Below are 54,002 nucleotides of genomic sequence, written 5' to 3' on the forward strand. Positions count from 1 at the left end.
CACCAGAGCAACATCCAGCGTATCCGCCCGCGCTGCTGCGGTTGATCCTCGCACAACAAGTTCACAGTCGATTTCGCGCGACCACTCACGGGTGCCAGCGCCAAGACGCACACCGTCTTCTTGCGGATCGCCGGGCACCAGATTGATCAATCCCTGATCGGGGCAGGAGACGGGCAAATCCTGCTCGCGCATCACGCTGGCGACATGGCCGTCGATCGCTACCAGCAGCGCCAAAACGGGGGATTCATGCGGACTGGGCATCAACGCAGCCTCCGCCGTGAAAGGGCGTTAAAGGCCGCGTCGATTTCAGAGGCAAGCCCGGACAATGCTGCTGCTTCGATTTTGGCGCTGTTCAATCGGCGGCGCAGACGAACCTGTGGCACCAGCCAGAACATCGGCACCGTATGTAAGCCATTACCGGTCCGGAGGGACTTCTTGTTCCGCGACAACGCGTAGCCACCCTTTTTCGCCGCACGCTGGTTATCGACCACCAGCAACGAGGTGCCGCCGCGCACATAGACAAAGCGCAACGGCCCATAGCGATGTTCAGGAAAATTCGCAGGACTGAGGCGATCTCCCTTAAGCCCCTTCTTCGGCGCGGAAGGCGTCGGGATTGCGAGATATTTGCTGTTTCCTGATCGGATCGTGACACCTTCATCGAACGCCGCCACCAGCTTCTCAGCCTTCGTGAACACATATGACGCGGCGTTCAGACTCGTATCACCCTTCGGATAGTTCTCCTGCTGCCAACTTTTTGACAGTCTCCGCCCAAGGCCACCTGCAATGACGTCTGCCCGCAGCGCATACTTGATGGCGGTCGCTTGGCTGTGGACCCCGCGCGTTACAGCAATCTTTGCGAGGGTCAGCTCATCGGCCATGAAATGCCGAAGATCGCCCACGAGCGCGGCGTCGATCCGGGCGCGGCTCATTCTTCTACCGGAGCCTCCGGTTCGGATCCAAGATCCGTATCGACCAGCGCGCCCTGTCCTCGCAGTTGGTCAGCGACCGAATCCGACACCTTTCCGGCCCATCCAGCAGGGAACACGCGCTTGCGGCCCGGCGCGGCGATGACCTCGGCAGTCATGCAGGTTTCGATCTCGACCGCGGTCGAGGCAGGGATCTTGCGGGGCATGGAAATCTCCTTCGAGGTCAGGCGGGGCGAACGTCGAGCGTCCAGATCAGGCGCTCGGCATCGGCCTCTGGCTCGCTTTGAATGACAAAGCTGTCGCCGCCACAGGCGAAGGCATCGCCTGGACGCGGGTTCGGCACCTGTGATTGGCGAACATCGAACAGGTCTGTCGAGACGTGCATCCGGACGCCCTGGAACTCGGCCACCTGATCCGGTGATCGTCGCACGGCGCGGCAATCGACCGGAACGCCGGTCGCCACCGGCGTCCAGATCGCATCCACCGCCAGGTCGCCATTCGCGAACAGGGTCAGCATGGCGGCGGAAAAGGCGGTCACGTTTAAAACGACCCGTTCAGGCGGACGCGCCCGGTGGTTTCGGTCGCGCCACCACCAACGGTCGCAAGCGCAACACCAACCAGAGTGTTGCCCGAGGCGGCGGTGGTCATGCGGTAATTGGTGTCATCCCAATACACCTTGGCGCCGACCGTCCACGCCTGCGACGGTGCCTTGGCAATGTCGATCACGCCGGTGGTCTTGAGCACCACATCAGCGCCGGACTCTGCGGCTGCCACGGCAACGCCGAACAGCGAACCGACAAGGGCACCGACACCGGACGTCAGGGCGCGGGGGGCGGGAACGGTGACGCTGTCGCCGTCCTGAACATAGTTTTTCATATCTCAGCTCTCCGAAAATGGGGGAAGATAGGGGCGCACCCGGCCAAAGCCGGGCCCGCGGGCCGGCACCGGATCAGGAACCGGCGTTCTTGTAGAGCGTGCGGAAGTCGAGCGGTGCCACACCCGCGTCGATGCGGACCTTCAGCTCGACACCATCCGTCGACCATGCGGTCTTTTCTTCCAGGTAGGGCTCCTGAACGCCATCGAGATAGGCCACCTCGATCGTGTCGTAGGCGTTCGGATCTGCGGCCAGGTACCAGCCCGTCGCCGAGGCGGCATCGAGGCGACCATCGACGATCAGCTGCGCCATCCCTGCCACCGGGTTCGATGCGTGGCCCTTGTTCGCGGTCGGGTCGACGGCGGACTGCAGCAGCTGGGCCGCGGCAACTTCCAGCGCAGCGGGCACGATCATGTATTTCGGCGTGATGTTCAGCGCCGGGCCGGTCGCGCTTTCTTTCTGGGTCCGCATCGCGGTCTTGCCTGCCGCCATTGTGGTGATCGACGGCACGGCGCCAGAGGCCGCAAGGTTGCCGTGATCGGCATGGAACAGCGCGGTACCGTCCGACATGGTCGGGTTCCCGGTCAGGATCGCGTAAGCGAGGTTTCCGATCGTGCGCTTGGCGGCGCGCCCCATCTTGCCCGGCAGGGTCGAGAACAGCGCCAGATCGTCGTTGATGATCGCCTGACGGGTGATCTTCAGCATCTTGCCGTAGGTCGCCAGCGTGATCATCTCGCCACGGTCGCCGATGGTGCCATAGGTGTATTCGCCGCCTTCGGCCACTTCAGGGAGGCTTTCAGCCAGACCCAGACCGACGCGCTTCGTTGCCTTGAAGTCGGTCAAGGTGCCGGTGCGTGTCCACATCTGGAACGTCTCCTCGGCTTCGTTCCAGCCCCGCAGCGCCGCTTTATGCGCCACGTTCGCCAGCACGTTCGCAAAGTCGCTGGTCGAATGCGCGCCCGACTGCACGAAGGCCAGGCCGACCATGTCACGACGATCGGACGGGGCGCGAACGCCCGCAACGGTCAGCGATTGACGCGCAAGCTCGGCCAGCGTCATGCCGGTGAACTCGTTGCGCTGGCCACCTTCCATGCCAGCACGGGCCATCAGGCCTTCGGCGGCACCCTGACGGAAGCGCTCCGTCGCGTCCTGCGTGACGCTGGCGCGCGGCCCGCCCACGCCTGCGGTGGCGGACTGCCCCGCCTGGGCGAAGGCTTCGATGGCCTGAGCACGGAATGCGTCGATGGTGGTGCCGTCATCGATGGCGCTCTGCACCAGCGTGTCGGTGGTGCCAAGCTGGGTTGCGGCCTGACGGATCTCGGCGATGCGTGCGCGTTCGTCCTGGGCAGCCTGCTGACGGATGGCGGCCTGATCGACCGGGGGCTGCGCCTGCGTGACGGCGCCAGTGATGGGTTCGGGCATGTTTGCCTCCTGCTTATGGTTTGCGGCTGGCGCCGCCTCGGTGGTTGCTGCAACCGGGGCCACTGCGGCTCCGGTCGGGGGGTGTTCATGGGGTTGAGCGGATTGCATCCGGGCGCCACGATCCGCGCCGCGCGGCACGGTCGAAATCTCAAACGGGCGCCACTGGGTGAAATACATCACCTCGGTGCGCTCCCCGTCTGCGCCCTGTTCGATCCGGAGTTCCTGCTCGACGGGTTCGAACCCCACGCTGACATTGCGTAGCGTACCTTCGACCACGCGCTGCCAGATCGGCTCGACCTCTTCGACCGACGAGAACCTAAGGCGGGCCTTGGCCGCGCCCTGTTCGATCCATGCATCTTCGATCGAACCGATAACCGACCGCGATCCCCACTCCATGTGGGAATCCAGCACCGACCCCTGCTCGATAAGGTACGCCAGATCGGCAGCCCCCTGTTCAAGCACGATTCGGGTCGGCATCCGCTGCACGACACCGTTGTGCTTGACCCAGTGGTGAACCAAGTCGCCGGTCGAGAACACCACCTCGACCGTGCGCGCAGCTTCATCGAGCGTCTGCAATCGCGCGCCCTGCGCCAGCTGACGCGGAGCCTCACGGGGGGGCGGCGCGGCGGGTGCTTGGGTGGTGGTCTGGTCAGTCTGCGGCATCGTCTGTTCCTTTCGATTGCGGCGCGCGTGACGCCTCCGGATCGGTGCCGGGCGAGATCCCGGCGTCCGCCAGCATTTCCTGCCAAGCACGCAACTCCTCGATCAGCTCTTCGGGGGTCTGGCCGGTGCGCTCGATGACCTCCTGCGGAGAGATCAGGTTGGCGTTGATCTGCATGATCGCGGCCGCCGCATCTTTCTGCGGATCGACCCACGGGCGCTTGGGCGGGGTCCATTGCGCGACGGGCGAGAATGGCAGGCGCAGATCACCGTTCACGCGGGCCGCTTCCATCACCCGTCGCCACGCCGGGCGTCCGCTTTGGGTGATCATCAGGTCCGCCTGCCAGATCTCGACCAGCCGCCCGAACTCAAGTTCACCGCCCCGCATCGAGGAATAGTTCGCCTGGCTCAAATCACCGGTCATCTGGAAATAGGTCGTGCCGATACCAGCCGCGATCGCATGCAGGCGCTCACGCATGTGCTCGGCCAACCCTTCGCTCGCGGGCGGGGCGTTGAAATCCACCCCCCAACCAGGACGCGCCTGCAGAACCATGCCCGGCTGCATTCGCTCAATCGGCGCGCCCGAGGCAGACCGCAGGGGTGCGCCGCTATCATCTTCGGCACCGGCCAGCGCCGGAACGCCACTGGGGTCGCCATCATCGTTGGCATTCGTGACCACCATCGAAATACAGGCTTCCAGTTTCTTGCGCACGATCTCGGCCTCGGCCAAATCCTCGGTGTCCCGCAGCGTGGTGGCTGACGGTGCCATCCAGGACACGCCGCGCACCTGCCCAGGGCGCAGCACCTCAAAGACATGATCGACAAAGGCAGCGGGCACGCGTTGCAGGTCGAAGGTAAACCCGCCTGGCAGATACCGCTCGCCCGGATGCCAGCGGTGCATGTGGTACGCCACGCGATGCCCCGCAGCGTCGAACTCGACGCCCTGCACGATCCGCCCGCCATTCGACAGCATTTCGGTTTTCTGGTGATCCAGCAGATCGCCTTCGACAATCGTTGCGCGCCAGAACAGCCTCCCATCTTGGGCGACAGGCGTCCAGATCCGCAACGCCTCGCCACCCTCGACCACAGCGCGCATCAGCAACCGCTGCTGGCCAAAGAAATCGATCTGCCCCTCAGGGTCGACGTTCTCGACAAAGCGTTCCCACTGGTCGCGGGTGATACGCGACACAGCCTCGCGCGCATCCTTGTCTTGGCTGACCGGCTTGGCACGAGGGCGGACCCCGGTTCCGGCGATATGCGTCGACAGCACCCGCACCGCGCGGCTCGCGTGGGGCGAGTTGCGCACAAGATCACGGGCCGAGGCGCGCAGGAACGGCAGCGCGCCTTGCAGCTCTGTCGTGGCCGATGTGTGCGGACGGGCCCATCCTGACATACGGCCACCGACGCGCGCGGCATCATAGGACTGTACCAGCTCGGCCTGCTTCGCGACCGCAGCCATGTTCAGTTCCGCTTGGGCGACACGCAGGCGCGCCTCTGCCCTCCGGGCCGTGAAGGCCGGGGCGATATGCGTCAGAATGTTTGCCATGATTAGGGCCTTTGCGCCTCAACGCGCTGGCCAGGCTTGCCAATGATGTGAGGGATCACAAAGCCCCGCCGCGTTTCAAACGACTCTGGCGCGATGCTGATGTGCCGCTCATGTGCGATAAAACCCTGCGCATCATCTCCGCGCTTATGCGAGGCCACCCAAGTCCAGTACGGCTCCATGTTTTTGTCAACGAGCCGCCAGTGGCCCACAACCCAATGGCCGCGTTTGCTCGTCTGTTCGCCGCAAAGAACGGTGCTGGACTGTCGGCTGGTGCCGGGACGGATCATCCGCACCCGATTGAAACTGTAGACGGGGCATCCGCGCTGCGCCTTCCGGCGGTTCAGAATTCTCTGATCCTGAGTGTCGGCGCGGGGGATGATCCGCTCGCAAGTGGCGCTTCTTGGCGAATTAATCAGTGCGCAAAAAATGGCGAAGCTAGAAATGCCCACTTCCATTGCAGCAAGGCGCTCGGGGTCTTCTAAAGAAGCTTCAAGGTTAGGCGGATTATAGAAACTCATGCCTACACCCCCCCGTTTGCGGACGTCTGAAATCTTAAAGCCACCCACAGAAAGCACTAACCCGCGATCACGCACATATATCGTCACATCATCGCCAGCACAGTGATAACCAGACTGGGGCGTCTCTAGCCAAAACTCATTCATCGGCACCCGGAGATTATCCATCGCTGCTTGGTGTTCGTCCGACGAAAGCGTCAGTACGAATGGCAGGGCACCATCATCATCGAAAACGAACCGCTCCACCATCGGATGCCACTGTGGCGAATGATTTTCCGCAGGCATTGAAAGCCTTGCGGCCAAATCACCCGCCCATTCATCACTGGGATGCCGATTCTTTATCAAGCGATCCGCGAGGCTCATTCCCATCCGTTTAACTCCTATACACCGCGCCGATCGACACGCCCACGGCAGGCACACCCGCCTGCGCGCGCTTCTGCGATCGGAAATAGGACAGCGCAGACAGCAGCTCTGTCTGGCCGCGATACTTCACCCGCTTCCCGTCATACTCGACTTCGAGCGTGCCCGAGGCCATGGCGGTCTCAAGCGCCTCGATTGCGCTGTCGTAATTCACTGCCATCCGCTTCCTCGGCCTCCCAGCCAATCGTCGCCCGGTGCCGCCGCACGGGGTTTAGGTTCAGGTTTCTTCGCCGTCTCAGCCGCGGGACCGGGCGTCACCGGCACTGCGGCCTCCGCATCGAACAAATCGGGCTGGGCGTCAGCCGGCGCGGCAGATCGCTCCGCATCCAGCAGTGCCCACTGCTCTGCCGTCATCGAGGTCCACCCCTTTCGGCGGGCTGCTGCCTCTGCGTAGATCATCGTATCGAGGCCTTCGTTCCGGCGCGTTGTCTCGGCCAGCTCCCACGAACTGGTGACCACACCGGTGCGGCCACGCTTCAGCACCCGGACTTCCGAGGTGATTTGCCGGAAATACTCGTCGCCCATCCCCACCGGGAAATGGACAAAGCCGCGCTCGACCGGATCATCCTTGCCAAGCCAGCCGTAGAAATCGGCCTTCATCTGGCTGACGTTCAGCATGAACGCGCGCTTTTGACGCCGCTTCGCCTTCCCGTCGGAGCGCCGCTCGAACTTCATGGGCAGCAGCACCGGGCCAGTCTGGCTGGTAGCCCCCTTGACCAGGATCACGCGGCTCCACGGATGCCGCTTGCCGAAGGCCCAGACATCGTCCGTGTAGGTGCCGACATCGATGGCCATCATGTCGAGCTGCAGGCGCAGGCCCCGCTCGGTACGCCAGGTCGTTTTGAGGACCGCATCCAGCGCCTCGCGCCCCTCTTGATCCCCGATGTGATGCGGGATCACCATGTAATCGACTGACCAGCGCCGATTGTCCGGGCCAAACGCAACGACATGCACCTCGGTGCGATCCAGCTGGCAATCGACGCCCGCCGTCAGGATCACGCCCCGCGCCGGCACGATGCCCCGCGGGCGCTGATCATCTTCGGCCGCATGTTCGACCCGATCGCGCAGCTTTTCCCAATCGGGGCCTTTGCTGGCTTGCTGGAACGGCAGTCCCAAAACATCGTTCCAGAACGTTTGCTCTGTTCCGGCCTCGACCTGTTCGCGGATCGCTTCCTCGGTTTCGCCCGAGACCGAGACACTGGCCCAGCCCATCACGCGCGCGTATTCGACACCGATCGATGCCCAGTCGCGCTGCGGCGCGTAGGCCCGCCATAGGTGAAAGCTGGGGTGGTCCCCGGCCTTGTTCTGCGGCACCCATTGCCCCGCGCCGACGATTCGCTCTTTGTCCGCGTGACCTATGACCCCGCCGCAGTCATCGCAGCTGAAGCAAGCGGCATGCAGGCGCTCGGGGTCGAGGTTGCGCAGAAAGTTCTCCCAGGTCAGCGGCGCCCGATGCCCACAGTGAGGGCACGGGACAAAATACAACCGCCGGTCGCCTCGGTCATATGCCTTGCTGATCCGGCATGTTCCCGCAATCTGCGGTGTGCTGACCCGCAAGATCTTGGCGTCTTCGAACCCCGACGCCCGGCTTCCTGCCAGCGCTTCGGGGTCGCCCTTCGGCGTCATCTCGAACTTGGCGAGGTCATCCAGGACCACAAGACGGCGCGAGGTGCCAGCAAGGTCATCCGGAGACCCCGCCGAGGTGATTTTCAATGAGCCGTTGCGGTTCAACGTCTCCTGATTGAACTTGGCGTCCTTGTTGTCACCTCCACGCCCATCGCCAAAAATCTTTCGCAGGCTCGGGGCCTGCCGCCGCATCGGCAACCATTTGTTGTCGACCCATTCTGTCGCGGCGCTGGTCGTGGGGTGCACGACAAGGCTATCGAGCGGTCCATACTCATGCCAGGCACCAACCACCGGATTGACGATCGAAACTGTCTTTCCCCACTGGGCGCTGCCCCGGATCGTTACATCCCGCGCCGGGTGCTCGGGGCTGAGCACTTCGTGGATCTCGCGCAGGAATGGAAACCGCTCAATCCGGAATGGTCCGGGCATCGGCGAGCGTTCGTCGAACTCGATATTCTCTTCACACCAGCGCGTGATGTCGGGCGGCGGCGGCGGGGCCATGGCCCCCGACATCGCGGCGAGCACGACCCGCTCCGCTGCCGCCAGATAACCCTCAGAAGTCCGCATCGCGCTCATCGTCCGACATTTCGGCAGCAGCGGCCTCTTCGGCGAGGCCATCAGAACGTTGCCCGCGATGAGCGCGCCATACATCCAGCAGGCAGCGCCGCACCTGAAGGTAATCGACACCTATCTCGTCCGCGACCCGCCGCGCGCCATCCCTCAGCATCGTCTCGACTTGAGCGATCTCTTTCGAGATCTGCCTGCGCACTTGCGCTTCGACGCTCGACGCAAGAACGAACCGCCCCGCATCCTCCGCATTCTGTCGCCTCAGCCGGCGGGCTTCTTCCTCGACCTTCTGCGTCCGCGCCAGTTCGTAGCGGTCAGGATCCCGCTGGGTGAGTGGGCTGGACTCGGCCGGGCGGGGCGCCTCGAGCGCGGTGGAGCCAGACGCGATGTCGCGCAGCGCCCGCTTCGTGTCAGCCCCGTTGCCCATCAGCTGGCCCGGATCGAGTCGGCCCGACAGTTTCTCGGCCACCTTGGACAGGTCGAAGCGACGGGCGCGACCGTCGCCGTCATAGCATCCCGCGAGCTGACCCTTCGAAACCATCTGGCTGATCCGGCCCTTGGAAAGGTTCAGCTTTCCCGCCAGCTCTGTCGTGGTCACCCGATCGCCCATGCCGCCTGTTCCATCGCCTCTCTAAACCGTCTCCGGTCCGCTAAACCTTTGTTTCGTTTAGGCTTTGTGGAACGTTTATCGCCGCAAAACCTCTGCGCTCTGCGCCCCCGTATACGTTCTCCCCCAGGAGGGACCCGCCGAGGATTTTTCAATGGGCGAGTTCGCCCTGAATTTCAGAGTGTAAATCTCTTGCCTTGCACGAATAGCGGCAGGGCGTGGCCAAGGGGCCAGAAACGCGCAACGCCCGGAGCATCTCTGCTCCGGGCGCGGCTCGGTTCGGTGGTAAGATGTCAACAGAGTGACATTTGGTCAAGAGACTTTCTTCCATGGACTGCGCGGCGGCATCTCATCGACCACCTCGAAGCCCGTCAGATCGCAGCGCATCTGGAACGTGCAGCGAAGCTCGAGAAGCGCGCCCCACCACCCGAGCCATGCCCGCCGCGCCCTCGCGATGTCAGCGGGCGTGGCCGTGAAGACGACGCGGCAAGCATATCCGTCCGACTGCCCGAGCAGATGCGCCGGCCAGCGGTCCAACCCATCCCAAAGCGACCGAGCCGCATACATGCCGTGCTTGCATCGCCGCCATTCGACCGGCTCGCAGCCCGGCACCATGTTGCGCCCCCAGTCCGGCCAGCATCCCGAACGCGCCATCTCCGCAATTGCCACGGCCATACCGCGCCCACCGCAACCCTCTGGCAGGCAAGACACAGCCGACGCCACCAGGTCTGCGTCTGGGTGCGGGTCGGATTGGCCCCCACCATCGATGCTGCAGCCAAGATCGCCACGTTTCATCAGGATGTATTCCATCCCCACACCCGGACGCACACCGGAGGTACTTCCCACCTCGTCAAAGTCCAACCCCACGCGCTCGACCTGAAAGGCCCACACCAGCAGATCCCATATCGAAACCGGCACCTTGCCTGCACGACCGGGCCGAACCTTGGCCACCGCAAACTGCTCATGGTTCATGTTCATTCCTGACTTCCTCAATATTTTGTTGATTTTCTATCTTCAATGACAAGATGTTGATCTGGGCGGAGGTAAGAGCGGCCCGAGCGGCTGGAAACCAGAGGGCAACGGCCCGACATGGTTTGAACACTACGAACCACAAACCCCTGAAAACTAAGTGTAATAGTGGCGGGTCACGGCCTGAACGGCCTGAACGGCCCGAGGGGCAGGGTAATACATGAGAGAGTAATCCCCCCCGACCCCCAATGCCTCGCGCGCATGCGTTACCTTGCATCTCGGGCCGTTCAGGCCGTTCAAGCCGATAGTGCAGGATAAGACATTGAAAACATGCAATCCCCCCGACCCCAACTCCAATTGCGTCGAGCCGTGAAGCATAGCGTTCGGGCCGGTCCGGCCGGTCAGATTTCCGAAGGAAGGTAAAGGGGTGCGGGGTGCTGAGGGCCATCTTGGGCTGGATTGCACCCCGCCGGGTCATGGATCGAGCCCTTCAGGCGGCAATGACCGCAACCAAGCATTGACCTCTGCAGCTGGGATCTCGCACAGCGATGCCGCTGCCTTTGGCGTGGCGCTCACGGCGACATGAACCGCATTCGCAGCGAGCTGGCGCGCACGGTGCAGCGCGGCGACGCAATCAGACTTTCGACCAAATATGGCCTTGCCGTCGATATAGCCCTGATCTTTCGCCTGGGCGACAAAGGCATCCAGCTCCGCCCGCGTCATGCCCGAATGGACATTGGCCATCCGCCAGGCATTTGGCTTCCAAACCGTCATCGCCAGCCACCGTCATCGTGGCTGCCAGACCCTGCCGCCGATGCAACAGGCCGTCCCTTGGCGTCTTTCGGGGCGTTGTCGAACGTACGCTTGAACGTGTCGACAAATCGAACGCCGCGATATCCGGTCGCGTCACGTTTCCCCGGACTATAGCTCTTGCCAGACCTCGGATCGCGGTAACGGCCCGCCAGTCCCTTGAACTTGAGCGACACGGTCCTGTCGCCCCACATGCCCTCGCCGCGCATGTCCAGCCAAAGATTGAACCCCTGGATGATCTCGCGGGCGTAAAGAAAGTCATCGGGGTCACCGGACACAAGACAGGCATCGCCGAGGAACGTCCCGATCGGGTCGCTGTCAGCGCGATATTCCTGCGTTGCGTCCAAAACCTGCTGGGGTTCTTGCAGGCCGCTTTCCAGATAGGACACCAGTCCTTCGGCCAGCCAGTTCAGAATGCCTGCCCGCTCTGACCACAGCTTTTCGCCAAGCTTCTCATCACGCTCTGCCGCTGGTATCTGCACATCGAATGGCACCAGCAGCACCCGGCGCCAAATCCCATCATCGGTGCCGCGGATATCGGGCTTGTGGTTACCGCTCATGGTCAGCTTGAAGAACGGGTGGGCCTCAATGAAATCCGAGTTCAACTGGCGCACCATGATCGGTTCGCCGCCGGTAACTTCCTTGATCATGCCCTCTTGCAGGCGCTCACCCTCATCTGGTTCGGACGTTCGCACCATTCGGGCGCTTATCAGCGGAAAGATGTCTGGTGTTGCATCGCCGCCCCCGCGCCTATTGCGGCCGGTGAAGGATTCAATCTTGGCCGTGTGCGAGTAATCGCCAAGCATCCGACCGATCAAATCCACCAGAACCGACTTGCCGTTGGCGCCCGCGCCATAGAAGAAAGCGAACTTCTGAATCTTCAGGCCGGTCATCGACAGCCCGAACCATCTCTGAAGAAACCCGCGCATCTCCACATTCGGCTGCACACGCTCAAGAAAGGTGTGAAAAGTCGGGCATTCAGCGTTCGGATCAAACGCCACCGGCATCATCTTCGTTACCAACTGTGGCGCATCGCGACCTTCGACCGGCACTTCACGCGCGTGAGGATCGAGACGAATGCCGGCTGTTCTCGAGAACCCGGAATCGCCGCCGCCGTCGACAGAAAAGCGCAGCAATCCGGATTCGGTATTTACCGTCAAAGGGTCGGCATTCAGATCTTCGACTTCCCGCGCCACCTCGACCGTCGCCTCGGTCAGCATCGCGTCGATCTTGGCCTTGTTCCCTGTAGATTTGGCAAAGGTGCGATGATCGCCCTTCATCTTTGCCCGCTGATCCTTGATCTTGCGGATCCAACCCAGTCGTTGCGTCAGATCTTCAATCTCGATTTCCTGATCTGTCGACAATGGGCCAGCTTCTTGCTGGGCGCGCAGCGCGGCCTCACGGGCGCGGAACCCGGCCTCCTTCGCCAGCTCCTGCTGCTGCCAGTCCTCAAGCACAAGGTGTGGTATTTCCTTGATGATGTGGTCCTGGACGGTTTGCGCATGGCGCCGGACGGAAATGTCATCAGCGTCCAGCCTCCACCGGCGGCCATCCCAGACATGCCAGCCGATCCGAGGAACGACCATCGCGGAATCTCCACAATAAAGCGCAAACCTCTTTCCGTTGCCGGTATCGTTAAGGGCGAAACGCGCGCCCTCACTGTGAAGGCCGCTATCGTCATCCACGGCAGGCGGCGGGGGCGCGTCATCATCGCTCGACCCATGGGTCGGCTCTGCCGAAGGCAAACCAGCGAACTCGTCATAGTCCGCACCGAGATCTTCCGGCTCGTTCGTCATACCTCACCACCCCCGGTCAGCTCGGGATTCCGGCGATGGTGCGAATAGGTCAGGAAATCCGGGCGCGTCTTGGGGTCGAGGTCACGCCATTCGATAAATAGCCGTTCGACACGGCTCTGGCGGGATTCTTCAATCTCGCGCAGACGGCGACCAAGGACCGCATGGGCCTCGCTGAATGCGTAGACCGATACCAGCTCCGATACGACATGCTGAACCTCTCGGTCCCGCGGAAGCGCATCCCGAATTGCAATCGTCCGATCTTCACCCATCGATGACACCCCCGTTCGCATCCTTGGATCGGAACGCGTCGACAATTCGTCGCATGGTTGCGATCTGCTTATGTGACGGCTTGAAGGCACCCGCCTTGCTCCGCTTCACCATCGAGGCGCAGAATGACCGCTCCCAATCAGTCAGATCGTGAGACCGAACGACAATCGGCATGTAATGCAGCAGCATATCTACTTCGCCAGAACCCGCTGATGTCATGCAGCCCTCTTCATGACCCGAGACAGGAAGGCTTCGCGCTCTTCCACAGTCATGCTCTGCCAAAGCATCGCAAAGATGCGCCGCTTGGCTTTGGGCGCGAATGGGCGCCTTTCGATCGCGGCCAACGCCGCCCCCCCATAAAGCTCAACCTCTACAGGCGTGGCGCATTCCACCCACAGCGCCGCATCGGCGCGCATGTCGCCGAAAATCTCGTACCGCGGCGCGCCACCTGCAACCGTATCAAGCGCCACACAAAGCGCGGCTCCCAGAAGGCTCTGGCCATTCGGAACCTTCTGGGCTTCCGCAATGGCCAGACGCAAATGCGCGAAAATCCGGTCTTCCGGTGTGAATTCCTGAGCGGTCATCGGCGCGCCCCCGCTGGCCGTAGGACGCGGTCGGCATAATACCGCGACATCACGCTCCACAGCGCCTCGCGTGCATCTCCAAAGGCAACCTCATCCGTCGCCGACAGAACCCGGAAAGCGACCTTGCGCAATTCGCCAAGACCCGAGTCCTCAGAGCAGGCCGCATAGGCGTCAGCCAGCGCCGTAATCCTGTCGACGCAAATCCGCATGCCTCCCCGGTGCAGGGCAAGGCAGGTCGCAGCATCAAGAAAATCTTCTCTGGTATTCTTCATCGCCAATCCTCCACCGCATCCGCCAGCGCGCGCAGCTGCCCCGCCAGTTCGTCTCGTTCAGCGGCGCTGTCACAAAATCCGTTCGTCAGAACCCGGCAGCCCGCGCCCATCTCAGGGGCAGGCGCGGTCCGAAGCGCCCACATCCGCGCGCCGCAGGCGCTCAGCATCAGCTCAAGATCGAGTTGCCCAAGAGGCAAACACCGACGGCGTGTAATCGCCAGGGGAGTTGCGCCGCCGGTGCTTGCCATCAGACGCCGTCCTCTGCTTCACAACGCGCATCGGTCACGATCGCATCCAGCAGCGCCGGAACCGACAGGTTGAGCCGCGCCGCTTCGTCCTTCAGCCACGCAATGTTGCGGGTCGATTTGGCGGGCACCTTCAGCGCGCGACCGCAGACGATGCCCTCACGCCGGGCGATCGCCCGCGCGTAATTCGCGGTACATCCGGCTGCCTCCGCCACGGCGAAGCTGCTCCGATTTGGATCCCTTTCGAACTCGGCGATGATCGCCAATCTCAGTGCGCCATGTGCCATGTCACAACCCCGAAAAAGCCCCCGGCGCGCAAGACACCGGGGGAAGGTCCAACAGGGATGCGCGGGTTGCCCGCCGCGCCGGGATCAAAAAGGGCGCGCAGGGCTGGCCAGCCTCTGGGGAGGAGATCGGCTGACCAGGGGACAACACCCCGCGCGCCAGGTGGCGGGGGGCCTTGACCCCCGCCGAACAAGCCCGGACAGGCCGGGCATTCGTGGATTCCAACGCGGCGACCTTCATGCAGCCCTCCGCTGATCTGCCGCCACGCGGGCGGCGAGGTGTTCCATGAAACCGGGCCGTTCAAGCACCGCGATCATTACCTTGTCGGCGGTCGGGCGCGTGCTCGCGTTCCACCAGTTCCAAGCGCTGCTATTACGCACGCCAAAGAACACGGCGACAGCCTCGGGGTTGCGGAACTCCGCCCGCAACCAGTCCGACCAGATCTCGGCCGCGATGACTTGCATCCGGTAGCGGTCCAGACTCTTGGACCGGGACGCGAGTCCAGCGGACGATTCAGGCTCGGAGCATGGATTCGACACCACCAGTTTCAGATGATTGTTCATGCGGCGTCCTCCGCCGGAGGGTTGGCCTCGATGTACGCCTTCAGGCGGTCAACGCGAACCACGGTCGGGCTGGATTTGCCCGCCTGCCACGATTCCCATTCCCGCCAGCCCGCGCCGATGGCCTCTCGCAAAACCCACTGCGGCTTGCGGTTCACAGAGGCCGCGTAGGCCTCGACATATGCGATCAACTCTTCCATGCGGCCAGTTATGGGAAAAGATTACCACATCCACAAGGGAATTTATTCCCGTCGCGCAAACTCACTCAAAGTGGGAATGTATACCCATGAGTAGCGACCCCTTCATCAATGGCTTGAAAGCAATCTTTGCCGCCAACCCTTCCCTCAAACCCGCTAGGGTTTCAAAAGAGGCTGGCCTAAGCCAGTCAGCTATTCGGAAGCTGTTTGAGAACGACGGATCGTCCCCGACCCTGCGCAGCGCTCGGTTGATAGCCGCCGTTTTGGGCATGACTTTTGAAGAGGTCGTTGCGCAAAGCGGTGATGCACCTCTCAACATTCGCCCCACCATCGCAATCGCGGGCAAGGTCGGCGCCGGGGCGCAGGTGCCGGTCTTCGACGCCTATGCCAAGGGCGACGGCCCCCAGGTCGAATGCCCGCCCGGCCTGTCACCGCACGGCGTGGTCGCGGTCGAAGTCGAAGGTGACAGCATGGAACCGATGTTCAGCGCGGGCGATCTGCTGTTCTACACCCGCGACAGCCACGACGGCGTTCCCGCCGACGTCATCGGACACCGCTGCGTGGTCGAGGATGAAGACGGCATGGGCTGGGTCAAACAGGTCAAGGCAGGCGACGAACCCGGCCTGTTCCACCTGATTTCCCTGAACCCCGGCGCCAACACCATGTGGAACAAAAAGCTGAAATGGGCCGCGCGCGTGCGGCTGGCATGGCCTGCCGAACTGGCGAGGAAGGCTTGACCCCGCAAAAGGAGAGAGAAATGCCTGAGAAGACTGGCAAGCCGACATCGCTCAAAGATGGCGCATCGCCGAAGCCGATCACGCACAGCGCAAGCCCAAGAGGCACCACCCCTCCTGGGGCAAGCGCTTCGCCGAGCAAAATGTCTGGCACCTCGAACCCTCCGCCGAAGAAGTAACTTACTTCATTCGGATATTGACCCGAGCGACCTGGCTTGCTGGGACGTAGGTCATTCTAGTGCCCATGTGTTCGTCTTTGATGCCGGTACGCTGCTCTTCAGTGCCGTCGCTCAGCTCCTCCTCTTCCACGACCAGCACGACCGAGCCATCTCCACCCAGGTACAGCCCGCCCCAAGGCGCATCATGATATCTTGATCGGTCGTTCATGTATAGAATCCTGCCGCCGACAGTGTGAACCGATATCTGGCCAACGCAATGATCGGTTTGGACAATGCCGGACCATGCGCCATGGACACCGTCATCGCGATGCACTCTGGCGCTCCCTACACACCAAAGCCACCCTTTCCGCCCCCACTTCCGCCATAGTCCGGCACTTAGCAGGCTGATCACGAATGCAGCGATGAAGCTGACGACCGGACCGAACCGCTCAAGAAGAACGAACGCCAGCATGGCGAGGGATGCGAACGCGAGAGAGATGAACACCGCATCCGTTGTCGCGTGATCACGCCGGAGCCCGGCATAAGCCGTGACATACCCCAAATATCCAGCGCCGAGAGCTGTCTGCAAAGACAGTGAAAGATCAAAGAATTCCGTGGTCAGCATCTGACACCTCCTCAAATGGACCTAGCACGGATTTCGGGGGGTTGCGCGATCACCGTTTGACCGCTTACCCCACGCCCGCGGCCACCCACAGCCCGGCCCCGCGCCGGGCTTTTTGCTGTGCGCCGAACCCTCCGGCGCACCCACCCCTAACCGCGCCCCAGGCGCCGGTCAATCTTTGTAGAGGAATCTTTTCCCATTTTGTATTGACGAGGGAATTTATTCCCCTCATGCTGCATGTCATCATCCCCGATGGAGGCAGCGATGCTCATTCCCACGAAATTCGCAGGGCTTGCCCAAACGCTCTGCACCCCCGACCTCACCACCGCCGCCCCGGCGGCCGTCCAATCGGCTTGGCTTGATGCCAAGGCCGCACGCGGCCAACCGCTCAGCGCCCGGCAGGTCGCGCGGCTTGACGCGATGCCCAGCACCTATCCGGGGCGCACCGTCATCCCCGAGGCACCGTTCGTCCACGTCATCACCGAAGGCGATCCTGATCCGCTGCCGCCCGCCCCCGCCTTGAATGCGATAGACGCCGCGCGCATCGGGGCACTGCCCCGCACGCGCGCCGCCATCGCCCGCATGTTCGGTGGGGATGCGGCCTGATGCCATGCCACGAAACATGGCCTGCCTGCAGCACTCACGGACCCGCGTCCGAGCACGAAGACCTCGCGCTCTGGTACGCCTGCGAGGTCATGGAAGACGCGGACCTCTACGATTCAGAGGTGATCGCGTCCGCCTGCGAGTTGGTTCTGGACCACGCGCAGGCCACCTATGCCGACCGCCAGCTGGCAACGCACCTGCTGGCCAACACCAACCGGAACGCCGCCTGACCCATTGGTGACCGCCCCGCACGCGGGGTGGCATCCCATGTGTAAAAAGGAGCACAAGATGACCCCCGAAAAAGACAATACGCTCAACGGCGCGCGCACCGCCGAAGCGCTGACCTCTTTCCAGAGCGGAGACAGGCTCGCCGACTGGAGCGCAAACATCGTGCGCGCCCGCCGCCGCCATCCCTCGCCGGAAGCCAAGCCAACCGCCTGCCACTCATGGAGCTGGGCAGGACTCGCCATCGCGATTGTGCTGGGTTGGGCATCGTCGGCCCTGCTGCTGTGGACTGGTCACGCCGCGCTTTCGGCGCTGCTGGAGGTGTTCCGGTGACCACCCCAACCCAGATCCTCCGCGCCCGCCTGTCGCGGGCGCATGAGCAGTTCGAGGCGTTGCAGCGGGCAACGGCTGGCCGTTGGCTGCCTGCATCTCTCGCCCGCCAGATCGCAACGGCGGGCATCGAGGCAACCACTATCCGCTGCGACGAGTGCCGCCAGCCCGAGGGAGCGGCGCATCTGCCGTGGTGCCCGGATAAGGAGTGACCACATGAAGAACAAACTCAGCGACCTGAACGACCATCTTTTCGCCCAGCTGGAGCGCCTGTCCGACGAGACGCTGTCCGCTGAGACGATCGAACAAGAGGTGAAGCGGACCGAGGCGATTGTCTCGGTCTCAGATCAGATCACGGGAAACGCCGATCTGCAGCTCAAGGCCGCCAAGCTGTTCGCCGAACACGGGCAAGCCATCCTCCCGATGCTGCCGCAGATCCGCGGCAAGACGGAGGAATGAGCAATGAAGGGTCGACCGATCGAATACAGCGATGCTCAGATGTTATGGATTCACGACAACCACAAGCGGCCGCGCCGCGAGGCCCACGCCGAGTTTGCCTATCTCTGGGACCGGCCTGACGTCTCACTGGCCAACTTCAATAGCCTTTGCAAGCGCAAGGGCTGGATGACCGGCAGGACCGGTCGCATCGAGAAGGGCGCCGAAAGCTGGAACAAGGGCAAGAAAATGCCCTTCAACGAGAACAGTGTGCGCACCCAATTCAAGAAGGGCAAAGTCCCACACACGCACCGCGGCGCGGGCCACGAGCGCATCTGCTCGAAAGACGGCTACGTCATCATGATCGTGGACGAGGTGAACCCGTACACAGGTGCCCCCACACGCCCGATCCACAAGCACCGCTACCTTTGGCAAAAGGCCAACGGCCCCGTGCCCGCTGGCCACCGCCTCAAGTGCCTGGACGGCGACAAGACAAATTGCGCGCCCTCGAACTGGGAAGCCGTGCCGTATGCCCTTGCACCCCGCCTGAACGGTCGCTTTGGGCGAGGCTATGATGACGCCCCGGCCGAATTGAAACCCACGATCATGCTCACAGCGAAACTGGAACACGCAGCGCGCGAGGCGAAGAAGAGATGATCACGAAAGCGCAACGCCTCAGCCACGCTCAATAGGGGACAGCAGCATGAAATACATCCTTATCCAGAACCCAGACGGCATCAAAACCGCGATCACGTTTCCCGAACACATCGTGCATTCAAACATGGCCCGCTACGTCAAGGGCGTGGGGCGCGCGGTATCCGCAGGCAGCTTTGACCCCATCAAGCACGAAACGTCAGGCCGCAGCGACAGCCTTCGCTTGCACAGCCGTGCCGTAGATGCCGGGTACATCCTGTTTGGAGCAGCCGTGCGGACGGCGCCAGAACGGGCGGTCGAACACATGTTGGCGCAATGGCGCAGCAGATTCTCAGCACCCGACCTCGCCGCCCAGATCGCGGACAGCCATGCAGCCGAGGCCCGCATGAACGGCGATCTGACCGGCGCGACCATTGCCCGGCAGATCGCGTGGGATATTCGCGCAGCAGGAAAGGATTGAATGGCATGCAGATCGGACAAAAATACCTGATCACCCCTGACAACTGGTTCTTTGCGCCAGACCGGGAAAACTATCATGCCGCGTTCGGCACAGTACACGCAGTAGTGGATAGCGAGATGGCCTTGGGCCTGAAGACCAACCGCAATTCGACAAACTGGTACGTGGTGATTGGCGACATGATCATCGCGGGGTGCCAAATCCACTACGCGATGCGGGCAGATCGGTTCAATCCGAAGCCGAGCCAAGCCGTCGAAATAGACCATGACGGAAAACGGCTGGTCACCGAAAACGCGATCACTCGAATCTACAACGCCGACGCATCTGGCCTGACCGCGTATGTCGGCATTGACCAGCGCTCAGACAAGAGGGAATGACATGGCCAAGACCGCCGCACCATCCATGCCCACCCCACGCCAGATCGAGGACGCGTGGAAAGCAGTCAAATCCCTGGACCCCTCTGCGCGCATCGTGTCGGTCGGACCTGATGGGGTGAAATTCGACTACCGCACCGAAACGATTGCGCCAAGTTCAGAATCGCCCAAGGATAAGCGGGCGCCCCGACCTTGGACCTGACAGCCATGAAGATCCGATACCCCGGCCTTCTGGCCGAAAAGCTACCGTCCGGGGCAATTCGCTACCGCGTGCGCGTTGAAGGTGACAAGGCCCGCCGTATCCCCCTGTCGGTCACGCCGGACCATCCACAGTTTGTCGAAATATACCGTGCGGCGCGGGGGGGCGTGACCCTCGCGCCCGAGGCCACACCCGAAGAGCGCGCAATCCGGTATTCTATCGGATGGATCGCCGCGAAACACCTTGCCGCCATGGAACGCGATGTCGAGGCGGGCGCGACATCACCTCTCACGCTCAAGAAGCGCGCTGGCGTCATGAAGGTGCTGACCGATCGGTACTCTGATTACGCGATGAAAATGCCGCAAGCGAAGCTGATAGCGCTACGCGACGAGTTCAACGCGACCCCTGCGCGCGCAGACAGCATCATCGAAGGCGTCCGGTCCATGTATCGCTGGGCATGCGAGCGCGGCCTGTGCGAGGTAAATCCGGCTGTCGGCATTGGGCGGATCGACCCCGGCAAGGGCGGCGCGGTGCCGTGGTCTTCGGACGATCTTCGGAAGTTCCGCATCAGACATCCGGCGGGAACCACGCCCCACCTCTGCCTCACGCTGCTCATGTTCACAGCATGCCGTATCGGAGATGCGATCTGGCTGGGTCGCGGCAATGAGACCACTGTGCAAGGCGTGCAGGCGCTCAAATGGCAGCCGGCCAAGCGCGGGTCGGCGGAGGTCACAATCCCCATGCTGCCGCCCCTGCACCGCGCCACCCGCGCTGCGGCAGTTCAGGGCAAAACCTACCTGCTCAACTCGAAGGGCGCAGCGTTCTCTACCCCGGACTCGCTGGGCAATATGTTTCGGCGCTGGTGCGGCTCGGCGGGCCTCCAAGGCCGATCAGCTCACGGCGTGCGTAAAGCCGCCGGCCATCTCCTCGCACAAGAGGGCTGCTCGCAATACCAGATCATGACGATCCACGGGCACACCCAAGCTCAGACCTCCGAAATCTACACCAAAGGCGTCGAGCGATGGAAGATGGCTAGGGCCGCCATGGCGGCCTTAGAGGAGATGGACTGGTGAGATTATCGTGGGACACCCGGAAGGTAACTCATTGGTTTTGTTTGTGCGTCATTTCCCATGCCGTGGGACACTTGTGCGTTAAATTCATTGCGGAAAAGACGGCTTTCCGTATCCCTTCACCCGCTCCAATCTCCGCTCATTGCTGTGCCTTGGCCTGATACGGGCCCGCAGGCTGTTCGGCGAAAAATTGTTTCACCAGACGCCATCAGAGACCCTGCCCCGGGCCGCCACAACCGCGCCGGGGCGAAAGATTTTCACAGAACGTTTTTTAGCGGGCTGCGGGGTGCCTTAGTACAGGCGCTTGCCACGCCGGACCACGGCCAGCATCCCGTTCGGGGCTGGCAGAAAACAGCAGGCAAGCACGAAGCGCAGCGGGTTGATCATCATCATGCTGAAATCCCTCCGGGTGAAGCGTCCCGAAGCCGCTCTGCTTCGGTTCGCCTGACCCTTAGGAGATCAACGACTCGGTTCCGTGACAGCCATGAAACGATCCTGCGACAATCGCCACCTAGCGGCCGCGCAGCCCGTCCTCGAGCACGGCAAGGACCGTCTCGCGCGGCACATCCGCCGTGACAAAGGCCTGCCCGATCCCGCGCGCAAGGATGAACCGGATCGCCCCGTCGAGCACCTTCTTGTCCTGTCCCATCAGCGCATAAAGCGCTTCGGCCGAGGGAAGATCGCCGGGAACATCGGCCAGATCGACCTTCATGCCCATTTGCTTGAGGTGGGCGCGCAGCCGCGACGGGTCTTCCTGCGCGCACAGGCCCAGCCGCGAGGACAGCTCGAAGGCAAGCCCGCAGCCGATGGCAACGCCCTCGCCGTGCAGCAGCCGGTCCGAATAGCCGGTCGCCGATTCCAGCGCATGGCAGAAGGTGTGCCCGAGGTTGAGCAGCGCCCGATCGCCCTGTTCGGTTTCGTCCCGCGCCACGATCTCGGCCTTCATTTCAACCGAGCGCCCCACGGCATGGGTCAGCGCCGCCCGGTCGCGGCGCCGGATGGCATCGGCATTGCTTTCCAGCCAGTCAAAGAATGTCGCATCCCCGAGCAGGCCATATTTCACCACCTCGCCGTAGCCAGCGAGGAAATCGCGATCGCTTAGCGTATCGAGCACCGTGATATCCGCCAGCACCAGGCTGGGCTGGTGAAACGCCCCCACCAGATTCTTGCCAGACGGCGAGTTGATGCCGGTCTTGCCGCCAACCGAACTGTCGACCTGCGCCAGCAGCGATGTCGGAATCTGCACAAAGCGCACGCCCCGGCGCAGGATCGCCGCAGCGAATCCCACCAGATCGCCGATCACCCCGCCGCCAAGCGCCACCACCACGTCGCGCCGCTCGACCTTTCTGGCGAGCAGCCATTCCACCACATGTTCCAGCTCACGCCAGCATTTCGTCGCCTCGCCCGGCGGCAGGGTCAGCGACTCGCAGGCGATCCCCGACGTTTCAAGCGCGGCCTGAAATGCCCCGAGATGCGCCTTGGCGACGGTATCGTCGCTAACGATGACCACCCGCTTGCGGGGCAGCAGGGGCAGCAGCATCTCTCCGGCATTCTCCAGACCCCCGGCACCGATTTGCACGTCGTAAGCACGCGCGCCAAGCGCGACATGAACCGTCTTCACCCTCAGACCTCCTCGGCGGCCAGCACATCCGGCCGCGTTATCAGCAATTCGATCACCCGTTCGGCCATCTCGTCGACGCTGCGTCCCTGCTCGGACGTCACCGCCAGATCGGCCAGCCGGTAAATCGGAACGCGCGCCTCGTAAATGTCGCGCAATGTCGCGTGTGGATCGGCGGTGCGCAGCAGCGGGCGGGTGCTTTTGTGGCGCACCCGGCTCCACAGCACCGGAAGCGCCGCGTCGAGCCAGACGGCAACGCCGCGCTCGGTGATCATCGCACGGTTTTCGGCCCGCATATAGGCACCGCCGCCGGTCGACAGCACGGCGGGCCGCCCATCCAGCAGCCGGGAAATCACCTGCGTCTCGCGGTCACGGAAGAAGGACTCGCCGTCGCGCTCGAAGATTTCTGCTATGCTCATGTTCGCGGCGGATTCGATTTCGGCATCCGAATCGCGGAACGGCACGTCCAATGCCAGCGCCAGCGCCTTGCCGACGGCGGTCTTGCCCGCGCCCATCATTCCCACCAGCACCACTGTCTTTTTCAACGTAAGCGCCTGCACCCTTGTATCTCGGCCATCCATCGCCAATTGTTCCTCCCGAACGGTGAATGACGTGAGTTTGGCCAAAAGGCCAGTTATAAGTTCCCGAAAACGACACGAGGCAGGACACCTGAGCATATGGGACGCATCATCAAATGGCTTTTTATCCTGCTGGTCCTTGGCGGGATCGCGCTGGTGGCTTACGCCTATGTCGGCCCGTTCTTCGGCGCCGATTTTTCACCGCCCCAGACCGAGATCCGCCAGCCTGTGGAGCTCAATGCGAACTAGCGCCGCGCTCGCCGTCCTGCTGAGCCTTGCGGGCAGCCTGTGCGCCGCGCAGGGCCGCCCCGGTGCGCCGATGTCGGCCATCGGCTGGCTGGGCAGTGACAACGTGCCGACCGTGATGCCCGCGCCGGCCCCGATTACCCCGCTCAGAGAGCCGCCGACCGCCTCCAGCGGCGCCAGCCCCGAGGTCGAGACCCTGCCGCTGGGCGCGCCGTCGCCCGGCGCTGCCGGGCTGTTGCCGATGTCGGTGACCGGCCTGCCACGCTCGTTGTGGGGCAGCAGCGAGACCGGCACGCTGTCCTCGCTTCTGGCCGCGGTCGATCCGTCAGAACCGGCGCTGTCGGCGCTGCTGTTCACGCTGCTGCTGGCCGAGGCGGATGCGCCTGTGGCGGCCGATGGCGGCGCGCGCTTTCTGGCCTCGCGGCTTGATCGGCTGCTGGCAGAAGGCGCCATCGACCCGGCGCTGGCGCTGATCGAACAGGCCGGGCAGATCGAAACCCCGATCCTGTTCGAGCGCTGGTTCGATCTTGCGCTTCTGGCCGGGCGGGACGATGCTCCCTGCGCCGCGCTTCAGGACCGGCCCGAGCTGTCGGACGATCTGCCGACCCGCATCTACTGCGCCGCGCGTCGCGGCGACTGGGATCATGCCGCCACGGTGCTGGGCACGGCGCAGGCCCTTGGCCAGCTGTCCGAACGGGACGGCGAATTGCTGCTGCGCTTTCTCGAACCTGAACTGGCCGAGGGCAGCCCCCCCGTGCCGGTGCCGCCGCGCCCGAGCCCGCTGCAATTCCGCCTGTTCGAAGCGATTGGCGAGGCGCTGCCGACCCAGCCCTTGCCCCGCGCCTTTGCGGCCACCGAATTATCCGGCACCAGCGGATGGCGCGCGCAACTGCTGGCGGCAGAGCGACTGGCGCGGCGCGGTGCCCTGTCCGAGAATCGCCTTCTGGGGATTTATTCCGACCGTAAGCCCGCCGCGTCGGGTGGCGTCTGGGACCGGGTTTCGGCGGTGCAGAAACTCGATGCGGCGCTGGCCACCGGGCGCAGTGACCTCGTTGGTCCGGCGCTGGTGAAGGCATGGCCGCAGATGCGCAGCGCCGGGCTGCTGGTGCCCTTCGCAAAGCTTTTCGGGCCGCGGCTTGCCGAGCTGACCCTGAGCGGGCGCGCCGCAACGCTGGCCACCCGCGCCGAACTGCTCTCGGATGCCTACGAGCCCGCCGCCCAGAAGCTGGTCGCGCCCAAGGGGCTGATGGCGACGGTTGCGGCCGTGGCGCAGGGCGAGCCCCCGGCATTTGTGCCCGATGGCGGCACCCAAGGCGCCGTTGCGCGCGCGTGGTCAGGGGCAAGGCCGCCCGAGGCGCTGCGCAGCATGCTCGCCGAAGGCCGCCTTGGCGAAGTCATCCTGCGCGCCATGGCGCTGTTTGCCTCGGGCGCCGAAGGCAACCACGAAGACCTGACCGAAGCGCTTGCGACCCTGCGCACAGTCGGGCTTGAAGACACAGCGCGGCGCGCCGCCATTCAACTGCTGATCCTGTCCGACGAAGGCGCCCCGCGATGAGCGCCGCCAACTGGATCGGCGCGTTTCTCGAAGCGCAGGTGGCCGAACGCGGCGCCGCAGACAACACCACGCTGGCCTATGGCCGGGATCTTGCGGATTTCACCCGCTGGCTGGCCGGGCGCGACCTTGCGCTGGACACCGCACAGCGCCGCGACGTCGAGGATTACCTCGTGCATTGCGAAGCCCAAGGGCTGGCGCTGGCCACCCGCGCCCGCCGGTTGTCGTCGATCAAGCAGATCTACCGCTTCACCTTCGAAGAAGGGCTTCGGGCCGACAACCCGGCGATCCAGATCACCGGCCCCGGCAAAAGCAAACGCCTGCCCAAGACGCTGAGCCTCGAGGAAGTCGACCGACTTCTGGCCGCAGGCGCGGCGCATGGCCGGACCGAGGATGACCGCGCCCGCAACGCCTGCCTGATGCAGCTGCTCTATGCCACCGGGATGCGGGTGACCGAGCTGGTGACGCTGCCGATGTCCTCGGCCCGCGGCGATCCGCGGATGCTGCTGATCCGCGGCAAGGGCGGCAAGGAACGCATGGTGCCACTGTCGGCGCCCGCGCGCGATGCGCTGGCCGACTGGCTGTCGCGCCGCGATGCGATCGACGCCGCGCGCCGGGCAGAGGGCAAGCCCGTTCAGTCGCACCTCTTCCCCTCGCGCGGCAAGGCCGGGCATCTGACCCGCTACCATTTCTACGTGCTGATCAAGGTGTTCGCGGTCGAGGCCGGGGTGTCGCCCGCAAAGGTCACCCCGCACACCCTGCGCCACGCCTTTGCCACGCATCTGCTGCAGAACGGCGCAGATCTGCGGGCGATCCAGACTTTCCTGGGCCATGCCGATGTCGCCACGACCGAGATCTACACCCATGTGCTTGAAGAACGCCTGAAGGAGCTCGTGCTCGAGCATCATCCGCTGGCCAAGGACTGACCGCACCGCCCAGAGATTGCGCGCCGCAAGCCCCTGCCCGATCTTCGAAACGCAAGGGCCTCGATAAAAAATTTGCCACCCCGCTTTGCGCCCGTGGCCCTTGATCGATCCCCGCTGCGCCCCCATAACCAGAGCTGACCCCGAAGACCGAAAAGAACATCATGGACGCCACAACCACCGACGCCGCCCTCTGGATCACCGCAGGCGCAATCTTGCTGCTGATCCTGATGTCTGCCTTCTTCTCTGGCTCGGAAACCGCGCTGACCGCAGCCTCGCGCGGCAAACTGCGCGCCGCGCAGGATCGCGGCTCGAAGGGCGCCGAAACCGCGCTCAAGCTGACCGAGGACAGCGAGCGGCTGATCGGCTCGGTGCTGCTGGGCAACAACCTCGTCAACATCCTTGCGACCTCGCTCGCCACGACCATGTTCACCGCCATATTCGGTGACAGCGGCGTTGCGATGGCGACGCTGATCATGACCTTTCTGGTGCTGATCTTTGCCGAGGTACTGCCCAAGACCTATGCCATCACCAACCCTGAAACCGCCGCAGCGGGCGTTGCGCGGCCGATCAGAATAATCGTCCTTGTCTTCTCGCCCGTGGTGAACGCCATTCGCGCCATCGTGCGGCTGATCCTGCGCGTCTTCGGTGTGCAGACCGACCCGGACAGTCAGGTGCTCGCCGTGCGCGAGGAAATCGCCGGAGCGCTGCAACTGGGCCATTCCGAAGGCGTCGTCGAAAAGGAAGATCGCGACCGTATTCTTGGCGCACTCGACCTTGCCGAGCGCACCGTCGAAGAGATCATGCTGCACCGCTCGAACATCGAGATGGTCGATGCCGATCAGGAGCCGCGCGTCATTCTTCAGAAATGTCTCGAAAGCGCGTATACCCGCCTGCCGGTCTACCGCGGCGATCAGGAGAACATCATCGGCGTCGCCCACGCCAAGGACCTGATGCGCGCCATGTACGACACCATGGAAAAGGCCGGCGACAACGCCGCCGAAGCGCTGAGCGAATTCCGCATCACCGACGTGATGATGAAGCCCTATTTCGTGCCCGACACCACCACCCTTGCCGACCAGATGCGCAACTTCCTAAAGAAGCACACGCATTTCGCGCTGGTGGTCGATGAATACGGCTCGCTCGAAGGGCTGATCACCCTCGAGGATATCCTCGAAGAGATCGTCGGCGAGATCACCGACGAGCACGACCCTGACGCCGAGCATCAGGTCAATGCGGGGGCCGATGGCTGGTACTGGCTGGACGGCGCGATGACCATTCGCGACCTGAACCGCGCCACCGACTGGGCGCTGCCGGACGACGAGGCGAACACGCTTGCCGGGCTGGTCATTCACGAGGCGCAGATGATCCCGACCCCCGGCCAGCGCTTCAGCTTCCATGGCTTCCGGTTCGAGGTGATGGAGCGCGATCACAACCGCATCACTCGGCTGCGGGTGCGCCCCCTCGTGCAGCAACAGCCCGCGGGCTGATCTGGCCGGAATCGGCCTCGGCCCCGGCGTCGAGGTCGATCGGCAGTTCCGAGCGCAGCTCGAAGCCTTGCGGCGTCCGGCATTCGGTCAGCGTGCCACCAACCTGCGCCGCGGCAGCCTGCATCAGCCGCGCTCCGAGCGAGGCCGAGTTCAGCTCGTCCACCTGCGTTGTATCCCCGCACTCGGCGCCGTTGTCCCGGCACACGAGCGTCATCCGGTTGGGGCCGACGCGGCGCAGCTCGAAGCACACGCGCAGGCCCTCGCCATTGGCAGGCCGCGCGTATTTTCCGCTATTCGCGGCGAATTCATTGACGATCACGCCAAGCGCCGCCGCCACCCGGCTGTCGACCTGAATCGGCGCGGCGTCGATGTCGAATTGCGCCGCATCGGGGGCGTTGCGCTGAAGCAGCAGGGCAACCCGTTCAAGATAGCTGTCGAGCCGCAGATGGTGCATCTTTGACGTCAGGTTCAGCTCGGCATGCAACTGCGCGATGGCATCGACCCGGCGCCCCACCGCATCCAGCGCCTCGCGCGCCTCGTCCGAGCGCATCCGCGCCCGGTACAGCCGAATGGTCGAAGCGACGGTCTGCAGGGAATTCTTCACCCGATGATCGATCTCTTCGCGCAGGATCTCCTTGTTGCGCAGCGCGCGCTCGAGGTCGAGCTGGCGCATCACCTGACGCGCCATCACCTCGAGCAGCTTGCGCTCCGCAGCGCTCAGGCGGCGCGGTTTGTTGTCCAGAACGCACAGGGTGCCGATGCGATGCCCGGAGCGGGTGATCAACGGTGCGCCCGCATAAAAGCGCAAGTCTGAAACCAGCCCGCAGCACAGCGGGTTGTCCGCACTGCGCACGTCGTTCAGCGTGTCTTCGATCTCGAGCAGGCCATCCTCGAGAATGGCATGGGAACAGATGGACTGGTTCAACGGGGTCTCGGACGGCGCAAAGCCATGGCGGGCGCGAAACCACTGCCGATTTTCGTCCACAAGACTGATAAGAACGACCGACACCTTGAGCGTGGTGGCCAGCAGATCCACAACCTCGTCGAATGCCGGATCGGCTGCCGCATCGAGCACGCCAAAACTGCGCAGCTCGGCGAGCCGCTCGTCCTCGATCGAGGGTTTCCGCGCGAGTACCATTCTGAGCCCCGCCCACATCTTTGTTCACCTGTGTTCCAATTTTATGGATTCACGAAGTCTAGTCAACTCCTCACGCTCCGTCAGCGGACGCGATTCGCCCGTCTCCCCGCAGCGAAGGACTCGCCCTGTTCGGGCAAACTTGTCTGAAGTTTGCCCTGCCAAAAAATCCCCCCTCACCTCGCAACCTGCGGTATAAGGCTCGCATGGGAGGAATCGCTGTACTTATACCCGCCGCCGGCTCCAGCAGCCGGATGCGCGGAACCGACAAGCTGCTGATGGACGTGGGCGGCCAACCGCTGCTGCGCCGGTTGGCAGAGGCGGCTCTGGCCGCCGCAAACCATGTCTGCGTGGCCCTGCCGGGCCACCAGCATCCCCGCGCACAGGCGCTCGCCGGCCTGCCGGTTCAGATTGTCGAGGTGCCAGATGCGGATCTTGGCATGTCCTCGTCGTTCCGGCGGGGTGTGGGGCTGATGCCCCATGGTTTCGAGGCAGTCATCGTCCTGCCGGCGGATATGCCCGAGCTTTGCGCCGATGATCTGCGCGCCGTGATCGACACCTATCGTCGCTCGCCGCGCCCGGTGCTGGTGCGGGCCACCGCCGAAGACGGCACGCCGGGTCACCCGGTGCTGTTCCCGTCCGACTGCTTTCCGGCGCTGACCGCTCTGACTGGCGATATGGGGGCGCGCACCGTGCTCAGCGCCAACATGCACCGACTGCGGCAGGTCGCCCTGCCCGGCCAGCGCGCGCTGGTCGATCTCGACACGCCGGAAGCCTGGGCGGAATGGGAATCCGCACAGCAGGCGGCGGAGTAAACGCCAAGACGCAACAGATTGGCCCGGTGCAAAGCACCGGGCCTTTTTCATGCAGCGCGGGATCAGGCAGTGATCAGCACCGCCCGAAAATCATTGACGTTTGTGCCTGTCGGTCCCGGCGCAAAGATCGCGCCCACCGCATCGAACGCACCCCATGCATCGTTGCGGCCAAGCCGGGTCATCGCGTCTTCGCCCGTGGCGCGCAGCGCAGCGGCGGTGCCGCCATCGGCAAAGGCGCCAGCGTTGTCCTCGCTGCCGTCGATGCCGTCGGTATCAGCGGCCAGCGCCTGAACCGTGGCCACCCCGTCGATGCCATGGGCAAAGGCCAGCAGGAATTCGGTGTTGCGCCCGCCGCGCCCGCCTTTGCCGCGCAGAGTCACCGTGGTCTCGCCCCCCGATAGCAGCACCACCGGCGCGGCAAAGGGCCGCCCGCGCGCCGCGATCTCACGGGCCACCGCAGCGTGGACAAAGCCGACATCGCGCGCCTCGCCCTCGATGCTGTCGGACAGGATCGCGGCCGGAATGCCCTCGGCCTCGGCCTTGCGCGCGGCGGCCTCCAGCGACAGGCGCGCCGATGCGACCACCCGCACCTCGTTGCGGGCAAAGCAGGCATCCGACGGGTGCGGCGCGCGCGAAGCCTCGGAGCGGATATGTGCCAGAATATTGGCGGGGAGTGAGATATTCCACGCCGCGATCATCCGCAGCGCCGCGTCGGCATCCACCGCATCGGGCACCGTTGGCCCTGACGCCACCTGCGCCGGATCGTCGCCCGGCACGTCCGACACCACAAGGCTGACCACCCGCGCCGGTGCGCAAGCTGCCGCCAGCCGCCCGCCCTTGATGTCACTGGCATGTTTGCGGATGGCATTCATCACCCCGATCGGCGCGCCCGAGGCCAGCAGCGCGCGGTTCAGCGCCTGCTCATCCTCAAGCGTCAGCCCGGCGGGAGGCGCGGGCAACAGCGCCGAGCCGCCACCGCAGACCAGCGCCACCACAAGATCGTCTTCGGTCAGCCCCTCGACAGCGGCGAACAGCGCCTGCGTCGCCTCCAGCCCTGCGGCGTCAGGCACCGGGTGGGCGGCTTCCAGCACTGAAACGCTGCGGCAAGGCGTGGCATAGCCGTAGCGCGTGACCACGACACCGGTCAGCGGGCCATCCCACAGATCCTCGAAAGCGGCGGCAAGCTGCGCCGCTCCCTTGCCAAGGCCGACAACGACCGTGCGCCCCTTTGGCTTTTCAGGCAGTGCCCCGGCCAGCGCGACGCGCGGGTCTGCGGCGGCGACGGCGGCCTCGAACAGGCCAGTCAGAAAATTTCGATGGTCCACGCTGCGGCCCTCCTTGTGTTTCGTTCAGCCACCGGCGGCACGGATCTGCAAACCTGAGGCACGTGGGCGACCGGTTTCTTGCAGGCGCAGCATCAGATGCAGCTCGTCCAGCGCGCCGTCCTGGGCGATAACGTAGTCCTGCACCGTCATCAGCGCGGGAACAAGCGTAGCGATCGCCTGCGATTCCACGCCAAGCCCCGCAAGCAGCGCCATTGCCTCGCCCGCGCGCAGCGGCAGCAGGGCCGAAACCGATTGCGCGCGGCGGCGCAGGGTCATCACATAGCCAAAGTCACCAGCAGCAACCACGCCAAGCCGAACGCCGGGCGCCGCGGTGCCTGTCCCGGCGGGGAGGAATTCCAGCCCCTGCTCTGACAGCGCTGCATGGGCATCCTCGGGCACGCGCGGCGTGCTTCGATCCGGCACGAAGATATCTTCGGGAATGCGCCGAGGCCCACCCAGTTCGACGCAAGCGCGCAGCCCTTCAAGCGCCGCAGACAGCCCCGACAGCGGGATCAGCTTTTGCGCCATCAGCGCCTCGGCCAGCTCTTCGGGCATGCCCTCGGGCAAGGTCGAGACCAACGCCAGCGGCATTCCGACATTGCGCCGCGCCGCCGCCGCCGCATCGACCAGCTGTTTCCAGCTGTCATCGCAACTTCGATCAGCGCGCGGGTGATCCATGGACAACAGCGTCAGCACGGCCTTTCCCGACATCACCTCGGCGATGATCCGCGACACGCGCGCCGCCGATGTGCCCGCCGCCGAGCGCGCATCCAGCGGATTCGAAAGCGCCACACCCGGAGCAAGATCCGCGCCAAGCGCAATGCGCTGCGGCTCGGTCAGGGGCGGGAAATGCAGCCCCGCCGCGACGCCCAGATCGCGCAGCACCGCGCCCGATGTGCCGCTGAAGGACAGCGATGCAAAGGCATTGGCCGGAAGCACGCCCAGAACATGCAGGATCTTGAGGGCCTCGAGAAAGCCTTCGGGGCTGCGCACCCGCGCCATGCCGGCGCGCGCGATCAGGGCGGTGGCGGCGCGCTCGTCGCCCGCGCGCAGCACGACGACCGACTTTCCAAGCCGCTCGGCCTCGCGTCCTAGCGCGATGAACGCCTGCGGGCTGCCAAGATCCTCGGCCTGCACGCCCAGCGCGCTGATGCGCTCGTCCGCCAGCAGCGCGCGCGCAAGCGCCGAGATGCCGGTCTGTGCGCCACCCTGTGGTTGCACCGTGATGCAGGCAATGGGCAGCCCGCGGCGTTGCATCGACAGCGCTTCGGCAAAGGCGGCGCTGCGGGTCACGATGGCAACCCCGCGCTTGAGCGGGCGCAGCCCATGGCTGCGCGCCCAGATCGGCGCATGTTCCAGCGCGTTGAGCAGGCCGGGGCATTCCGGCCCCAGCAGCGCCATCTGCCCTGCCGCCTCGGCAAGCGCCCCGGCATCGGCTCGCCCTTCGCAGATCGCGCCGCCCGCGCCGCGCGCCGACAGCTGCGACACCGCCGTGACAGCCGCCGCGCCATGCGCTTCGATCAGGGCCAGATCCGGCGGCGCTGGCAGCCGGTCGATACCGACAAAGCACCGCACCCCGTCAATGGCCCCGTCCTTGCCCGGAACGGGCCAGATGTCCCAGACATATCCCATGCCACGCAGGTTTCGGATGACGGAACGGCACCAGTCTTCGCCGCCCACAAGGGCAACGGAGCGCGGGCTCAACAGGCGGGAAAAGTCTCGGTTCATTGCTCTTCTTGTCTTGCCCCATGCGGTGCAGGTTGCACCCAAGGATTAAGTTTTGAGTGAATTCGCAAGAAGTTGCGAGCGCTTTCGACCAACTGGACTGGGTATTAACCTATGTTAATGCCAATCGGCGCGGATGTCAGCGCAACATTCTGTCAAGCGCATAGCCATACCACGTCAGGATCTCGTGCGCGGCGCTCAGCCGCTCGCCCGGGGCTCCGCCGCGATCCATGATCCACACCCGCGTGCCTCCGGGCTCCCCCAGTGCCGCCGTGCGGTTGTCTGCGTCGATCCAGTGCACCCATATCGGCTGCCCGGCCAACCGAAAGCGCCCCATACCCTCGTCGGCAATTGGCATCGGCGCACCGTCGATGCGCATCAGGCCATCGTGCACGGCGATGCGCGCGCCCGGCCGCACCCCGGCGCCTTCGATGACGACCCAGTCTCCGGAAAGCCGCGCCAGACCGGCATCGACCTGACTGGCGATGGGCGCAGACTCATCGCGCAGCGACAGCGGCGCCGGAGGAAGCTTTGGGGCCGCGCAGGCGCAGAGCAGCAGCAAAAGCCCAAGCGCCCTCATGCCAGTACTTCCAGAGCCGAAGCGGGCACGCCCGCCATCGCCGCGCCAGACCGCGCGTGCTCCCCGCCCTGCGGCGAGACCCCCACTTGATCCCCCGTCGCGACAAAACCGCAGCCAAGCGGCATCGGCCGCGCGCCACGGGTGTTGCTGTCGCCGTAACACAGGATGGTGGTCATTGTTTTGCTCGCTCTCGCCTCTGTGCGCAGCCTGCGGCAGACCGCCCCCGGTTTCGAAGCGGTCGGCCTGCTCGCCCCGCAAATCGCCAACGCCCTGCGCGATCACGCCGCGGCGTCCTTTGACGCGCCGCCGCCAATCTAGGCGCGGTCAGGCCTGCGGGCCGCGAAAGCCCATGGCAACGACGAATTTCTCGGAGGAATCCGAACGGCTCGCCGCCGGTTTCACGTTCGCCACCTTGTCGAACCTCTTCTTCAGCAGCGCCTGCAAGCCTTGCTCGGCCCCGCCCGCAAGCACCTTGGCGACAAAGGTGCCGCCCGGTTCCAGCACGTCAAAGGCCAGCGCCGCCGCCGCCTCGCACAGCGCGATGATGCGCAAATGGTCGGTCTGCTTGTGGCCCGAAGACGAGGCCGCCATATCCGACATCACCACATCGGCATTGCCGCCAAGCCACGCCTTGACCTGAGCGTCGGCCTCATCAGCCATGAAATCCAGTTGGTGGATTTCCGCCCCGGCGATCGGTACGACCTCTTGCAGATCGACGCCGAGCACAAAGCCCTGCGCCTTGCCCGCCCGCTCGCCCAGCGCGTTGACGCGGGGAACGGCCACTTGGCACCAGCCGCCCGGCGCGCAGCCCAGATCGACCACCCGCGCCCCCGGCACGAGAAAATTGTACCGCTCGTTCAGTTCAAGGATCTTGTACGCCGCCCGACCGCGATAGCCGTCGATCTGGGCGCGTTTGACGTAGGGGTCGTTGAGCTGGCGCTGCAACCACATGGTCGAGCTGAGCTTGCGCCCGCGCGCGGTCTTGACCTTGACCTTCAGGTCGCGCTGGCCGCGCCCCGATGTGTTCTTGCCGGTCGGTGTGTTGCCGCCCGCGCCGCTGCCGGGTTTCTTCGCCATGTCTTGCGCCTCGCATAGGATCCGAGCGTCATGCCCCGCCCAGCGCCATTGTGCAACCGGATCAGCCGCGATCCAACCCGCTGCGCGCCTCGTTCAGCAGCCGCGCCGCCTCGGAGCCCTGAATTTTCGCGATGTCGTCCTGATATTTCAGGATCGCCCCCAGCGTGTCCGAGATCACCTCGGGCGACAGATCCACCACATCCAGCGCCAGCAGGCATTTCGCCCAGTCGATGGTTTCCGCCACGCCCGGCTTCTTGAAGATGTCCTCGGTGCGCAGCCCCTGCACAAAGGCGACGATCTCGTGGCTGAGCCGTTCGGCAAGCCCCGGCTCGCGGGCGTGCAGGATCTCTACCTCTCGCTCGAAATCGGGGTAGTCGACCCAATGATACAGGCAGCGGCGCTTGAGCGCGTCATGCACCTCGCGGGTGCGGTTCGATGTCAGGATGACGATGGGCGGCTCGGGGGCCGTGATGGTGCCCAGCTCTGGAATGGTGACCTGAAAATCGCTCAGCGCTTCCAGAAGGAAGGCTTCGAACGGCTCGTCGGTGCGGTCGAGCTCGTCGATCAGCAGCACCGGGGCGCCGTTGGCATCGGGGCGCATCGCCTGCAGCAACGGGCGCTCGACCAGAAAATCCGGCCCGAACAATTCCTGCTGCAACAGCTCGCGGTCGGCCCCGCCCTGCGCCTCGGCAGTGCGGATGGCGATCATCTGCGCCGGAAAGTTCCATTCATACACCGCCGAAGATGCGTCCAGCCCTTCGTAGCATTGCAGGCGGATCAGGCGGCGGCCCAGCATCAGCGCCAGCGCCTTGGCGATCTCGGTCTTGCCGACGCCCGCCTCACCTTCAAGGAACAGCGGCCGGCCAAGGCGCAGCGACAGGAACACCACCGTGGCCAGCGCCCGGCCACAGACATAGCCCGCGCCTGCGAGTTTTTCCTGCACCTCGTCGATGCTTGCGGGGATCTGCATGGGGGTCTCCTCTCTCCTCGGCTACCGGAGTGCCGTTCCTTCGCGCCCCGGTCAATCCCCCGAAAGTCGCGGCTCGATTGACGGGCGTTAAGCAAGCTGCGATGATTCGGCATTAGAACAGCTCACGAAGGATCAACTTTCGGGCGTTCAGGCAGACCGGGCAGGACCATGGCAGCATTCAGGGCAGACGACCTGCGCGTCACCGCGATAGCATGCGTCAAGAACGAGGGGCCATTCGTGCTGGAATGGATCGCCTTCAACCGGCTGATCGGAGTGACCGATTTCCTGATCTATTCCAACGATTGCAGCGATGGCACTGATGCCTTGCTCGATGCGCTGGGGGCGTATGGCGTGGTGCATCTGCCCAACCCGGCGCAGGGGCGCAATTACCAGATGGAGGCGCTGAAGGCCGCCGCCAGACACCCCCTTGTCGCCGGGGCGGACTGGGTCTGGGTGGCGGATGTGGATGAATTCCTCAACATCCATGTGCCCGGCCATGACATTGCAGCGCTGATCGCGGCCTGCGGCGATCCACAGGCAATTTCGGTGCCCTTCCAGTTCTTTGCCAATTTCGGCGTTATGCGGTTCGAAGACGCCCCGGTGATTGCCCAGTTCCCCCGCTCGCACAATCCCGACCTGTGGTGCGCCGACACGGCGATCGAGGTCAAGACACTGGTGCGCAAGGACTTCCCGCTGCACTATTACGGCGCGCACCGGCCCTTTGCCCGCAAGAGAGCACCCGCGCCGACCTGGACGGATGGCTCGGGCCGCGCGGTGCCGGGCAAATTCCTGACTGCCGCCAACCCGCGCCGCCTGCGCCGGTTCCCCGCCGCCGGGGCGCGGCGCTTCGCGACGTTGAACCATTACGCGCTGCGCTCGCTCGACAGTTATCTCGTCAAGAACGACCGGGGCGATGTGAACCGCGACGGGCGCGCTTTTGACGACAGTTACTGGCGCGAACGCAACGATCCCGCATGGGAGGATCTGTCGATCCGCCGCTATCTTCCCGCGCTGACTGAAGCGCTGGACGAGATGAAAACCCATGTTGGCGCACTGCACGATGCCTGCGTCGCCGCCCACCGGGCCCGCGCGGCCGAACTGGCGCAAGACCCGCACTACGCTGCACTGCGCAAACACCTACAGGGGCTGCCCACCTTCCCCCCCGGAGAGCTGGAGCTCGCGCGCGAACTGGGGCTGGCCCCATGAGCGTGCGGGTTATCAACCTTGGCCTGCCCAAGACCGGCACCACGACGCTGGCCGTGGCGCTGGAAAAGGCCGGGCTGGTGGTGGCGGATTTTCGACTGCGCCGGGGCTCCTGCCCCGACAAGGCCATCGCTGGCAGCTTTGTCGCGCGGCAACTTTACGATGGCTATTACGGCTCTGGTGATCCGCTGCAACGGCTTGGCAGCATCGACGCGCTGACCGAGATTTCGGTGCTGAACCAGACCTACTGCCTGTGGCCGCAGACCGATTTCGGCCTGATCGAAGCGCTGCGCAACCATCATCCCGATCTGCGCTTTGTTGCCTCATGGCGCGCGCCGCAGGATGTGGCGCAGTCGATGCTGCGCTGGTCCGATCTGGGCACCGACCGGCTGCCGCGCGGCAATGTTCCCGGCTTGCCACGCGGTTACGGCGAAACGCGGCTGCAACGGGTGCAATGGGTGACGCAGCATTACGCCTTTCTTGATCGCCTCTTCGCGGGCGATCCGCGCTACCTGTGCTATGACACCGCCGCGCCCGATGCCCCCCGCCGGATCGAGGCGCATCTTGGGCTGAGCCTGCCGTGGTGGGGCCGCGCCAATGAGAACCGCTCGGCATGAAGATCTTTGTCCATATCGGGCCAGACGCGCAGGCCGCCGACCGCCTGCAACGGGTGCTCGATGCCAAGCGCGCGCAGCTGCGCGGCAAGGGCGTGCTCTATGCCCGATCGCCGGGCGCGCGCAATCATTCGAGGCTGTTCATGGCGATCAGCGGCCCCGTCGATGCGTTGCGCTTCAATCGCGGCTACGCCGGGCCCGACCAGCAGGCCGCCCTGCGCGCCGAGGTTGCCGCCCAGCTTGCGCAAGAGGTCGCGGCGGCGCAGCCAGACACGTTGATCCTGTCAGCGCACCAGCTTGGCACCTCGCTGCCCAGCCACGCCGAACGGGTCCGGTTGCGCGAATTGCTTGCCCAGCTGTCCGACGACATTCGCATCATCGCCCAGATCGACGATCCGGCGCGGATGCTCGCCCGCCGCTATGCCGCGCAGCTGCTGGAGGGGCGGACATCTTCGCTCGACCTCGAACTCGGGCTGCTGAGCGCTTCGAACTGGTGGCAGGCGGCGTTGGCCAGCCATGGCGCGCCCGACCCGGCGCGAGGCCAGTTTCCCGATGTGCAGGGCGCGGTGTACTGGCTTGATAGCGCGCAGCTGTGCGCGCAATGGGATGCGGTTTTTGGCGATGGCGCGACGCAGCTGCACAGCCTCGATCTGCCCGGCCTCTATGGCGAAAGCGCGACAGAGCATCTGCGCATTCTGTTCGACATTGCGCCGAGCATTGGCAAGGCCGAACCGGCCCGCCTGCCAGATCCGCCCTCTGCCGCGTGGCTGACCCGCTGCCGCCTGTTCAACGACGCGCTCATGCGGCTGCTGGCGCAGCGCGGCGAGAGTTTGCCGCGCCGAACCTGGCGCCGCCTGCTGACAGAAATCAAGATCTCCGGCGCGCCGCTGGATCCGGGCAGCCTGAGCGCGATTTCAGCGCGGTTTGCCAAGGATCTGCACCAGCTTGCGCAGGCCCATCCGGGACTGCGCCTGCCAGCGGCACCAGAGCCGAAGGCGCCGTGGGTCGAGGCAGAGCCAGACAAGGGCTTTCGCGCCACGCAATATCTCATGGCGATGGGATGGCGCATATCGCAGGCGACCGCACCTCCCAAGCCCCCCGCCCCGCCCGCCGAAACCCGGCACCTGCCATCAGAGGCGCTGGCGCAGGTGATCCGGCTTGGCCGCTCCGGGCTTGCGCCGCACAACCGGCTTGGCGACATCGACGAGCAGACAGCGCAGCCCGCCTTTACCCCCGCCACGCGGCAAGGCGCTTACCGCCGTGTCATCGTGGGATGCATGAAAAACGAAGCGCCCTATATTCTGGAATGGCTCGCCTATCATCGCAGCATCGGCTTTGATGATTTCCTCATTTATACCAACGGATGCGAGGACGGCACCACCGAGCTTCTGCACCGGCTGGATCAGCTTGGCCTTGCGCAGCACCGTGACAACAATGGCTGGCAGGGCAAGTCTCCGCAGCAGCACGCGCTGGATGCAGCGCTGCGCGAGCCGGTGATGATCGGAGCGGACTGGATCGCCCATATCGACGTCGACGAATTCATCAACATCCGCTGCGGCAATGGCACGCTGGACGATCTCTTCGCCGCCGCCCCCGATGCGACCAACATCGCCATGACCTGGCGGCTGTTCGGTCATGGCGGCGTGACGCAACTGCACGACCGCCCCGTCATCGAACAGTTCGAGACCTGCGCGCCCAGCTACTGCCCCAAGCCGCACACCGCCTGGGGTTTCAAAAGCCTGTTCCGCAACATCGGTGCCTACGGCAAGATCTCGTGCCACCGCCCGAACAAGCTGATGCAAGGATTTGAAGACAAGGTGAAATGGGTCAACGGCTCGGGCCGCGACATGACCGCCGAGGCCAGCCGCAACGGCTGGCGCAATTCACGCAAGACCATCGGCTATGATCTGGTGCAGCTCAACCATTACGCCCTGCGCAGTGCCGAAAGCTTTCTGGTCAAACGCCAGCGCGGGCGGGCGCTGCATGTGGATCGCACGATCGGACTGAACTACTGGATCCGCATGGATTGGTCCGGCGCCCGCGACATCAGCATCCAACGCAACCTGCCACGCCTGCGCGCCGAGATGAGCCGCCTGATGCAAGACCCCGCGCTTCGGCGCTGGCATGACCACGGGCTGGCATGGCACCGCGCCAAGGCCGCCGAACTGCGCGCAACCCCCGAATTCGCCGAGCTGTACGATCAGGCCCTCCGCCTGAAGCTGACAGACACCGAGCGGGTCGCGCAATCCCTAGCGCATGACATGGAAAGCTGAGCGATGGACGCGCCAAACCCTTTCATCCGCTCGCGCGGCCTGAAAATCCCCAAGCACCCCGAAATCACCACCGGCCGCATTCGCGGCGCGCTGCGCGACGGGCTCTACGAGCGCAAGGAATGCGATGCGGTGATGCGCGTGGTGCGCCAAGGCGACCGGGTGCTCGAACTCGGGGGCGGCATCGGCTATATGTCGACCCTGCTCTCGGTGAAGAAAAAGGTCGCCTCGGTCGTAAGTTACGAGGCAAATCCGCAGCTGATCCCCTATATCCGCAGCGTGCACGACGCCAATGGCGTGGGCAATGTCGATCTGCGCAATGCCCTGCTGTCGCCCGAAGACGGCGCGCCGGTCGATTTCCATCTGCGGCGCAATTTCCTTGGCTCGTCGCTGGACCGTGAAAGCGACCCGGACACCATCGTAAAGACCGTGCAGGTGCCCCGCCACGGGCTGCGCCGCGTGCTAAAGGAAACCGCGCCCGACGTGCTGGTCTGCGACATCGAAGGGGCAGAGGCCGAGCTGCTTGCGGCCGCCGACTGGAGCGGGCTGCGTGTCGCGGTGATCGAACTTCACCCCCAGTGGATCGGCCAGAGCGGCGTTCAGGCGGTGTTCGATGCCATGCACCGGGCGGGGCTGAGCTATTTCCCCAAAGCCTCGGAGGCAAAGGTCGTGACGTTCAGGAAGGGCTGGTAGGTGGCCGGGATCGTCGCGGTGCTTTGCGTGCGGAACGAGGCGGCCTTTCTGCTCGACTGGCTGGCCCATCACCTTGTGGCGGGGGTCAGCCACGTTGTCGCGCTGTCGAACGATTGCGAAGATGGCACCGATCTGATGCTGCAACGGCTTCAAGAGCTCGGGCATGTCACCCATATCCGCAACGACGGCCCACATGAGGGCGGCGTGCAATTCGCCGCGTTGCGCCTTGCCGATGATTGCCCGGCGGTGCGCGAGGCCGATTGGCTGCTGCCGCTTGACGTCGACGAATTCGTCAACGTGCACGTGGGCAATCGTACTCTGCCCGCATTGATCAAAGCCCTGCCTCGCGCCGACGCCATCACCCTGACATGGCGGCTGTTCGGCAATGCCGGGGTGCTGCGCTATCGCGACACGCCAGTGACGCAGCAGTTCACCCGCGCCGCCCCGGCGGACATGGTCTGGCCTTGGCGCGCGGCGATGTTCAAGACGCTTTACCGCAACGATGGCACCTACCGGAAGCTGGGCGTGCACCGCCCGCGCGATCCCGATCCGGCCCGGATCGAGACCTCTGTCTGGTACGATGGCGAAGGCCGCACGCTGGAGCCGCATTTCCGCACCAAGCGGATCTTTTCCACCTACGGGCGCTCGAACTTCAAGCTGGCGCAGCTCAATCACTACCCGCTGGGCGCGATGGAAAGCTTCATCCTCAAGGCCGACCGGGGCCGTGCCGTGCATTCCGATCAGACACTCGGCATGGATTACTGGACCGAGCGCAACTTTGCCGCCGTCGAGGACAAGACCGTGCTCGCGCTTGCGGATCGGGTGGCCGAGCAGCGCAGGGCGCTTGCGCAGGACGCCGCTCTTGCCAGCCTGCACCGCGCGGCGGTGGCCTGGCGGCACGAGCGATTCGAGCGGTTGATGCTTGAAGAATCCTGCCGCGCCCTGATGGGGCGTCTGATGATGACCCCAGCCAGCCAGCCGCTGTCACCCGGGCTCGCGCGTATCTTGCACAGCCATGCCAACCGGGCGCAGGGTCACCATCACGACCCCTAGAATTTTCCCTTATTCGAGCACAATTTCGCCCAATACCGGGGGCATTGTTTCCAAGACCAACGAAAGATGTGGCCAATTCGGGCGCACATTGTGACAAGTGGCAGGCGGAAAACAGCGCCGGATCGGCAGGCAATCATGCAGGACCAGACAGATCTTTCAACGATCGACCTGAGCGGACTTCGCCGGGGGCAGTGGATTTCTCAGATCGCGAGCATTGGCGACGCCGAAGGCTTCTCCGAACCTTTGGGGCGGCGGCATCACGGCATCTTTGTCGAACGTGGGCATACGCTTCTGGTCAGTTTCGAATCGCTTCCCGGCATCGAGGCCCTGTCCGACAACGCCACCCCCCTTGGCTGGGAGCTGGCGCAGACCGAGGGTTGGTCCTCGCTGGCGCTGATCTCGGCGCGCGACACGTGGTTTCGCGATCAGCGGGTGTTCGAGTTCTTCGACCAGCTGCTCGACGACGGGTTTTTCGACGAATTCGAGCAGGTGATCTTTTACGGTGCTGGCCCCTGCGGCTATGCGGCGGCGGCCTATTCGGTGACCTCGCCCGGCGCGCGGGTGTTGATGCTGCAACCTCAGGCCACGCTTGACCCCCGCGTCACCGAATGGGACGAGCGGTTCGCCGAATCGCGCCGGGTCGATTTCACCTCGCGCTTTGGCTATGCGCCCGACATGCTGGACGCCTGCGAAAAGGCCTTTGTGCTGTACGACCCGCGCGAACGGCTCGATGCGATGCATTCGGCGCTGTTCGAACGCAAGGGCGTGACGCGCTACCGGCTGCCGTTCATGGGCGGCGCGTTGCAGGCCGATCTGATCGAACTGGGGCTGCTGGTGCCGCTGCTCAAGGCGGTGGCCGATGACAGCCTCACCACCCTTAGCTTTGCCCGGATGATGCGGGCGCGGCGCGATCATTTACCATACCTTCGCAAGCTTCTGGCAAAGGTTGAGAAATCCGGGCGCACCGCGATGGCTGAGAGGCTGTGCGAGAATGTCTTGAACCGGCTCGAAGCCCCACGCTTTCGCCGACGGCTGGAAGCGATAAGGGCGGTTGGCTAACCGGCGAGCGCCCTCAGCGCGCGGGCACGGGCAGGCGGAATCGCTGCCACCTCGACCCCGGTGAACACGTGCAGCGTGCCCATGGCACGATCGACGACCGCGTGATCGCTGACCCAGCCCCCCATCGACAGGTAAGTGCGCAGCAGGGGCGGCACCAACTTCAGCCCGTCGCGCGGCGCGGCGCAGGATTCGAACGCCACGGTTTCGGGTGCCTTGCGCCCGACCTGCCAGCGCTCTGGCGCGACATGCCCGGCAAGGTAGGACAAGGCCGGTGCAAGCGGCGTGGGGTCGGTGCCGTGAAAGCTTGCGCAGCCAAACAGCATCCCTGCCCCGCCCCGATCCACCAGCGCGGTGATCGCCGCCCATGACAGGCGCAGGATATCCGGATCGCTCGCGCCGGGCCGGATGCAGAATCGCCCAAGTTCAAGCAGCGGCGCGTCGAACGCCGCCAGCCGCCCAAGGTCGTAATATTGCGCCGAATAGCTGCGCCCGATCTCGGCGCCGCGCGTCAGCCACAGATAGCGGAAACAGGCCAGCGGTGCGCCGCCAGTGCTGGCCTCGACCAGCACATGCCGGCAGACCGGGTCCATCGGGTCGATATCGGCGCCGCCGCCATGAAAGGCGATCCCCCGCAGCGCCTGCGCCGCGGCCAGATCCGCCGCGCCCTGCGCGTGGCGCACCCGCAACCGCCCCCGTTGCAACAGCGTCGCGCCCTCGGCGGTATCGCCATGCAGGGGGGGCGACATGCCGGGCCGCCCTAGAGCCCGTCGCTCGTCAGCCCGCCAAGATTCAGCCCGCCGATGTTGCCAAAGAGCTTGCGGATAAAGCTGACCTCGCCGTCCGACGTGCGGGTGATGCGCCGTGACAGCGGCACCACATTGCCATCTTCCAGCCCGTAGCGGGTGATGTTTTCGACCACGCCCGCGCTATCGAAGGTCACCGCGACGACCTCGCGGTTGACCTCTTCGGGGGCCTTCCAGCCAAAGGTGCGGATCTCGGACGAGATGTAGTAAAAGCCACCCTCGTTCAGCACGCCCGACGTGGTGGGCACGCCGATGACCTCTTCGACCGTGGCGCGGGTGTCCACGCCGGGCACGATCTGTTGCAGATCCGCCTCCGCCGGAGCATAGCCATGACTGCTGTACTGCGCGGTGCAGGCTGCAAGGCTGAACGCGGCGGCGATGATCACCGTCGCCAATCTTCTGGTATTCGCCATGGACTGCGTCCTGCCCTCTGTCTATCTACTTGCCCCTTGCGGGGGTTCTATCCCCGATTACATAACCGAGCCAAGCCGTTCAAGCAAAGGAAAGGCCGCCGATGACCAGCACGACCCCCACGCCGATGCGGTTGCGCGTCGCAAGCCTGCGGACAGGCAGCCCGACCACCTTCGATCTGCGCCCTGACGAAACCGTGCGCAGCGCCGTTGCAGCCGAACTTGACCTGCTGTCGTTGCGCAAACTGCGCCTGTCTGGCGCGCTGATTCCCGAAGGCCGCGATGCCTGGCGGCTCGACGCGGTGCTGGGCGCCACGGTGACGCAGCCCTGTGTCGTGACGCTTGCCCCGGTGACCACCCGCATCGATGAGCCGGTGACGCGGATCTGGCGGCCCGAATCCGCGCTGTCCCATCCCGGCGAAGGTTCGGAGATCGAGATTTCGGACGAGGACATCGACCCGCTGCCCGACGTGATCGACCTGCGCGCCGTGCTGAGCGAGGCCCTGGCGCTGGCCTTGCCGCAATACCCCCATGCCGAGGGCGCAAGCCAAGTGGCCGAGGCGCTCGACGACGCCGCCGCCCCCGAGCCGGACGAGAAAAGACCGAATCCCTTTGCCGCCCTCGAAGGGCTGAAATCGAAGCTTGACCAAGACCCAGAGGGCGGCGAAAGCGGCTCGGGCCCGGTCTGAGCCGCAATTCAGTCTTGCGTTTCGATGCGAAATCCCTATTTTCGCGCCTTCATCGGAATTCCGGGTTGCCACGGCCCCTGCCTTGAGATTATGAGGCCGGGCACGCCCGAACGGAACCGGGCAAATCCTTTGCCCCCTAGAACGCGAAAAGGTTGAGACATGGCCGTCCAACAGAACAAAGTATCCAAATCGCGCCGCAACAACCGTCGTGCACATGACGCTCTTGTCGCCGGCAACCCGAACGAGTGCACCAACTGCGGTGAGCTGAAGCGCCCGCACCATGTGTGCCCGTCCTGCGGTCACTATGCCGACCGTGAAGTCATCGCGTCCGCCGATGACATCGAGCTGGACGAAGACGCAGCCTGATAAAGATCCAGGGCTAGCGCCGCATGACCTCCGTTTCGGACAAAAAGCAGGCTGCCGGGCCCTTGGTCCTCTCCATCGACGCCATGGGCGGCGACCGTGGGCCGGCAACCATCGTTGCCGGTCTCGCCTTGTTTGCAAAGCGCAACAAGCAGGCACGGTTCATCTTGCACGGCCCCGCGAGCGAGCTTGAAGCGCTCGTCGCGAAGCGTGGCCTGACAAAACGTGTCGAAATCCGCGATGCCTCTGGCGTCGTGTCGATGACCGACAAGCCAAGTTCGGTGATGCGCAACGGCCAGAACACGTCGATGTGGTCGACGCTCGAAGCGGTGCGCGACGGCACGGCCGCCGTGGCCGTGTCTTGCGGCAACACCGGCGCGCTGATGCTGCTGTCGATGGTGCGCCTGCGCAAGCTGCCGGGCGTCAACCGCCCTGCCATTGCCGTGCTCTGGCCCTCACGCAATCCGCAGGGGTTCAACGTCATGCTCGACGTTGGCGCCGACATCCGCGCCGATGCGGACGATTTGCTGAAATACGCGCTGATGGGGGTGTCTTACGCCCGCAACGGCCTGTCTCTGGACAAGCCCCGCGTTGGCCTGCTGAATGTCGGCACCGAAGAACACAAGGGCCGCGCCGAGCTCAAGCAGGCGCATGAGATGATCTCGGCGCAGGCCGAGGCCAACGGCTTTGAATTCGTCGGTTTCGCCGAGGGCGGCGACATTTCCGGCAGCCGCTGTGACGTTATCGTGACCGACGGTTTCACCGGCAACATCGCGCTCAAGACCGGCGAGGGCACCGCCTCTCTGATCGGCCAGTTCCTGCGCGAGGCATTTGCCTATTCGCCCCTCTCCCGCGTCGCGGCGCTTCTGGCGCTGACCTCGCTCAAGCGGCTTCAGGTGCGAATCGATCCGCGCCGCAAGAACGGCGGCGTTTTTCTGGGGCTCAACGGCACAGTGGTGAAAAGCCATGGCGCTGCCGATGCGACAGGTGTGGCGGCGGCAGTAGAACTGGCGTACGATCTGGCGCAATCGGGCTTTGGCGACAGGCTGGCAGCCCGCATCGCCTCTGCCGCGAGCACTGCCGAAACGGCCGCAGCAGCAGATTCTGCCGCGCAGCTGACTGACAAGAAAGACGGTACGAATTCATGACGATACGTGCGCAGGTGGCGGGGATCGGGCACTATCTGCCGAAACGTGTTGTTCCCAATTCGGAACTGGAACAATCGCTCGATACCTCGGATGAGTGGATTCGCACCCGGTCCGGGATCGAACGCCGCCACATTGTCGCCGAAGGCGAGACGACCTCGGAAATCGCCGCCCATGCCGCGCGCAATGCGCTGGCCGATGCCGGGCTGACGGCAGGCGATCTGGACGCGCTCATCGTCGCAACATCGACCCCCGATCTGACCTTCCCCTCCGCCGCGACCATGGTTCAGGCGCGCATCGGCATGGAAACCGGCTTTGCCTTCGACGTGCAGGCGGTCTGCGCCGGGTTTGTCTATGCGCTGGCCAATGCCAATGCGCTGATCGCGTCGGGCACCGCGCGCCGGGTGATGATCATCGGGGCCGAGACCTTTTCGCGCATCATCGACTGGAGCGATCGCAGCACCGCGGTGCTGTTCGGCGACGGCGCCGGCGCGCTGATCCTCGAGGCGAGCGATGGCGAGGGCACCCCGCAGGACCGGGGCGTGCTGTCGGTCGATCTCAATTCGGATGGCCGGTTCCGCGATCTTCTTTACGTCGATGGCGGCGTGTCGACCAATTCCATCGGATACCTGCGGATGGAGGGCAAGGAAGTCTTCCGCCACGCGGTCGCCAAACTGGCGGCCTCGGCAGAATCCGCGATGGAAAAGGCGGGCGTCACCGCCGCCGAAGTCGACTGGGTCGTGCCGCATCAGGCCAACATCCGCATCATTCAGGGCACCGCCAAGAAACTTGGCCTGCCGATGGAAAAAGTGGTGGTCACCGTGCAGGATCACGGCAACACCTCGGCGGCCTCCATCCCGCTTGCCCTGTCGGTCGGCGTGCAGAACGGCCAGATCAAGAAGGGCGACCTTCTCGTCACCGAAGCCATTGGCGGCGGGCTTGCATGGGGCGCAGTGGTCATCCGCTGGTAGAACACTTCGGTTTTTCCGGGTGCCGCAGGCCTTAAGTAAGCCACTGTCATTGACTTGGAAATTTTCCCACGCCTATGCTGCGTGTAACTCCGGGAGGATTTTTTATGAGTGAAAAGACCCTGACACGTATGGATCTGAGTGAAGCGGTGTTCCGTGAGGTTGGATTGTCGCGCAATGAAAGCGCTGAATTGGTCGAAGCTGTGCTTCAACAAATGTCCGACGCTCTGGTGAGCGGCGAGCAGGTCAAGATTTCGTCCTTTGGCACTTTTTCGGTGCGCGAAAAGGCGGCGCGAGTCGGGCGCAACCCGAAAACCGGCGAAGAAGTGCCGATCCAGCCGCGCCGGGTGCTGACCTTCCGCCCTTCGCATCTGATGAAGGACCGCGTGGCCTCGGGCAACAAGGGCTGATCCGCCCGCCCCGTGCGCAGCATTAAGGACCAGAAGACATGAACAAGTCCCGCGACGCTTTCCGCACCATCTCCGAGGTTGCGGAGTTGCTGGACACTCCTGCGCATGTGCTGCGCTTCTGGGAAAGCAAGTTCACCCAGGTGAAGCCGGTCAAGCGGGCCGGCGGGCGGCGCTATTACCGCCCCGGCGACATTGCGCTGATCGGCGGCATCCGCAAGCTGCTGCACGAGGATGGGCTGACCATCAAGGGCGTACAGAAGGTGCTCCGCGAACAGGGCGTCAAGCATGTGTCGACCCTTGTTCCGTTGCCGATCGACGATGCGGATTACGTCGAGGATGCGCCCTATACCGAAGTTCTCGCCGAAACAGCGATGGTTCTGCCCTTCGCTCCTGTCGATGACGAGTCGGCAAAGGCCTCGCACGGCGATGACCAGACCGCGATGCCCTCGCCCGGATCAGCCCCGTCAGATCTGCCCGATTTCGTGACGCAATCGCTTGAGGACCGGGCCAACGACGATACCGTGGTCGAGTCGAAACCGCCCGAGGACAGCGCAGAGCCGCCAGAGATGGTGCGCGGCCAGCCGGACATCGCGCCAGAGCCGCAGGGCAGTGCTGAAATGCCGGGCGAGGCCGAAGCCGCGCTGGCTGACCTTGCCGAAGACGACAGCACCAAAGCCCCCCCTACCTCGCGCCCTCCCGAGCCTGAAGCGCTTGATGAGCAGGACATCGGCCCAGAGGCCGCTTGCGAAGACGACACGCCGCAAGCGCCGGATTCGGACTCGAAGACCATGCCCGAAGCCCCCGGCGACGAGCACGAGGCAGAAACCGCCACGGAAACGTCGGTTGCCGAGCCCGATGCCCTTGAACAGCCGATCAACGATGGCCCGGACCTCTCTGAAGAGGACGATGCGGCCACAGGTGACACCGATGGCATCGAAGATGCGCCAGACACGTTCTGCGATGCGCAGGAGGCACAATCAGAGGCGTCTGATGCAGGCCCCGCGCCCCTCCATGACGCGCCCCTTGATGACGCCCCGCTGACGGCCACCGTTGAGCTTGCCGAGCCCGTCGAAGACAGCCCGGCCGACTCACATACGCCCTCCCCGATCATTCCACCAATCCCAACACTGGAAGACGTCGCGCCTGCTGCGCCCGGCCTGCTGGCGCATCTTGCCGGGATTGACCGGCTGTCGCCCGAACAAAGCGCCCGGATCGCACCGCAGCTTGCAGCGCTGCGCGCCCTGCTGGACGCGCCGGATCAGGGCCCGCGCAAATGATCCGGCTCCACAGCGAAAAACCTTGCGATCGGGGGTTGCCCCCGCTGGGAAAACCAGTATGAAACGGCGCACAAGTCGGGCTATAGCGCAGCCTGGTAGCGCGTCCGTCTGGGGGACGGAAGGTCGCAGGTTCGAGTCCTGCTAGCCCGACCAAATACGTCTAAGCGACTTGTACGAACGCCCGGTGCTTGCACCGGGCGTTGTGCTTTGTTTTCGCCAGTTTTCATTTCAGCCAACCCTTGCTAAGCACGGCCGAACCACAGGAGACGGGCATGACAGGCGTTCTGGCCAGCCAGCAGATCGAAGAGCTTATCGCCGCCGGACAGATCCGGTGCGCTGCCCCCCCTGTTGCCGGGCAGATCCAGCCCGCGAGCCTCGACTTGCGGCTGGGGACCGAGGCAATCCGCGTGCGGGCCTCGTTCCTTGCCGGTGCCGGGCGCCGCGTGGCGGACCGGGTAGAGGAATTCGAAATGCACCGGGTCGACCTCACGCAGGGCGCCGTGCTTGAAAAGGGCTGCGTCTACGTGGTTCCGCTGATGGAATCGCTGGCGCTGCCGCAAGGCATGACCGCCGTCGCCAATGCCAAGAGCTCGACCGGGCGGCTCGATCTGCTGACCCGCACCATCACCGATGGCGGCACCGAATTCGACCGGGTGGCGGTCGGCTACTCCGGCCCGCTCTACGCCGAGATCTGCCCGCGCAGCTTTTCGGTTCTGGCGCGCACCGGGATGCGGCTGAACCAGATCCGCTTTCGCCAAGGCCAGTCGGTGCTGAGCGATCCCGAACTCGTGGCCCTGCACGAGGCCGAAACGCTGGTCACGGGTGGCCCGGCGGTGATCGATCACGGGCTGGGATTTTCGGTCGATCTGCGCCCGAGCGACGGCGGCCTTGTAGGCTGGCGGGCCAAGCCGCACACCGGCGTGATCGACCTTGACCGCATCAACCATTACGACCCCGCCGAGTTCTGGGACCCGCTGCAATCGGCCAAGGGGCAGCTGATCCTTGACCCGGATGCGTTCTACATTCTTGTCAGCCGCGAGGCGGTGCATATTCCCCCGGCCTATGCCGCCGAGATGGCCCCCTACCTTGCGATGGTCGGCGAGTTTCGGGTGCATTACGCTGGCTTTTTCGACCCCGGCTTCGGCCATGCCGGGGCGGGTGGGACCGGCTCGCGCGGGGTGCTCGAGGTGCGCTGCCACGAAGCCCCCTTTGTGCTGGAACATGGGCAGGTCGTCGGGCGGCTGGTCTATGAGCGCATGGATACGCTTCCAACCCAGCTTTATGGCGCCGGGATCGCATCGAACTATCAGGGTCAGGGTCTAAAGCTGTCAAAGCACTTTCGCAGCTGACGACTGCTCTGCCGGGCCGTAGACGGGATGCCGCTACTGACCCGGCCTCGATGCTCAGTCCTCGAACAGCTCGGTCTGCCCCGGAGCCTCGTCTTCCGCTGCATCGTCTTCCGGTGCATCGTCCTTGGCGCTGCTAGCGTCCAGTATCCCCAGCGCCGGGCGACTTTCCAGCAGCCCCGCAGCGCGCAACTCCTGCACGCCCGGCAAGTCTCGCGCGGTTTCAAGGCCGAAGTGATCCAGAAAATCCTGCGTCACCACGAAGGTCACTGGCCGCCCCGGCGTCATCTTGCGACGGCCAAACCGGATCCATTCCATCTCGAGCAACTGGTCCACGGTGCCACGTGACACCGACACGCCGCGGATCTCTTCGATCTCGGCGCGGGTGATGGGCTGATGATAAGCGATGATCGCCAGCGTCTCGATGGCGGCGCGCGACAGCTTGCGGGTCTCGATGGTTTCCTTCTGCATCAGCCAGCCAAGATCGGGCGCGGTGCGCATCGCCCAGGCATCGCCGATGCGCACGATTCGCACGCCGCGCCCCTCATAGCGGGCACGCAGATGCACCAGCGCCTCGGCCGGATCGCAGCCATGCGGCAGGCGCTGCTCCAGCTCGCGCACGGTGATCGGCTCGGCGGTGGCAAACAGCACCGCCTCGACCATGCGTTCCTGATCTTCCATGGGCGGCGCCTCGAAAAGGCTGTCGTTGTCGCTCATTCCCGTCCATCCAGTTTGCGCAGCTGTATCGGCGCGAAGGTTTCCGATTGTCGGATCTCGGCTTGGCCTTCCTTGACCAGTTCAAGCGAGGCCGCAAAGGTCGCCGCCGTGGCCGAGCGCCATTTCACCGGATCGTCGTCCCAGCCATCGGGCAGCCACGAGGCGATGTCTGTCCAGTGACCGGCAAAGCCGAGCAGCCCGCGCATCCGGCCAAGCGCTTCTTCCATGGTGTAGACGCTGTCGCGATCCATCACGAAGGGGCGGAATTCATCCTTGGTGCGCAGCCGCGCGTAGCCCTGCATCAGGTCGAGCAGCGTCGCGCTGTAGCGCACCTTGCGCACCCGCTCGACGGTCTGGATCTCGCCGCGCGCAAAGAAATCGCGGCCCAGCCGGTCGCGCCCCATCAGCCGCGCAGCGACGTCGCGCATCGCTTGCAGGCGTTCGAGCTGAAAGGCCAGATGCGCGGCAAGTTCCTCGCCCGAGGGGCCGTCTTCGGTGGGATCGGGGGGCAGCAGCAGCCGCGATTTCAGATAGGCCAGCCATGCCGCCATCACGAGGTAATCGGCGGCCAGTTCGATGCGCAGCGCCTTGGCTTTCTCGACAAAGCCCAGATACTGGCGCGCCAGATCCAGCACCGAGATCTTGCGCAGATCGACCTTTTGCGAACGCGACAGCGACAGCAGCAGGTCGAGCGGCCCTTCGAAGCCATCGACGTCGACGATCAGCGCCTCGGCGGCAAGCCGGTCAGCGACGCTGAGCGTCTGGTCCAGAGGATCGAGATCATCTTCTTCCATCAGGGGCGCCCGGAGAGCAGGGCCTCACGCTCGGCCAACAGGGCCGCGATGTCAATCTCGGCAGGCACGGTGCGGGCGGCCAGCGCCGCCTCGGCGCGGCTCTGCGCGGCGCCGCTCATCACCCCAGCGCGGTCGGCAAGAGCCACCATTTCGGCGAAATCGCCGTTGCAATGCAGCACGCAATCGCAGCCTGCGGCCAGCGCCGCCTCGCCGCGCGTTGCCACCGTGCCCGAGAGCGCCTGCATCGAGATATCATCCGTCATCAGGAAGCCGGTAAAGCCGATGTCCTGCCGGATCAAGCGGATCATCGAGGGATCAATCGTCGCGGGCTGGGTGTTCAGCCCTTCGAACAGCAGATGCGCCGTCATGCCCAGCGGCATGTGGTGAAACGGGCGGAAGGCTGCGAAATCCACCGCGTCCAGTTCGGCGCGCGGGGCGTCGATGCGCGGCAGATCCTTGTGGCTGTCCAGCTGCGCAAGCCCATGGCCCGGCAGATGCTTGATCACTGGCAGCACGCCGCCCTCAAGCAGGCCCTGCGCCACGGCAAGGCCGATGTCCGACACGGCAGTGGCACTCTCGCCATAGCAGCGGTTGCGCAGAAACGGGTGGGTCTGCGGGCGCGCCACATCCAGCATCGGGGCGCAGTTGCCGTCGATGCCATAGCTCAGCAGCTCGGCGGCGATGATGCGATAGCGCAGCCGCATCGCCTGCGGCGCATGGGCGCCAAAGCGCATCACGTCATCAAGCGGCGGCAGCCATTCGCAAGCCAGCGGCGGGCGCAGGCGCTGCACGCGCCCGCCCTCCTGATCGATGAACACCGGCGCGCGGCGGCCCACGACACTGCGCAGATCAGCCGTAAGCGCGCGAATCTGATCCGGCTCGGCGAGGTTGCGCGCGAACAGGATGAAGCCATAGGGGTTGGCATCGGCAAAGAACCGGCGCTCGCGATCGCTCAGCGTCAGCCCTTCGGGGGCAAGGATGGTGGCTCCAAAACGGGTGGTCACCGCGTGGTCACCGGAATGCAATCGGTGTTCTCGGCCACCAGTGCGGCGCAGAAGCGGCGGGCGTCGGACAGGTCGGCGAAGCCAGCGGCGCGCAGCCGGTAGAACACCCGCCCGCCCGAGGTGGCCCGCTCGATCACCCGGTCCTTGCCCTGCATGAATTCGCCAAAGCGGGTGGAAAAGCGCTCCCATTCCTTGCGGGCGGTTTCGGGGCTGTCATAGGCCCCAAGCTGCGCCAGCCGGGTGCCCGCAGGCAGCGCGGCGGGGTCAAGATCCTTGGGCCCGGCCGAGGCCTGACTGGCGACCAGCGCCGCGACCTGCTCTGCCATCGGGGCCTTGGCCAGCGCGCCGGGGCGGGTCTTTGGGCGCAGCGAGCGTGCCAGCGCGCCCGGTGGCGGGGCCTTGTAGATCGCATCCGAGCTGTCCTCGTTCTCGGGGAACAGATCAGAGCCATCGGTGACGATCACCGGCTCTTCCTTGGGGATGGTCGGCATGTCGGGGTCTTCGGCGCTGTCGGCCATGTCGCCCAACGGCGCGGCCCCGGCGGCGATCTGGTCGGCCAACGCAAGAATGTCGACCTCGCCGTCCTTGGTGCGCGGCACCGGCTGGGCCTCTGGCCCTTGCGCGGCATCAAGCGCGGCCTCTGTCGCAGCTTCGGCCAGCACCGGCGCGCCGAATTCGGTGCGCACCGGGGTTGGCCTTGGCGCAGCTGCGGGCAATTCCGATTGCGGCAGGTCTTCGGCAGACAGTCCGGGCTGCACCGGGGCCAGCATCAGCCGGTCCGGTACTGGCGCGGCAAGGCCGGTGCCCGCGATATCATTGACCGCCAACCCCTGATGTTCGGCCAGCTTGCCGCCCGGATCCTCGGGGGCAATGCGCATCGGGCCTTCCATCGCCATGACGACCGGAACCCCGGTCACGTCGCGCATCAACAGTTTGTAGCCCCAGACAGCGACCCCTGCCACCAACGCAAGCGACACCGCGGCCCCAGCCCAGTTGGCGAGGGTCGCGATCCTGCGTCCTGCGGGGGCCTGCGCCTCATCCGGCGCGGCCTCGTCATAGGTGAAATCCGCCATCTCTGCCTCTTGCCCCGCGGGGCGCGCCCCGCGGCAGTCTGCTCTGCCGTCTGTCCCCGGGGCGGCGCGGCTGCCGTGGCTCAGCGCATTTCTTCCGCCGGGGTCACGCCCAAAATACCAAGGCCCGCCGAAATGACAACCGCAACAGCCCGCGCCAGCGCGATTTTGCTCTGGCTTGTGGCGCCGTCATCCTGAAGAAACCGCAGCGACGGTTCGTCATGGCCGCGATTCCACAGGCCATGCAGGTCGGCGGCCAGTTCGTTGAGCCAGATCGCCACCTTGTGCGGCTCGTGGCCCTTGGCGGCGATTTCCACCAGACGCGGCCATTCAGCCAGCTTCTTCATCAGGCCAAGTTCGGCATCATGGGTCAGGATCGAAAGATCCGCCGCCAGCAGCGCCGCATCCGAAACGTCGATGCCCTGCTCTGCCGCCTTGCGCATCACCGAACACACCCGCGCATGGGCGTATTGCACGTAGAACACCGGGTTCTCGCGGCTTTGCTCGATCGCCTTGTCGAAATCGAAATCCAGCGAGGCATCGTTCTTGCGCGTCAGCATGACAAAGCGCGTGACATCCGCCCCCACCTCTTCGACCACATCGCGCAGGGTGACGAAGGTGCCCGCCCGCTTGGACATCTTGAACGGCTCGCCATTCTTGAACAGCTTCACCAGCTGGATCAGCTTGATATCCAGCGGCGTCTGGCCATCGGACAGCGCCGAGACCGCGGCCTTCATCCGCTTGACATAGCCGCCGTGATCGGCGCCGAACACGTCGATCAGCTGGTCATAGCCGCGCTGAACCTTGTCGTAGTGATAGGCGATGTCGGGAGCGAAATAGGTCCATGCGCCATCGGATTTCATGATCGGGCGGTCGACATCGTCGCCATGTTCGGTCGATTTGAACAGCGTTTGCTCGCGCGGCTCCCAGTCTTCGGGAGTCTTGCCCTTGGGCGGCTCGAGCACGCCGCGATAGATCAGCCCCTTGGCGTCGAGCGAGGCGATGGCCGCCTCGATCTTGCCGGTGCCGTAAAGCGATTTCTCCGAGAAGAAATGATCCATCCGCACGCCA

66 protein-coding genes, 1 tRNA gene and 1 pseudogene (1 of these 68 running past the window's edge) are annotated in these 54,002 nt (G+C 64.7%); 30 read left to right on the top strand and 38 right to left on the bottom strand.

Annotated features, from left to right (window positions below):
* The 21 genes and pseudogenes from KO516_RS21405 to KO516_RS21505 all read right to left on the bottom strand — a co-directional run.
* Positions 1-261 (bottom strand): annotated as a pseudogene (locus KO516_RS21405) (hypothetical protein); the annotation flags it as partial.
* The gene (locus tag KO516_RS21410; protein WP_216005821.1) at positions 261-929 is read right to left on the bottom strand and encodes a DUF6441 family protein; all 669 of its coding nucleotides are present in this window, start codon (positions 927-929) and stop codon (positions 261-263) included. The pseudogene KO516_RS21405 and the gene KO516_RS21410, both read right to left, overlap by 1 nt.
* Positions 926-1,132, bottom strand: a complete 207-nt coding sequence (locus tag KO516_RS21415; protein ID WP_216005822.1) for a hypothetical protein — start codon at positions 1,130-1,132, stop codon at positions 926-928. The genes KO516_RS21410 and KO516_RS21415 overlap by 4 nt, the downstream gene beginning before the upstream one ends.
* Positions 1,133-1,149: 17 nt before the next feature.
* Positions 1,150-1,464, bottom strand: a complete 315-nt coding sequence (locus KO516_RS21420) for a hypothetical protein (protein WP_216005240.1) — start codon at positions 1,462-1,464, stop codon at positions 1,150-1,152.
* A gap of 2 nt (positions 1,465-1,466) precedes the next feature.
* The gene (locus KO516_RS21425; protein WP_216005823.1) at positions 1,467-1,802 is read right to left on the bottom strand and encodes a DUF2190 family protein; all 336 of its coding nucleotides are present in this window, start codon (positions 1,800-1,802) and stop codon (positions 1,467-1,469) included.
* 73 nt (positions 1,803-1,875) lie between these two features.
* A complete protein-coding gene (locus tag KO516_RS21430; protein WP_216005824.1) occupies positions 1,876-3,885 on the bottom strand; it encodes a prohead protease/major capsid protein fusion protein in 2,010 nt (669 codons plus the stop codon).
* A complete protein-coding gene (locus tag KO516_RS21435; RefSeq protein ID WP_216005825.1) occupies positions 3,872-5,428 on the bottom strand; it encodes a phage portal protein in 1,557 nt (518 codons plus the stop codon). Before KO516_RS21435 ends, KO516_RS21430 begins: the two co-directional genes overlap by 14 nt.
* 2 nt (positions 5,429-5,430) lie before the next feature.
* Positions 5,431-6,312 (bottom strand): hypothetical protein, encoded by an 882-nt coding sequence (locus tag KO516_RS21440; RefSeq protein WP_216005826.1) that lies wholly within the window; start codon positions 6,310-6,312, stop codon positions 5,431-5,433.
* Positions 6,313-6,316: 4 nt separating this feature from the next.
* Complete coding sequence (locus KO516_RS21445; protein WP_216005827.1) at positions 6,317-6,523, bottom strand: phage head-tail joining protein; 207 nt, start codon at positions 6,521-6,523, stop codon at positions 6,317-6,319.
* Positions 6,514-8,565 carry a phage terminase large subunit family protein gene (locus KO516_RS21450; protein WP_252737783.1) on the bottom strand — a complete coding sequence of 684 codons (2,052 nt, stop codon included), beginning with the start codon at positions 8,563-8,565 and terminating at the stop codon, positions 6,514-6,516. Before KO516_RS21450 ends, KO516_RS21445 begins: the two co-directional genes overlap by 10 nt.
* A complete protein-coding gene (locus KO516_RS21455; RefSeq protein WP_216005828.1) occupies positions 8,543-9,166 on the bottom strand; it encodes a hypothetical protein in 624 nt (207 codons plus the stop codon). The genes KO516_RS21450 and KO516_RS21455 overlap by 23 nt, the downstream gene beginning before the upstream one ends.
* Positions 9,167-9,475: 309 nt before the next feature.
* Positions 9,476-10,141: a hypothetical protein gene (locus tag KO516_RS21460; protein WP_216005829.1), complete on the bottom strand. Its 666-nt coding sequence runs from the start codon at positions 10,139-10,141 to the stop codon at positions 9,476-9,478.
* 465 nt (positions 10,142-10,606) lie between these two features.
* Positions 10,607-10,906: a hypothetical protein gene (locus KO516_RS21465; protein WP_216005830.1), complete on the bottom strand. Its 300-nt coding sequence runs from the start codon at positions 10,904-10,906 to the stop codon at positions 10,607-10,609.
* Entirely contained in the window at positions 10,903-12,738 is a 1,836-nt protein-coding gene (locus tag KO516_RS21470) for a phage/plasmid primase, P4 family (RefSeq protein WP_216005831.1), read from the bottom strand. Before KO516_RS21470 ends, KO516_RS21465 begins: the two co-directional genes overlap by 4 nt.
* Positions 12,735-13,007 (bottom strand): hypothetical protein, encoded by a 273-nt coding sequence (locus KO516_RS21475; RefSeq protein ID WP_216005832.1) that lies wholly within the window; start codon positions 13,005-13,007, stop codon positions 12,735-12,737. Before KO516_RS21475 ends, KO516_RS21470 begins: the two co-directional genes overlap by 4 nt.
* 213 nt (positions 13,008-13,220) lie before the next feature.
* Positions 13,221-13,589 carry a hypothetical protein gene (locus tag KO516_RS21480; RefSeq protein ID WP_216005833.1) on the bottom strand — a complete coding sequence of 123 codons (369 nt, stop codon included), beginning with the start codon at positions 13,587-13,589 and terminating at the stop codon, positions 13,221-13,223.
* Positions 13,586-13,861, bottom strand: a complete 276-nt coding sequence (locus KO516_RS21485; RefSeq protein WP_216005834.1) for a hypothetical protein — start codon at positions 13,859-13,861, stop codon at positions 13,586-13,588. The genes KO516_RS21480 and KO516_RS21485 overlap by 4 nt, the downstream gene beginning before the upstream one ends.
* Entirely contained in the window at positions 13,858-14,109 is a 252-nt protein-coding gene (locus KO516_RS21490; RefSeq protein ID WP_216005835.1) for a hypothetical protein, read from the bottom strand. The genes KO516_RS21485 and KO516_RS21490 overlap by 4 nt, the downstream gene beginning before the upstream one ends.
* Positions 14,109-14,372 (bottom strand): hypothetical protein, encoded by a 264-nt coding sequence (locus KO516_RS21495; protein WP_216005836.1) that lies wholly within the window; start codon positions 14,370-14,372, stop codon positions 14,109-14,111. Before KO516_RS21495 ends, KO516_RS21490 begins: the two co-directional genes overlap by 1 nt.
* Before the next feature lie 255 nt (positions 14,373-14,627).
* Positions 14,628-14,954 (bottom strand): hypothetical protein, encoded by a 327-nt coding sequence (locus tag KO516_RS21500; protein ID WP_216005837.1) that lies wholly within the window; start codon positions 14,952-14,954, stop codon positions 14,628-14,630.
* Complete coding sequence (locus KO516_RS21505; RefSeq protein ID WP_216005838.1) at positions 14,951-15,151, bottom strand: hypothetical protein; 201 nt, start codon at positions 15,149-15,151, stop codon at positions 14,951-14,953. Before KO516_RS21505 ends, KO516_RS21500 begins: the two co-directional genes overlap by 4 nt.
* Before the next feature lie 86 nt (positions 15,152-15,237).
* Here KO516_RS21505 and KO516_RS21510 point away from each other — a divergent pair, with 86 nt between their 5' ends.
* On the top strand, positions 15,238-15,885 hold the full coding sequence (locus KO516_RS21510) for a S24 family peptidase (RefSeq protein ID WP_216005938.1): 648 nt from the start codon (positions 15,238-15,240) through the stop codon (positions 15,883-15,885).
* A gap of 177 nt (positions 15,886-16,062) precedes the next feature.
* On the opposite strand, the gene KO516_RS21515 is transcribed toward KO516_RS21510, so the two are convergent.
* A complete protein-coding gene (locus KO516_RS21515) occupies positions 16,063-16,665 on the bottom strand; it encodes a hypothetical protein (protein ID WP_216005839.1) in 603 nt (200 codons plus the stop codon).
* Positions 16,666-16,926: 261 nt separating this feature from the next.
* On the opposite strand from KO516_RS21515, the gene KO516_RS21520 reads away from it, so the two are divergent.
* The 10 genes from KO516_RS21520 to KO516_RS21565 are packed head-to-tail and all read left to right on the top strand — an operon-like array spanning position 16,927 to position 21,012.
* Entirely contained in the window at positions 16,927-17,268 is a 342-nt protein-coding gene (locus KO516_RS21520) for a hypothetical protein (protein WP_216005840.1), read from the top strand.
* On the top strand, positions 17,268-17,495 hold the full coding sequence (locus tag KO516_RS21525) for a hypothetical protein (protein ID WP_216005841.1): 228 nt from the start codon (positions 17,268-17,270) through the stop codon (positions 17,493-17,495). Before KO516_RS21520 ends, KO516_RS21525 begins: the two co-directional genes overlap by 1 nt.
* 58 nt (positions 17,496-17,553) lie before the next feature.
* Positions 17,554-17,823: a hypothetical protein gene (locus KO516_RS21530; RefSeq protein WP_216005842.1), complete on the top strand. Its 270-nt coding sequence runs from the start codon at positions 17,554-17,556 to the stop codon at positions 17,821-17,823.
* Positions 17,820-18,032, top strand: a complete 213-nt coding sequence (locus KO516_RS21535) for a hypothetical protein (RefSeq protein WP_216005843.1) — start codon at positions 17,820-17,822, stop codon at positions 18,030-18,032. Before KO516_RS21530 ends, KO516_RS21535 begins: the two co-directional genes overlap by 4 nt.
* 4 nt (positions 18,033-18,036) lie before the next feature.
* Positions 18,037-18,279, top strand: a complete 243-nt coding sequence (locus tag KO516_RS21540) for a hypothetical protein (RefSeq protein WP_216005844.1) — start codon at positions 18,037-18,039, stop codon at positions 18,277-18,279.
* Positions 18,280-18,282: 3 nt separating this feature from the next.
* Entirely contained in the window at positions 18,283-18,912 is a 630-nt protein-coding gene (locus KO516_RS21545) for an HNH endonuclease (protein ID WP_216005845.1), read from the top strand.
* 46 nt (positions 18,913-18,958) lie between these two features.
* Positions 18,959-19,369 carry a hypothetical protein gene (locus KO516_RS21550; protein ID WP_216005846.1) on the top strand — a complete coding sequence of 137 codons (411 nt, stop codon included), beginning with the start codon at positions 18,959-18,961 and terminating at the stop codon, positions 19,367-19,369.
* 5 nt (positions 19,370-19,374) lie between these two features.
* Positions 19,375-19,743 (top strand): hypothetical protein, encoded by a 369-nt coding sequence (locus KO516_RS21555; protein ID WP_216005847.1) that lies wholly within the window; start codon positions 19,375-19,377, stop codon positions 19,741-19,743.
* A gap of 1 nt (position 19,744) precedes the next feature.
* The gene (locus KO516_RS21560) at positions 19,745-19,942 is read left to right on the top strand and encodes a hypothetical protein (protein ID WP_216005848.1); all 198 of its coding nucleotides are present in this window, start codon (positions 19,745-19,747) and stop codon (positions 19,940-19,942) included.
* 5 nt (positions 19,943-19,947) lie between these two features.
* Positions 19,948-21,012 carry a tyrosine-type recombinase/integrase gene (locus tag KO516_RS21565; RefSeq protein ID WP_216005849.1) on the top strand — a complete coding sequence of 355 codons (1,065 nt, stop codon included), beginning with the start codon at positions 19,948-19,950 and terminating at the stop codon, positions 21,010-21,012.
* 508 nt (positions 21,013-21,520) lie between these two features.
* Here the strand turns inward: KO516_RS21565 and aroB are convergent.
* Both aroB and KO516_RS21575 read right to left on the bottom strand, forming a co-directional pair.
* A complete protein-coding gene (aroB, locus tag KO516_RS21570) occupies positions 21,521-22,630 on the bottom strand; it encodes a 3-dehydroquinate synthase (RefSeq protein WP_216005850.1) in 1,110 nt (369 codons plus the stop codon).
* A 2-nt stretch (positions 22,631-22,632) separates the two neighbouring features.
* Positions 22,633-23,208 carry a shikimate kinase gene (locus tag KO516_RS21575; RefSeq protein WP_216005851.1) on the bottom strand — a complete coding sequence of 192 codons (576 nt, stop codon included), beginning with the start codon at positions 23,206-23,208 and terminating at the stop codon, positions 22,633-22,635.
* A 96-nt stretch (positions 23,209-23,304) separates the two neighbouring features.
* Here KO516_RS21575 and KO516_RS21580 point away from each other — a divergent pair, with 96 nt between their 5' ends.
* The 4 genes from KO516_RS21580 to KO516_RS21595 all read left to right on the top strand — a co-directional run bounded on the left by KO516_RS21580 (position 23,305) and on the right by KO516_RS21595 (position 27,416).
* A complete protein-coding gene (locus tag KO516_RS21580; protein WP_216005852.1) occupies positions 23,305-23,454 on the top strand; it encodes a hypothetical protein in 150 nt (49 codons plus the stop codon).
* A complete protein-coding gene (locus KO516_RS21585; RefSeq protein ID WP_252737786.1) occupies positions 23,444-25,006 on the top strand; it encodes a hypothetical protein in 1,563 nt (520 codons plus the stop codon). Before KO516_RS21580 ends, KO516_RS21585 begins: the two co-directional genes overlap by 11 nt.
* Positions 25,003-25,929: a site-specific tyrosine recombinase XerD gene (locus KO516_RS21590; RefSeq protein WP_216005853.1), complete on the top strand. Its 927-nt coding sequence runs from the start codon at positions 25,003-25,005 to the stop codon at positions 25,927-25,929. The genes KO516_RS21585 and KO516_RS21590 overlap by 4 nt, the downstream gene beginning before the upstream one ends.
* A gap of 161 nt (positions 25,930-26,090) precedes the next feature.
* The gene (locus tag KO516_RS21595) at positions 26,091-27,416 is read left to right on the top strand and encodes an HlyC/CorC family transporter (RefSeq protein WP_216005854.1); all 1,326 of its coding nucleotides are present in this window, start codon (positions 26,091-26,093) and stop codon (positions 27,414-27,416) included.
* Here the strand turns inward: KO516_RS21595 and KO516_RS21600 are convergent.
* The gene (locus KO516_RS21600) at positions 27,367-28,554 is read right to left on the bottom strand and encodes a histidine kinase dimerization/phosphoacceptor domain -containing protein (RefSeq protein ID WP_216005855.1); all 1,188 of its coding nucleotides are present in this window, start codon (positions 28,552-28,554) and stop codon (positions 27,367-27,369) included. The genes KO516_RS21595 and KO516_RS21600 overlap by 50 nt on opposite strands.
* Before the next feature lie 203 nt (positions 28,555-28,757).
* Between KO516_RS21600 and KO516_RS21605 the strand changes: the two genes are divergently transcribed.
* The gene (locus KO516_RS21605; RefSeq protein WP_216005856.1) at positions 28,758-29,366 is read left to right on the top strand and encodes an NTP transferase domain-containing protein; all 609 of its coding nucleotides are present in this window, start codon (positions 28,758-28,760) and stop codon (positions 29,364-29,366) included.
* A 62-nt stretch (positions 29,367-29,428) separates the two neighbouring features.
* Here KO516_RS21605 and KO516_RS21610 read toward each other — a convergent pair whose 3' ends face one another.
* From KO516_RS21610 to KO516_RS21635, 6 genes are all read right to left on the bottom strand, one after another.
* Positions 29,429-30,691 carry a glycerate kinase gene (locus tag KO516_RS21610; RefSeq protein ID WP_216005857.1) on the bottom strand — a complete coding sequence of 421 codons (1,263 nt, stop codon included), beginning with the start codon at positions 30,689-30,691 and terminating at the stop codon, positions 29,429-29,431.
* Positions 30,692-30,715: 24 nt separating this feature from the next.
* A complete protein-coding gene (locus tag KO516_RS21615; RefSeq protein ID WP_216005858.1) occupies positions 30,716-32,419 on the bottom strand; it encodes a CoA-binding protein in 1,704 nt (567 codons plus the stop codon).
* 136 nt (positions 32,420-32,555) lie between these two features.
* On the bottom strand, positions 32,556-32,996 hold the full coding sequence (locus tag KO516_RS21620; protein ID WP_216005859.1) for a lipocalin: 441 nt from the start codon (positions 32,994-32,996) through the stop codon (positions 32,556-32,558).
* On the bottom strand, positions 32,993-33,172 hold the full coding sequence (locus KO516_RS21625) for a hypothetical protein (protein WP_216005860.1): 180 nt from the start codon (positions 33,170-33,172) through the stop codon (positions 32,993-32,995). Before KO516_RS21625 ends, KO516_RS21620 begins: the two co-directional genes overlap by 4 nt.
* A 148-nt stretch (positions 33,173-33,320) precedes the next feature.
* Positions 33,321-34,073, bottom strand: coding sequence for an RlmE family RNA methyltransferase (locus KO516_RS21630; RefSeq protein ID WP_216005861.1), 753 nt, complete (start codon positions 34,071-34,073; stop codon positions 33,321-33,323).
* A gap of 61 nt (positions 34,074-34,134) precedes the next feature.
* Positions 34,135-35,043 carry a MoxR family ATPase gene (locus tag KO516_RS21635; RefSeq protein ID WP_216005862.1) on the bottom strand — a complete coding sequence of 303 codons (909 nt, stop codon included), beginning with the start codon at positions 35,041-35,043 and terminating at the stop codon, positions 34,135-34,137.
* A 192-nt stretch (positions 35,044-35,235) separates the two neighbouring features.
* Between KO516_RS21635 and KO516_RS21640 the strand changes: the two genes are divergently transcribed.
* From KO516_RS21640 to KO516_RS21665, 6 genes are all read left to right on the top strand, one after another.
* A complete protein-coding gene (locus KO516_RS21640; RefSeq protein WP_216005940.1) occupies positions 35,236-36,249 on the top strand; it encodes a glycosyltransferase family 2 protein in 1,014 nt (337 codons plus the stop codon).
* Positions 36,246-36,863: a sulfotransferase family protein gene (locus KO516_RS21645; RefSeq protein ID WP_216005863.1), complete on the top strand. Its 618-nt coding sequence runs from the start codon at positions 36,246-36,248 to the stop codon at positions 36,861-36,863. Before KO516_RS21640 ends, KO516_RS21645 begins: the two co-directional genes overlap by 4 nt.
* Entirely contained in the window at positions 36,860-39,133 is a 2,274-nt protein-coding gene (locus KO516_RS21650) for a glycosyltransferase family 2 protein (RefSeq protein WP_216005864.1), read from the top strand. Before KO516_RS21645 ends, KO516_RS21650 begins: the two co-directional genes overlap by 4 nt.
* A 3-nt stretch (positions 39,134-39,136) precedes the next feature.
* On the top strand, positions 39,137-39,823 hold the full coding sequence (locus KO516_RS21655) for an FkbM family methyltransferase (protein WP_216005865.1): 687 nt from the start codon (positions 39,137-39,139) through the stop codon (positions 39,821-39,823).
* Complete coding sequence (locus KO516_RS21660; RefSeq protein ID WP_216005866.1) at positions 39,824-40,876, top strand: glycosyltransferase family 2 protein; 1,053 nt, start codon at positions 39,824-39,826, stop codon at positions 40,874-40,876.
* 135 nt (positions 40,877-41,011) lie between these two features.
* Positions 41,012-41,935, top strand: a complete 924-nt coding sequence (locus KO516_RS21665) for a phosphoadenosine phosphosulfate reductase (protein WP_216005867.1) — start codon at positions 41,012-41,014, stop codon at positions 41,933-41,935.
* On the opposite strand, the gene KO516_RS21670 is transcribed toward KO516_RS21665, so the two are convergent.
* Positions 41,932-42,681 carry a GNAT family N-acetyltransferase gene (locus KO516_RS21670; protein WP_216005868.1) on the bottom strand — a complete coding sequence of 250 codons (750 nt, stop codon included), beginning with the start codon at positions 42,679-42,681 and terminating at the stop codon, positions 41,932-41,934. The two genes, KO516_RS21665 and KO516_RS21670, sit on opposite strands and share 4 nt — an antisense overlap.
* Positions 42,682-42,692: 11 nt before the next feature.
* Entirely contained in the window at positions 42,693-43,151 is a 459-nt protein-coding gene (locus KO516_RS21675) for an outer membrane protein assembly factor BamE (protein ID WP_216005869.1), read from the bottom strand.
* Between the two features lie 101 nt (positions 43,152-43,252).
* Between KO516_RS21675 and KO516_RS21680 the strand changes: the two genes are divergently transcribed.
* The 8 genes from KO516_RS21680 (at position 43,253) to KO516_RS21715 (ending at position 49,349) form a co-directional block, all read left to right on the top strand.
* Entirely contained in the window at positions 43,253-43,837 is a 585-nt protein-coding gene (locus tag KO516_RS21680; protein ID WP_216005870.1) for a DUF177 domain-containing protein, read from the top strand.
* Positions 43,838-43,996: 159 nt separating this feature from the next.
* Positions 43,997-44,203 (top strand): 50S ribosomal protein L32, encoded by a 207-nt coding sequence (gene rpmF, locus KO516_RS21685; protein ID WP_216005871.1) that lies wholly within the window; start codon positions 43,997-43,999, stop codon positions 44,201-44,203.
* Positions 44,204-44,226: 23 nt separating this feature from the next.
* The gene (gene plsX / locus KO516_RS21690; RefSeq protein ID WP_216005872.1) at positions 44,227-45,348 is read left to right on the top strand and encodes a phosphate acyltransferase PlsX; all 1,122 of its coding nucleotides are present in this window, start codon (positions 44,227-44,229) and stop codon (positions 45,346-45,348) included.
* A complete protein-coding gene (locus tag KO516_RS21695) occupies positions 45,345-46,316 on the top strand; it encodes a beta-ketoacyl-ACP synthase III (protein ID WP_216005873.1) in 972 nt (323 codons plus the stop codon). Before plsX ends, KO516_RS21695 begins: the two co-directional genes overlap by 4 nt.
* Before the next feature lie 104 nt (positions 46,317-46,420).
* Positions 46,421-46,723: an integration host factor subunit alpha gene (gene ihfA / locus KO516_RS21700; RefSeq protein ID WP_216005874.1), complete on the top strand. Its 303-nt coding sequence runs from the start codon at positions 46,421-46,423 to the stop codon at positions 46,721-46,723.
* Positions 46,724-46,761: 38 nt separating this feature from the next.
* Positions 46,762-48,000, top strand: a complete 1,239-nt coding sequence (locus tag KO516_RS24465) for a MerR family transcriptional regulator (RefSeq protein WP_252737788.1) — start codon at positions 46,762-46,764, stop codon at positions 47,998-48,000.
* A gap of 76 nt (positions 48,001-48,076) precedes the next feature.
* Positions 48,077-48,153 (top strand) — tRNA-Pro (locus tag KO516_RS21710).
* Positions 48,154-48,272: 119 nt separating this feature from the next.
* Positions 48,273-49,349 carry a 2'-deoxycytidine 5'-triphosphate deaminase gene (locus KO516_RS21715; RefSeq protein ID WP_216005875.1) on the top strand — a complete coding sequence of 359 codons (1,077 nt, stop codon included), beginning with the start codon at positions 48,273-48,275 and terminating at the stop codon, positions 49,347-49,349.
* Positions 49,350-49,403: 54 nt separating this feature from the next.
* Here KO516_RS21715 and scpB read toward each other — a convergent pair whose 3' ends face one another.
* The 5 genes from scpB to argS all read right to left on the bottom strand — a co-directional run.
* Complete coding sequence (gene scpB / locus KO516_RS21720) at positions 49,404-50,063, bottom strand: SMC-Scp complex subunit ScpB (protein WP_216005876.1); 660 nt, start codon at positions 50,061-50,063, stop codon at positions 49,404-49,406.
* Positions 50,060-50,857 (bottom strand): ScpA family protein, encoded by a 798-nt coding sequence (locus KO516_RS21725; protein WP_216005877.1) that lies wholly within the window; start codon positions 50,855-50,857, stop codon positions 50,060-50,062. Before KO516_RS21725 ends, scpB begins: the two co-directional genes overlap by 4 nt.
* Positions 50,857-51,861 (bottom strand): glycoside hydrolase family 3 N-terminal domain-containing protein, encoded by a 1,005-nt coding sequence (locus KO516_RS21730; RefSeq protein ID WP_216005878.1) that lies wholly within the window; start codon positions 51,859-51,861, stop codon positions 50,857-50,859. The genes KO516_RS21725 and KO516_RS21730 overlap by 1 nt, the downstream gene beginning before the upstream one ends.
* Positions 51,858-52,934, bottom strand: a complete 1,077-nt coding sequence (locus KO516_RS21735; protein ID WP_216005879.1) for an SPOR domain-containing protein — start codon at positions 52,932-52,934, stop codon at positions 51,858-51,860. The genes KO516_RS21730 and KO516_RS21735 overlap by 4 nt, the downstream gene beginning before the upstream one ends.
* Positions 52,935-53,014: 80 nt before the next feature.
* Positions 53,015-54,002, bottom strand: the 3' portion of a protein-coding gene (gene argS / locus KO516_RS21740) for an arginine--tRNA ligase (RefSeq protein WP_216005880.1). Its footprint extends 755 nt past the window's final position; the window shows 988 of its 1,743 coding nt (coding positions 756-1,743); its start codon lies beyond the right edge, outside the window — the gene reads right to left on this strand; the stop codon is at positions 53,015-53,017.

It is taken from the genome of Citreicella sp. C3M06 (assembly GCF_018860705.1).
Taxonomy (GTDB): domain Bacteria; phylum Pseudomonadota; class Alphaproteobacteria; order Rhodobacterales; family Rhodobacteraceae; genus Salipiger.

Bases quoted from the DNA above. Each gene is read 5' to 3' on its own strand.
- KO516_RS21505 (WP_216005838.1), bottom strand. From the start codon at position 15,151: ATGGAAGAGTTGATCGCATATGTCGAGGCCTACGCGGCCTCTGTGAAC.
- KO516_RS21465 (WP_216005830.1), bottom strand. From the start codon at position 10,906: ATGACGGTTTGGAAGCCAAATGCCTGGCGGATGGCCAATGTCCATTCG.
- KO516_RS21425 (WP_216005823.1), bottom strand. From the start codon at position 1,802: ATGAAAAACTATGTTCAGGACGGCGACAGCGTCACCGTTCCCGCCCCC.
- KO516_RS21600 (WP_216005855.1), bottom strand. From the start codon at position 28,554: ATGGTACTCGCGCGGAAACCCTCGATCGAGGACGAGCGGCTCGCCGAG.
- KO516_RS21555 (WP_216005847.1), top strand. From the start codon at position 19,375: ATGCAGATCGGACAAAAATACCTGATCACCCCTGACAACTGGTTCTTT.
- KO516_RS21585 (WP_252737786.1), top strand. From the start codon at position 23,444: ATGCGAACTAGCGCCGCGCTCGCCGTCCTGCTGAGCCTTGCGGGCAGC.
- KO516_RS21415 (WP_216005822.1), bottom strand. From the start codon at position 1,132: ATGCCCCGCAAGATCCCTGCCTCGACCGCGGTCGAGATCGAAACCTGC.
- KO516_RS21670 (WP_216005868.1), bottom strand. From the start codon at position 42,681: ATGTCGCCCCCCCTGCATGGCGATACCGCCGAGGGCGCGACGCTGTTG.
- KO516_RS21675 (WP_216005869.1), bottom strand. From the start codon at position 43,151: ATGGCGAATACCAGAAGATTGGCGACGGTGATCATCGCCGCCGCGTTC.
- KO516_RS21500 (WP_216005837.1), bottom strand. From the start codon at position 14,954: ATGAACAATCATCTGAAACTGGTGGTGTCGAATCCATGCTCCGAGCCT.
- KO516_RS21545 (WP_216005845.1), top strand. From the start codon at position 18,283: ATGAAGGGTCGACCGATCGAATACAGCGATGCTCAGATGTTATGGATT.
- KO516_RS21655 (WP_216005865.1), top strand. From the start codon at position 39,137: ATGGACGCGCCAAACCCTTTCATCCGCTCGCGCGGCCTGAAAATCCCC.
- KO516_RS21485 (WP_216005834.1), bottom strand. From the start codon at position 13,861: ATGAAGAATACCAGAGAAGATTTTCTTGATGCTGCGACCTGCCTTGCC.
- KO516_RS21605 (WP_216005856.1), top strand. From the start codon at position 28,758: ATGGGAGGAATCGCTGTACTTATACCCGCCGCCGGCTCCAGCAGCCGG.
- KO516_RS21445 (WP_216005827.1), bottom strand. From the start codon at position 6,523: ATGGCAGTGAATTACGACAGCGCAATCGAGGCGCTTGAGACCGCCATG.
- scpB (WP_216005876.1), bottom strand. From the start codon at position 50,063: ATGAGCGACAACGACAGCCTTTTCGAGGCGCCGCCCATGGAAGATCAG.
- KO516_RS21510 (WP_216005938.1), top strand. From the start codon at position 15,238: ATGAGTAGCGACCCCTTCATCAATGGCTTGAAAGCAATCTTTGCCGCC.
- KO516_RS21590 (WP_216005853.1), top strand. From the start codon at position 25,003: ATGAGCGCCGCCAACTGGATCGGCGCGTTTCTCGAAGCGCAGGTGGCC.
- KO516_RS21460 (WP_216005829.1), bottom strand. From the start codon at position 10,141: ATGAACATGAACCATGAGCAGTTTGCGGTGGCCAAGGTTCGGCCCGGT.
- KO516_RS21440 (WP_216005826.1), bottom strand. From the start codon at position 6,312: ATGGGAATGAGCCTCGCGGATCGCTTGATAAAGAATCGGCATCCCAGT.
- KO516_RS21630 (WP_216005861.1), bottom strand. From the start codon at position 34,073: ATGGCGAAGAAACCCGGCAGCGGCGCGGGCGGCAACACACCGACCGGC.
- KO516_RS21430 (WP_216005824.1), bottom strand. From the start codon at position 3,885: ATGCCGCAGACTGACCAGACCACCACCCAAGCACCCGCCGCGCCGCCC.
- KO516_RS21490 (WP_216005835.1), bottom strand. From the start codon at position 14,109: ATGGCAAGCACCGGCGGCGCAACTCCCCTGGCGATTACACGCCGTCGG.
- KO516_RS21470 (WP_216005831.1), bottom strand. From the start codon at position 12,738: ATGACGAACGAGCCGGAAGATCTCGGTGCGGACTATGACGAGTTCGCT.
- KO516_RS21615 (WP_216005858.1), bottom strand. From the start codon at position 32,419: ATGAACCGAGACTTTTCCCGCCTGTTGAGCCCGCGCTCCGTTGCCCTT.
- KO516_RS21595 (WP_216005854.1), top strand. From the start codon at position 26,091: ATGGACGCCACAACCACCGACGCCGCCCTCTGGATCACCGCAGGCGCA.
- KO516_RS21680 (WP_216005870.1), top strand. From the start codon at position 43,253: ATGACCAGCACGACCCCCACGCCGATGCGGTTGCGCGTCGCAAGCCTG.
- KO516_RS21665 (WP_216005867.1), top strand. From the start codon at position 41,012: ATGCAGGACCAGACAGATCTTTCAACGATCGACCTGAGCGGACTTCGC.
- KO516_RS21560 (WP_216005848.1), top strand. From the start codon at position 19,745: ATGGCCAAGACCGCCGCACCATCCATGCCCACCCCACGCCAGATCGAG.
- KO516_RS21565 (WP_216005849.1), top strand. From the start codon at position 19,948: ATGAAGATCCGATACCCCGGCCTTCTGGCCGAAAAGCTACCGTCCGGG.
- KO516_RS21645 (WP_216005863.1), top strand. From the start codon at position 36,246: ATGAGCGTGCGGGTTATCAACCTTGGCCTGCCCAAGACCGGCACCACG.
- KO516_RS21435 (WP_216005825.1), bottom strand. From the start codon at position 5,428: ATGGCAAACATTCTGACGCATATCGCCCCGGCCTTCACGGCCCGGAGG.
- KO516_RS24465 (WP_252737788.1), top strand. From the start codon at position 46,762: ATGAACAAGTCCCGCGACGCTTTCCGCACCATCTCCGAGGTTGCGGAG.
- KO516_RS21695 (WP_216005873.1), top strand. From the start codon at position 45,345: ATGACGATACGTGCGCAGGTGGCGGGGATCGGGCACTATCTGCCGAAA.
- KO516_RS21520 (WP_216005840.1), top strand. From the start codon at position 16,927: ATGCTCATTCCCACGAAATTCGCAGGGCTTGCCCAAACGCTCTGCACC.
- KO516_RS21735 (WP_216005879.1), bottom strand. From the start codon at position 52,934: ATGGCGGATTTCACCTATGACGAGGCCGCGCCGGATGAGGCGCAGGCC.
- KO516_RS21515 (WP_216005839.1), bottom strand. From the start codon at position 16,665: ATGCTGACCACGGAATTCTTTGATCTTTCACTGTCTTTGCAGACAGCT.
- KO516_RS21480 (WP_216005833.1), bottom strand. From the start codon at position 13,589: ATGACCGCTCAGGAATTCACACCGGAAGACCGGATTTTCGCGCATTTG.
- KO516_RS21410 (WP_216005821.1), bottom strand. From the start codon at position 929: ATGAGCCGCGCCCGGATCGACGCCGCGCTCGTGGGCGATCTTCGGCAT.
- KO516_RS21525 (WP_216005841.1), top strand. From the start codon at position 17,268: ATGCCATGCCACGAAACATGGCCTGCCTGCAGCACTCACGGACCCGCG.
- KO516_RS21620 (WP_216005859.1), bottom strand. From the start codon at position 32,996: ATGAGGGCGCTTGGGCTTTTGCTGCTGCTCTGCGCCTGCGCGGCCCCA.
- KO516_RS21475 (WP_216005832.1), bottom strand. From the start codon at position 13,007: ATGGGTGAAGATCGGACGATTGCAATTCGGGATGCGCTTCCGCGGGAC.
- plsX (WP_216005872.1), top strand. From the start codon at position 44,227: ATGACCTCCGTTTCGGACAAAAAGCAGGCTGCCGGGCCCTTGGTCCTC.
- KO516_RS21540 (WP_216005844.1), top strand. From the start codon at position 18,037: ATGAAGAACAAACTCAGCGACCTGAACGACCATCTTTTCGCCCAGCTG.
- KO516_RS21450 (WP_252737783.1), bottom strand. From the start codon at position 8,565: ATGAGCGCGATGCGGACTTCTGAGGGTTATCTGGCGGCAGCGGAGCGG.
- rpmF (WP_216005871.1), top strand. From the start codon at position 43,997: ATGGCCGTCCAACAGAACAAAGTATCCAAATCGCGCCGCAACAACCGT.
- KO516_RS21635 (WP_216005862.1), bottom strand. From the start codon at position 35,043: ATGCAGATCCCCGCAAGCATCGACGAGGTGCAGGAAAAACTCGCAGGC.
- KO516_RS21550 (WP_216005846.1), top strand. From the start codon at position 18,959: ATGAAATACATCCTTATCCAGAACCCAGACGGCATCAAAACCGCGATC.
- KO516_RS21455 (WP_216005828.1), bottom strand. From the start codon at position 9,166: ATGGGCGATCGGGTGACCACGACAGAGCTGGCGGGAAAGCTGAACCTT.
- KO516_RS21725 (WP_216005877.1), bottom strand. From the start codon at position 50,857: ATGGAAGAAGATGATCTCGATCCTCTGGACCAGACGCTCAGCGTCGCT.
- KO516_RS21625 (WP_216005860.1), bottom strand. From the start codon at position 33,172: ATGACCACCATCCTGTGTTACGGCGACAGCAACACCCGTGGCGCGCGG.
- KO516_RS21530 (WP_216005842.1), top strand. From the start codon at position 17,554: ATGACCCCCGAAAAAGACAATACGCTCAACGGCGCGCGCACCGCCGAA.
- KO516_RS21715 (WP_216005875.1), top strand. From the start codon at position 48,273: ATGACAGGCGTTCTGGCCAGCCAGCAGATCGAAGAGCTTATCGCCGCC.
- ihfA (WP_216005874.1), top strand. From the start codon at position 46,421: ATGAGTGAAAAGACCCTGACACGTATGGATCTGAGTGAAGCGGTGTTC.
- KO516_RS21650 (WP_216005864.1), top strand. From the start codon at position 36,860: ATGAAGATCTTTGTCCATATCGGGCCAGACGCGCAGGCCGCCGACCGC.
- KO516_RS21580 (WP_216005852.1), top strand. From the start codon at position 23,305: ATGGGACGCATCATCAAATGGCTTTTTATCCTGCTGGTCCTTGGCGGG.
- KO516_RS21575 (WP_216005851.1), bottom strand. From the start codon at position 23,208: ATGGATGGCCGAGATACAAGGGTGCAGGCGCTTACGTTGAAAAAGACA.